The sequence below is a fragment of the Streptomyces sp. NPDC055140 genome (genome assembly GCF_053607285.1).
In genome coordinates this window covers 1-54,221 of the sequence record NZ_JBSGTG010000025.1, presented here as the reverse complement: position 1 = coordinate 54,221, position 54,221 = coordinate 1, and the positions used below count along the sequence as shown (strand labels likewise).

Here is a 54,221-nt window from a genome sequence, read left to right as displayed (position 1 = left end):
GATGTCCCGGGTGACATCGCGGATCAGGTGGTCGCGGTGCTCGGGGAGGCGCTCAGCAACGCGGCACGGCACGCCGGAGCGCAGGCCGTGGACGTACGGCTGCGCTGTGACGGGGGCGAACTGACGCTGGTGGTGACGGACGACGGCTGCGGGGTGCCCGGCGGCGTCGCACGCAGCGGCCTGAGGAACATGGAAGAGCGGGCGATCGCGCTCGGCGGCAGCTTCACGCTCGGCGCGCGTGAGGAGGGCGGGGGTACACGGCTGGCGTGGCGGGTACCCGTCAAGCCCGGCTGATGCGCCGGCCCGGGTCTGGGCGGCCGAGAGAGCCCATGCGTGGCGGCGGTTCCGGCCCCGGCGGGCTCGACGCCGGTGGAACTCACCTCTGCATGGCTCACTTCATGGGGCGATCTGTGGTGTCGTGCTGTTCCAGCTGGGTGGCGAGGACCGCGGCCTGGACGCGGCGGTGAACACCCAGCTTGGCCAGCAGGCGTGAGATGTGGTTCTTGACCGTCTTCTCCGACAGGTAGAGCCGCTTGCCGATCTCGCGGTTGGTCAGACCGTCCCCGATGAGCGCCAGGATGTCCCGCTCGCGCGGTGACAGACCTGCCAGCTCGGGGGCGAGTTCCGGTGTGGCATCGGGGTCGGCGCGCAGGGACCGCATCAGGCGTGCGGTGGTCGCGGGATCGAGCATCGACTGTCCCGAGGCGACCGTACGTACCGCCGAGACCAGGTCGGAACCCTTGATCTGCTTGAGCACGTAGCCCGATGCCCCGGCCATGATCGCGTCGAGCAGGGCTTCCTCGTCGTCGAACGACGTCAGCATCAGACAGGCCAACTCCGGCATCTGGCTGCGCAGTTCCCGGCAGACGCTGATCCCGTCCCCGTCGGGGAGCCGGACGTCGAGGACGGCCACGTCCGGCCGGAGGGCCGGACCGCGGGCCAGCGCGTGCTCCACGTTCTCCGCGTCCCCGACCACCGAGATGTCCGGCTCCGCGTTCAGGAGGTCGGACAGGCCGCGCCGGACGACCTCATGGTCGTCCAGCAGGAAGACACGGATCGGGTTCTGCTCCGTGAAGGTACGTGCCTCGGCCATGACGACCCCTCGTTCCCCGGGCGGACCACAGGTTGTCTCTGACGACGATCATTATCCCTCGGCGGCCGGATGCACGAGGGCCGACCGGCCCAGCTCGGACGGGCGCCACGGTGAACGGTCCGCGCGGCCGGGCCCCCACCTGCGAGTGGGGGCGGGCGCCTGTACGCGATCCTGCATGACGATGCGCGCGGTGGGAACGCGGTGGTCAAAGAGCGCTCCCGCTGCCGTAAGGGGCGTACAGGTCCAGCAGCCGCTTTCGCGTGGACTGCAGCCTGTGGGCGACGATGCTGCCTACCCACTGGGACACCGCGGCGGCGAGCGCGGGATCTTCCCGGCACAGCTCACGCACCGTGGCGGCATCGAATTCGTAGGCCCGAACCGGGCTTGTCGCCTCGGCGCCCAGATGCCAGGTGTGCGGTGGGAACAGCCAGGACCAGCCGACGAGTTGACTGTGGGTGAGAGTCTCCACGACGACTTCGCGGCGACCCGGCACATGGAGGTCGAGAGCGACGTTGCCGGTACGGATGATCCAGAACCGGTCGGCGTGGCCGCCCTCCTTGAACAGACGACTGCCCTGCGGGAACGACACCTCGCGGGCGACCCTCATCAGCCGTTCCCTGTATTCGGCGGGCAGTGCCCTTTCCATCGTGGCGGTGGGGGAAGCGTTCATCGTCCTGCCTCTTCCTCAAGTGGTGCTCTCCCAGCTCCAAGGTCTCTCTGCGCAGGACCTTCTTGCCATGGGCCACCCGGCCCTGAGGTCGGGCCGCATGGCACCGGCCACGGCGTCCGGCAGGGCTCGCCCCGTTCGGATGTGCGGCCTGCCGCATGTTCCTCCGGCGCCCCGGCCTCAGGTCCGGGCGCCGGCTGCACCCGTCGTCAACGAGGCGGCTGTCATGTCGTCCTGCGTCCCCATCGAGGCCCGACCTGGTCCCACTCGCGACCCCACAGGTCGTAGCGCCGCTGATCGAGTCGCCACTGTGCGAGGCGCCCCGCGGCGAAGACAAGACCGCCGAAGGCGAGTGCGGCTCCCGTGCCGAGCGTGCCCGCCTCGACGGCGGCCGCCTTCGCGGCCGGCGGCTTCTCGGTGAACTGTCCGTTGCTGTCCAGCCAGACCGTGACACGTGAACCGGCCCTGCGGCCGGCGTCCACCGGGGCGCGGCCGGTCCGGACGGAACCGTCCGGCGCCGTCCACCGAACCTTCGCCCGAACGTGGCGATAGGTGTTGCCTTCCCCCGTCTGCACCGCACGGGTGGTGTTCTCGACCAGGACGACCCGGGCCGAGTGCCGGTCGTGCCGCAGCTGTGCGAACGACGCTTCGGCGGCCTGGGCGGTGACCACGCCGACGAGAACTCCGCCCAGGCCGATGACCACCCACATGGCGAGGACGATCCAGGTCTCGACGACGTCGTCGCGTCGGCGTAACGGATTGCTCCGCCACCGCCACAGCCAGCACCTCCGCCGCAGTCGCTTGGGCCTGCGCATGGCGTTGCACCTCCTCGTCACCTCCCCCGTACAAGAAGAGGACACCCGGCAGAGCAGGGGCGGCAGAGGCCGAACAGACCGGATTCCGGGCCATGTGGCGCCCCCTTCGCGTCGGCCACATGTCGGCCGCGCCGCGCCCCGCACGGCGGTCGTGGCGCCGACGCAGGGGCGAAGCCGATTCCGTGCCTGCTGCGACTTCGCGGTTGGCCCGAACGGCCCCGCGTGGCCTGCTGATGGGGACCGCCCGGCCCATGTGGGGAGCGTCAGGCAAAGGCACGCTGGAAACACGAGGAGGCTCTGCGAGCAAGACAACCGCCCAGCGTCTGGAGCCACCGTCGGAACAGGCGGCAGGACGGAGGGGCAGCGCAAAGAAGAGCCGCCCCTCGGTCATCGGCAGGACTGACAGTCGGAAGGCACCGGGAGGAATCGCCATGAAGGCACTCGTATTCCACGGTTCCGGCACGTCTGCATGGGAGGACGTACCGGACCCAGGCACTGAGGACGCCACCGATGCCATCGTCCGCGTCGACGCCGTGACCATCTGCGGCACGGATCTGCACATTCTCAAGGGCGACGTGCCGGAGGTGAGTCCCGGCACGGTGCTCGGACACGAAGCCGTCGGTGAGATCGTCGAGGTGGGCAGCGACGTGCGCAGTGTCCGCCCGGGTGACCGTGTCCTGGTCTCCTGCATCACGGCATGCGGCCGATGCCGCTTCTGCCGCGAGGGGACGTACGGGCAGTGCCGGGATGGCGGCGGCTGGATTCTCGGCCATCTGATCAACGGCACTCAGGCCGAATACGTCCGCGTCCCCCATGCCGACCTGTCCACGCACCTCCTGCCCGGCGCGGTGGACAGCAAGGACGCCGTTCTGCTCGCCGACATCTTCCCCACCGCTTACGAGGTGGGTGTCCTCAACGGGCGCGTGGCGCCCGGAGACACCGTCGTCGTGGTCGGGACGGGTCCCATCGGGCTGGCCACGATCGCCACGGCAGGGTTCTTCACCCCCGAGAAGATCATTGCCGTGGACCGCGACCCGTTCCGGCTCGACGCCGCGAAGAATCTGGGTGCCGACGCCGTGGCCCTCCCGGGCGACGAGGCCGAGCAGTTGGTCGCGGACCTCACGCTGGGCCTGGGCGCCGATGTGGTGATCGAGGCAGTGGGCGTGCCGGAGAGCTTTGAACTGTGCACGCGCATGGTGCGACCCGGCGGGCATGTCGCCAACGTCGGTGTGCACGGGAAGCCGGCGACTCTCCACCTCGAAGACCTGTGGATCAAGGACGTGACGATCACCACCGGCCTGGTCGACACGCACTCCACTCCCACTCTGCTGCGCATGATGGCCGCCGGCCGGCTGCCCGCGTCGTCCCTGGTCACCCACATCTTCTCGCTGGGCGACATGGAGGAGGCGTACGACGTCTTCTCGCGGGCTGCCGACACCGGCGCGCTCAAGGTTGTCCTCGGCGAGCCGCAGCACGACGCAGTGACGCTCAAGACGTCCTGACAGGAAGAGGTGAAGAGCCATGTCCGAAAGGGCAACGCCGCATGCAGAGGCCGTACCGACGGGCCGCGCACAGAGTGACATCGGGCGTCGCATCGCTCAACGACGCGAGGAACTCGGTCTTACCCGCGAAGAGACGGCTGCCAGGGCGGGCACCGCCCCGGGGTATATCCAGTACCTGGAGGAGAAGCCCACCGCCATGCCGGGCATGGGCGTCCTGATCCGGCTCGCCGACGCCCTGGACATGCGCCTGTCGGCCCTGCGCGGCGGTGACGCGGACCTGGCACCCGGCATGGGCAGGGCGGCCCGGCACCCCGAGCTGATCGAGCTGAGTGTGGAGGAGTGCTGGGAGCGACTGTCGACGCACGGTGTCGGCAGGGTCGCTATCGACGGCCCGGCCGGGCCGTTCGTCGTCCCCCTGAACTACAGCGTCGTCGATGGCATGATCGCTTACAGGACGGCACCTGACGCGACACCGGCGACCGCCATCGGCACCCAGGTGGCCTTCGAGGTCGACCAGATCGACGAGGCTCTGAGCCAGGGCTGGAGTGTGCTGCTGCAGGGGCACGCCCGGGCCGTGTCGGATGCCGACACCGTGCGACGCCTGAACGCCCTCGCCTACAGCGAACCTTGGGCCGGCGGCGAGCGCGACATGTGGGTGAGCATCGATCCGGACAGCGTCAGCGGGCGCCGGATCGTGGTGCCAAGCGAAGGATGAAGTCGTCGGTGTCGACAATGGTCCGCTTGCCTGCGGACCCGGACCGATGACCGCGAACCCGGCGCTCTCACTCCGACAGAGCGAAGCGCGCGGCAGTTGTACCGCTGTATCGCGGGAGAGTTGAACCCGGTGATGTATTCCGAGGACGGCGTCCGAGAACTCGACCGGCAGGAATGCCTGCGGCTCCTGGCCACGGCACACGTCGGCCGGATCGTCCACACGCGCCACGCCCTTCCCGCGGTGCTGCCAGTCCCCTTCTGCCTTGACGCAGACTTCGCCGTGGTCGTGCGGACTTCGGCAGAGTCACAGCTTGCGGGCGCCATCGATCGTGTGGTGGTCGCCTTCCAGGCGGACGATGTCGATCCGGCCGCGCACTCCGGATGGAGTGTGGTGGTCACCGGACGCGCCACTGTGGTGACCGACCCCGCCGAATACGGGAGGCTGCGCCGGGCCGGCCCACGCTCCTGGAGAGCCTCTCGCCACGACGTCTTCTTCCGTATCGAGCCAGAGCTGATTACCGGCAGCGAACTCGGCGCACGGCGTCTGCTCCACGAGGCGCGTCGCATGTCGTGAAAGGGAAGTGAAAGGCGGTGGGGAGCATGGAACTGCCCCTGATCGTGGGTGTTGACGGGTCGGATTCGAGCCTTCTGGCCATCGACTGGGCAGTCGACGAAGCGGCCAGGCTCGGGGTGCCTCTGCGGCTCGTCCACGCTTCCAGATGGGAGCGTTACGAGGGCGCCGCTCTCTCGGGCGGCCGGGATCGGCCCTCGGAACAAGTGATGGGGCAGAACATCGTCGGATCCGCCGCGGAGCGGGCCCGGCGGCGCAACCCAGGTGTGAAGGTCTCGGCCGAGTCGCTGCCGGAAGACGCGGTGTACGCGCTGTTGCGCGAAGGCCGGAACGCGACGGCGGTGGTGACGGGATCACGCGGCCGGGGCGAACTGGTGGGCCTGCTCCTCGGCTCGGTCGGTCTTGGGGTGGCGGCTCGCGTCGAATGCCCGGCGATCGTGGTCCGCGGTGACACGGCCGGGCTCCATGGACAGCATGAGCGGATCCTGCTCGGTGTGGGCGACCCCGCCACAGGTGAGGAGGCGGTGCGCTTCGCCTTCCGTGAGGCCGAGTCGCGCGGGTGCACTCTCGATGCCGTACGCGCGTGGCGCTGCCCCGCGCACGAGACCACGGACCACCCCGGGCTTGCCGACGAACCGGAGCGCTATCACGAGGAGCAGGCATCGGCCCGGCTCGACGCCGTGCTCCACGACGCCATGGCGGACCACCCGGACGTCAAGGTGTGCCGGGCGACCGTCGAGGGAACGGCACGGAAGGTGCTTGTGCACCGCTCTGCCGCAGCGGACCTTGTGATCGTCGGAGCCCGGCGCCGGCACGGACACTTCGGCCTCCAACTCAGCCGCGTGGGCCACACCCTGCTGCACCACGCGGACTGTCCGGTGGCGATCGTGCCGCAGAGCGCGTGACGGAGTGCTGCCCGTTGTCATCGAACTCAGCGAACGGGCTGATACCGCGAGGTGGCTGCAGAGAGCCCGGGGGCGTCGACGGGTGGGCCCCACCGGGAAGGAGACACAGTGGAACTGCTTGTCCCGCCCGGCGAAGTCCCCGGTACGTTGCGTGAGCTGCTCGAGCCCAACGCGGTCGATGTGGCCGTGGACGAGGCGGGCCTGGACGAGGCGTTCCTGGACTTCTACCGAGGAGCGGACCGTCAGGAGCCACCGACCCGTCAGGAGCCACCGGGAGACAGGCCGTATGGCAGGGGGTTTGCCCTGCGACAAGGCTGGACGGACGGTGTCGCACAGAGGGTGTGGGGGCATGGTCGGCTGTTGTCCGTGTGGACGGACTGACGGCCGGGCGAGGGCAGGCGGCGACGGCTATGGGTGTGTGCCTTCGGGCCGTCGGGAGACAAGGTGACCGGGATCCCGCTGTTGCGTGGTCACTCGAATGGGACGACGGCCACCGGCGCTGCGTTGCGGTGGATCACCGCGTGGGCGACATGGCCGAGATGAGGCCCCAGCGGAGGGCGGTGCCGCTGACGCCACCGGCAGGCCACGTCACGGGCGGTTCGCCCGGTTCACCGGACCAGAACGGCCTCCCGAGCGGGATAATCGTGCTTCAGTCTCGTTCCTGCCGATGTGCTTGCGCAGGAGCGGACCCGCGCTCTCCTCGCCGTGCACCGGATGAGCCACGTATTGGCAGAATGAGGAATCCGATACGGCGGCGCCCGGCCGGACTTGGGCCGGCTCGCTTACGAGGGCGTGACACCCGTCGGTGGGCTGCCCCGTACAGAGCGGCTGTTTCCCGAGGGGCCGATTCACGGTTGAACCGGAGCCCCACCTTCAGGCGGAGGTCCGGGCGGCTCCCGCAGTACGCTCCAGGCGACCGGCCCCAGCAAGTCCGCCAGCCGCCGCAAAACGTCGAGGAAGAGATCATCGATCGTGAGCACACCCACCGCCTCGCCTTCGTTCAGCACAGGTAGGCGGCGCACGCCGGTGCGGCGGAACGTCTGATAGGCCACCTGAAGGTCGTCATTGACGTCGACGACGACCACCCGCGCCGACATCACCGCGTCGACCCGTGTCTCCCGGTCCAGGCCACCGTCCATGCCACGCAGAGCGATGTCGCGGTCGGTGACGATGCCGCGCAGCGCTCCGTCCTCGATGACGAGGAGGGAGCCGACGGCTGACTGGGCCATCAGCCGGGTCGCTTCGGCCAGGGAGTCGTGGGGTGCGACGCACACGGGCGGAGTGGCCATCAACTCTGAGACCTTCATGCCCGTTCCTCCTTGCCATCGAGTTCCGACCGTCTTCCGTACGCCGTGACGCAGGTGTGCCGGCCCGCCCTTCTCAGATGACGTCGAGCACTTCGGCCACCGGTCGCCGTGGGCTCGCGTGGCCCTCGGGGCCGTAGCCGAGCCTGAGCACCATCTGTACGTGGGCCATGGCGGAAAGGGGGTCACGGGCCGCCCATCGGGTTTCCGGCCACTCCAGGGGCTGAGAGGTCATCGCGGCGACGAGGCCGTCCATGGTCGCCTGCAGCAGGACACGCTGCAGTGCCTGCCCCGCGCGCAGCCAGTCCGTAGGTCCGTCGTGATCCGTACCCAGCAGGGCCACGTGTGGATTCTTCTCGAAGGATGCCCAGCCACGTTGTGGCATCGGACGGCCGGCGGTGAAGTCCCGCACCGGCGCTGTGGTCCCGAGCTGGCTGGGGCCGAAAGCCTCGGCGGGGACGCCGTCGGCCGCCTCGGCGGGATCGACCGCTTCTGTGCGAGTCCACCGCACCGTTTCACTGCGCAATTCTGGGTCATGTGCTTCCCGGCCCTCGGCGTCACGCACCAACTCCGCGATCTCCTGCACGTGCCAGGCGCTGGGGAACAGCAACTGTGCACCCTCAGCGCGGGCTGCCTCGAATATTCGCTCCCTCACGGCGGCAGGGATTTCAACGTCACGGTACGGAACGCGGCTGGAGTGCCGGCGGTGGATCGCCGGGCGCAGGCGGGCGAGAGCCGTGTCAGGGCGTGCGGTACCGCTCAGCTGCACCTCGGCGAGAAGGTCCATGTCGTCCGGGTCGGGGAGCAACCGGACGACTGGCTCCAGCCCCGCCGAAGCGGCGGCCACACGCAGATTGAGCAGCGCTGCGCCGCACCCGAGATGAAGGCCTCGCTTCTCCGGGTCGGTCCGTGGCAAGGTGCGCGCCAGGTCGGCGTACAGGTGCAGGACGCCGGTGCTGCGAACGTAACGGAACGCCCAGGGCTGTGCGTTGTGCAGCGAGGGCGCCGCACAGGCGTCCGCTACGAGCGTCGTGACAGTGTTCGTATCAATGGTTTGCGCAGTCACGGTGGCTCCCCTTCCATGCCGGGCGCCCGACCGCAGCCGGGAGACTGCCGCCCCAGCTGATCACCGGGCGAGCACCTCGGTCCGCATCCCGCTTCCAGCTTGTGCCCCGCGTGCCGCAGTGTGGCAGGGCCGTACGGGCCGGACTAGGGCCCAAGCGGCCTTCCCACTCACTTGCGTGAGCGGCCTTCATGACGGTCCGGTGGGCTCATCCAAGGCAACACGACCAGGAACGGCCTGCGTTCACTCGGTCCGGACATGGTCGTGGGCCGCCTGAGGTGTGACGGGAGCCGACGGCACGTCGGTGACCGTGTCCATGGCGACCGGCTCACGTGTCAGGTGCCGGACATAGGCATCCGGCCCGGGAAAATAGAGGCTCACTCGTCCATCCTGTGCCCAGCGCACGTCGTAGGGCGGGCTGCCGTCGCGGTGGTGAACGCCGACGACTTCGCCGTCCCGCGTGACAACGCCGGCCGTGGTGCCGCGCACGACGATCTCATCCCCAGCACGGGCGTACACGGAGGCGCGACTCGGCGCCGGTTCGGTCCTTGGCGCCGCACGGTGGCTTTCCCGCGTGGAGGCGGGTGTGGTCATTGCCTCTTCGACCCCTCGATGCGGCGGCGCGGTGACGCCCGTCGAGAGAATCCTGGCCTCGATGTCCGAGCGGACCCTCGTGGTCAGTTCCTCCAGCGCTGGGGACCGGTCCGCGCGCACCGGTTCGGGGTCGTGGATCCGCCGCGCCGACGGCGGCAGCGCGTCGGTGTCCCCGCGGAACCGTTCGCGCGCGTCCTGCCAGCGGTCCGGCGGCCCTGTTCGCCTCCCGTCACGCATCACCGTGCGCAGCAGTGGCCGTGCCGAGTCCGGCGGTTCCTCCCATGACAGAGCGACGACGTCCGGGTGCCCCACGCGCCGGTAGACCTGTTTACGGCCCGGGGCCGTGACCTTCGCCGAGGACAACTTCATCACGGGGCGGCCGTCGTACTCGACGAGCTTGTACGCGCAGTCCAGGTACGGGGCGTCCGCGGCGACGCCGACGCGGGTGCCCACGGCGAACACGTCGATCGGGGCACCCGCGTCCACGAGTCGGGCCACGCCGTACTCGTCGAGTCCGCCACTGGCCACGATGCGCACGTCGGGCAGTCCGGCATCGTCCAGGATGGCTCGTGACCGGCGCGAGAGGGAGTCGAGGTCGCCGCTGTCCAGGCGGATCGCGCAGCCGGGGCCGCGCCGGAGGTCGCGCAGGACACGGGCCGCGACGCCCACGCCCACCTCGGTGTCGTAGGTGTCCACGAGGAAGGTGAGGGGGCCGGGGTGGCAGCGCGCGAAGGCGCGGAACGCCTCTTCTTCACCGGCGAAAGTCTCGATGTAGGAGTGCGCCATGGTCCCTGAAGCCGGGATGCCGAGGGCTGTGGCCGCGGCCACATTGCTGGTTCCCGCAAAGCCGACCATGGCTCCGAGACGGGCTGCCTGCGTGCCCGCCCAAGGACCGTGCGTCCGGCGCAGAGAGAAGTCCACCACTGGCCGTCCGGCGGCCGCCAGGACGCAGCGCGCCGCTTTGGACGCCACCACCGTCTGATGGCAGATCTGGTTCAGCAGGTACGTCTCGACGAGCTGGGCCTGCGGCAGCGGCGCGGTCACTTCCAGCAACGGCTCACCGGCGAACACCACATTCCCCTCCGGAACAGCGCGCGCGTCGCCCTTGAAGGCGAGTCCGAGGAGAGGTTCGAGGTCACGGACCGGGCGATGCAGCGCGGCCGCGAACTCCTCGACGTCCGAGCGTTCGACGTGGTATTCGGAGAGGAAGTCCAGGGTGGGTTCAAGGCCCGCGGAGACCAGGAAGCCGCGGCCGGGTGGGAGGTCTCGGACGAAGAGGCTGAAGGTGGCCGGGGCCCGCATGTCCTCGCGTAGGTAGGACAGGGCCATGGTCACTTCGTAGAGATCGGTGGTGGTGACGTCGGACATGGTGATCGCCGCCGGGATGTCGTGGTCCCCTTCCCACCAGTCTGGTCGCGGAAGCGCGGGAGAGAAGGGACTTCCGGGCCCCGGGCTTGGGCTGTTCGGCCTCAGCGCGGGGGGGACCGGTCGCGGTGCACTGGAGGTGTCGGCCGATGCGACGAGCACCGAGGAGGTAGAGCGATGGCCACACTGACACGCAAGCAAAAGTTCCAGTTCCCGGAAATGCCGGACTGGTTCGAGACCATTCCCGGCAAGTTCACGATGCCCGCGGTCCGTATCGAGGACTACATGGATGACGACCGCTACGTCATGCGTGCCGAACTGCCAGGGATGTCCCCCGAAGACATCGATGTTGTGATCAGTGACGGGGTGCTGACGGTCCGGGCCGAACGCATCGAACGAGACGTGGACAAGAACCACAGCGAGATCCGGTACGGCGAGTTGAGCCGCAGCCTGACACTGCCGTCCGGCGCTGATGAGGACGACGTCAAGGCCGACTACACCAACGGCCTGCTCACCGTCAGCGTGGGCCTGGGTGCCGAGAAGCCAGAGGCCCGGCACGTCGAGATCCGGCATGGCACCTGACGTGACGTGTCCACGAAGCGACAGCGGGCCCTTGAGAGTCCGCTGTCGCTTCGTGTTCCCACTGTCAACTTTCAGAGGAGCCAGCACCTGCCGGGGCCAGCATGTGCCGGGCCGGGCGCGGGGAGCCCCACCTACTCCGCGGTCTCGCGCGCGAGGTCGAACCGCACGTCGACGACTCCTTCGACGGACCGGACCAGGCGTGCGGCCACGGGGACCATGGCGGTGTCGTGAATACGGCCCGTCAGGGTGGCCACTCCGTCATGCACCTCCACCTGAAGTGTCGAGGCCGGGGGCGGGAAGAGGTAGGACACGATCTCGCGCCGGATCTCATCGGCGATCTTGTCGTCCCCGCGCAGGAAGACCTTGAGCAGGTCGGTACGGCTGACGACACCTGCCAGCAGACCTACCTCGTCCACCACGGGCAGCCTCTTGACCCCCTCCTGCGCCATGGTGCGCGAGGCCTGGGCGAGCGTGGCGTCGGCCCGGATCGTGACGGCGGGGGAGGACATCAGGTCATCTGCGGCGAGGGCGTCGGCTTTCGCCACGTCGACCGGCTGACGCAGCTGCAGGTAGGCCGCGTCAGGGTTGTCCCTGAGTTCCTCCTTGGGCAGCAGGTCGGCCTCGGAGACCACGCCGACCACTCGTCCCTCACCCTCGATCACAGGGAGGGCACTGATCTGCCAGTCCTGCATCAGCTGCACGATCTCCTTGAACGGGGCCCGCCGCCCGACCGCGGCGACCGTGTGCGTCATGACATCGCTGACGATGTGCGGGGTGCCTTCCATGATGACTCCGTAAGGTCTGGGTCAGTCCTGCCGATTCCAGCCTGTGCCGGTGCGGGAGGGGTGGCCAGGGGCCACCTGGCCCCTCGGGCGGGCCGTACGGATTCCGGCCACCCGAGGGCAGGCAGGCCAGGGCCGGTCCGCCGTCATGGAAGTCGGGCACCTGCCGGAGCATGGCTGCGGCCTTGCCGTTCTTGCGTCGGCCGGCAGGTGTCCACGCCTGGCGCAGGGCCGGCGGTCCAGCGCGTCGGGCCCACTCGGCCCATGGCCCGGACGGGCTCGAGGCCGCAGCCTGAAAGCGTCCGAGACGGCACCCGAGCCCTGGAGGATGCCATGAACGGCACTCCGATCCTCGTGAACGACGTGATGACGGCCCGGGTCGTCGCACTTCGGACGGGCGCGGCCTTCAAGGACATCGTGAGGGCCATGCGCGAGTGGCGCGTCAGCGCCCTCCCGGTGCTGGACGACGCCGGACACGTGGTCGGCGTCGTCTCCGAGGCCGACCTGCTGCCCAAGGAGGAGTACAGCGGGGGAGATGTCGGCCGGTACGGGCAGGTGCAGGATCTCGCGGAGGTTCGCAAGGCGGACGCGGTGACTGCGGGCGAGCTGATGACCACGCCTGCCGTCATCGTGGCGCCGGACGCCACCCTCGCCCATGCCGCCCGTGTCATGGCGCGCAACAGGGTCAAACGGCTGCCGGTGGTCGGCTGTGACGGGACACTGAACGGCATCGTCAGCCGCTCCGACCTGCTGAAGATCTTCCTGCGGGACGACGAGGCCATCGGCGAGGAGGTCCGGCGGGATGTCGTCGTACGGCTCTTCGGCACACATACCGCAGCGATCCGGTCCGACGTCCACGACGGTGTTGTCACCCTTGCCGGCCGGGTCCACGAAACTGCCCTCATCCCGCTCGCCACCCGCCTCGCACGGGCCGTGCCGGGTGTGGTGGACGTGCGTTGCGCGCTGGTCGGCAGGCCCCGCCACCCGGACCTCGACCCCGACCTGCCGGATACCGACCTACCGGGCGCGGGCCGGGCCGTCACGCCCTGAGGCCGGCCGTCAGCACATGACCGTCAGCACACGACAAGGTGTCTCGCCCCGCGGTCGGCTCTGTCGTCCGGGCGGGCGGCGTGACATGAGTGGCTGATGAAGTTACGCGCTCGCGCGCAGCTTCAGGTCCCCGCACAGCTTCATGTCCCGTCGTCGGTGGTGAGCCGGCAGTCCAGTCCGACGATGCCTTCGACACCTCGCACCAGGCGTGCGGCGAGCGGAATGCGGGTCGCGTCCTGCACCCTCCCGGTCAGGGTCGCGACGCCGCCGACCACCGTGACGTGCACGGGCTCGACGGGGGCCGGGAACAGGACGTCGAGGACGTCGCGCCGTATCTCGTCGGCGAGGTCGTTGTCCGGGCGCAGGAACACCTTCAGCAGGTCGCCTCGGCTGACGACTCCTTCGAGCACACCCTCGGCGTTCACGACGGGCAGCCGCTTGACGTGCCGGAGCGCCATGATGCGCGCCGCCTCGGCGAGTGTGGCGTCGGCGTGGACGGTGACGGCCGGAGCGCTCATCAGCTCCTCGGCGCACACCGCACCGGCCTTGGCCATGTCGGCCAGGCGGTGCAGCTGGGTGAACCGGTCCGGATCGCTGTCCCGGAACTCCTCCTTGGGCAGCAGGTCGGCCTCGGACACCACTCCGATCACCCGGCCGTCGCCCTCCAGCACGGGAACGGCACTGACCTTCCACTGCTCCATGCGTTCGACGAGGTCCTTGAACTGGGCCTTGCGGCCGACAGCGATGACGGCGCGCGTCATCACGTCATCCACATGGTGAGGGCTGGTGTCCATGTTCTCCTCCTCGGAACGGCGGCGATGCCGGGTCACGGCAGTCATTCGGGACCGCCACTGCCGTGAGGGGCGTAGAGGTCGAGCAGCCGGATTCGGGAGGCATGCAGCCTGTCGGCGACCACGAGCCCGACCCAGACTGCGATCACCCGGCCGAACTCGGGGTCCTCGGAGCACGCCGCCCGCACGGCCTCGGCGTCGAACTCCCAGGTCCGCACCGGGCTCATCGCCTCGGCTCCCAGATGCCAGATGTACGGCGGGAAGTGCCAGGACCAGCCGACGAGTTCGCCGTGCCCGAGTGTCTCGATGACGGCGGGCCGGCGGTCGGGCACGCGCAGGTCCAGGGCTACGGTGCCGGTCCGCACGATCCAGAATCGGTCGGCGCGCTTTCCCTCCTCGAACATGCGGGCCCCGGCCTCGAAGGAAACCTCACGGGCGAACTGCATCAGCCGTTCGCGGTGCCCGGCGGGCAGCGCCGCGTTCATCGTCGTGGCGGTGGTCATCGCACCGGCTCCCTTCATCGCTCCTGCTCCCAGCGTGGGCGTGCCGGGCACCCGGCACCACGGGCCGCACGGGCCCGACGGGGGGTCTTTCGGCCCCGGTGCACATCCACGGCCCACCGACGGGACGCGCGAGGAGTTGGGTCACCCGGCGCACACAGGAGGGCGGGGGGCGGACTGGTTGTATGGGTGCCGTAGATGCCGTCGAACCGAGCGGGCTGACCGAGTGGTACGCGGCTGTGGTCGACGGCGGCATCGCTGCGCTTCATCAGCCCGTTCCACTACTACACGCCGGGTGACGTGCTGGCCCAGGGACATGTGCTGTGGCCGCAGTTGGGGGTGCTCGTCGGCGTCGGATTGCTCGGGCTGCTTGCGGCGTACACCTTGCTGATGAGGCGGGATCAGGCCCCTCAACTCGACCGTGCGGCGGGCGGCCTGGAGGAGCGAAGCGGAGGGCTGGAAGGGGACCGCAGGGGGTGTCGTCAGGTCCACAGCACAGGAAGCGCGGCCGTCACGTTCCGGGGGTATGGGCCGATCGGTCCCTCTTCGGTACGGCCCACTCGGCCCCTTCGGCCTGACCCCCTCGGCACTGCGGCCAGGGCACCGCGCGGCGTGATCGTGGAATCCGGACACCGCTCGGGGTTCCGCTCGCGAAGAGGTGAAGACGATGCTTCGCATTCGGATCCAGGCCCGGCCGAAGCGGCTCCACCGGCCTGCGCCGCTGGACCTGCGCACCCCGTCCGGCCACCCACTGCCTTACTGAGCACGCCATCACCTCACGTACGACGGAGGACGTCATGGCCACCACTCGATGCGTCATCCCGTTCGCGGAACTCGGCCGTCAGGACGTCGGCCGTGTGGGCTGAAGCGATACGGCGCGGATCTGATGAGCCCGGCCTCCCCTCGAAAGCCACGGGTGGAAGTGTCGTCCGGCGGCTGAGGAACACGCCATGCCACGGACGATGCTGCCGCCGAGGGCAGGGAGGCGACGTACCGTTCGGCGCCGCCCCCACCACATCGGTGCCGAGCTCGCCGGCCTCCACGGGGCGACTTGGCCAGGCACAGGCCGGAGGGACGACATGGTCGACGCTCATCCGGAGAATGGACCGCTGCGAAGGCTGCTCGGTCGCCGATCCGGCGAGCTACGGCACGCCGCCGACCGGACGCGCGGCGGCTGGTTCGTAGCCTTCGCGCTCTCAACGTGCATCGCCGTACTCTGCGCCATCGCGATCGGGGTCGCGGTCTGGCACACCGAAACGCATGCGGCTCACACGGAGGCCCTGCACCGGCACCGGGTCTCGGCGACGACGCTCGCTGAGGCTCACCGCACACTCCCCTTGCGGTTCGACAGCACCGAGGCGGCGACAGCTCGGGCCGCCTGGGCATATCCCGCCTCACAACGGCACACCGCCACGGTCCTGGTCCCGGCCGGTACGCCGGTGGGCGGGAAGGTTCTGGTCCGGGTCGATGACGCGGGCAGGGAGGCGCCGGCTCCGCGTTCGGAAGGGGATATCGCGTTCAGCGCCATTGCCACCGGGACCGCTGCATTCGGGGTTCTCCTCCTCTCTGCCGCCGGAGTCATCTGGTTCAGGCTCCGCCGTGTCGAAGCGCGCAGGCTGGCCGAATGGGACCGCGAGTGGCAGCTCGTGGAGCCAGGTTGGTCCGGCAGGCTGCGCAGGCAACGGGGAGCAGATGATGACTGAGGCCGTCACCAGCCCCAGGGACGCTGCCCGGGAACCGCTCCTGGCCCCGGATCCTCTTGAGCCCTTGCCGCTGCTACGGCGGGAGCTCGGCACGGGGTCGCGTGGGCTGTCGGCCCGCGAGGCGGCCCGCCGCCTCGCCGTATACGGGCCCAACGAGGTTCGCCGCAAGGCCCGCACCTCCTTGTGGCGTGAACTTGGTCGACAACTGGCCCACCCCTTGGCCCTGCTGCTCTGGGCGGCGGCCACGCTGGCGTTCGTGGCGGGCATTCCCGTGCTCGGGTGGGCCATTGTCGCTGTGATTCTCGTCAACGCGGCGTTCGCGCTCCTTCAGGAACGGCAGGCCGAGCAGGCGGTGGAGACTCTGGCCACATACCTGCCTGAGCATGCTCTGGTGGTGCGCGACGGGCGGCCCTCGGCGGTGGAGGGAAGAGCACTGGTTCCGGGCGATCTGGTCGTCCTCGAGGAGGGTGCCAAGGTTCCTGCCGATGCGCGACTGACCGAGGGAGGCATCGAGGTGGACCTGTCGATGCTGACCGGCGAGTCCGCACCGGCCGAACGCATCGTCGGCCCCGGACTGATCGGGGCGCCGTTCCTGCAGGAACCCAACCTCGTGTTCAGCGGCACCATCTGCACCGGGGGCCAGGCCCAGGCGATCGTCTTCGCCACCGGAAACCATACGGAGCTCGGTCGCATCGCCGCACTGAGCCAGCACACCCGGCGCGACTCCAGCCCTCTGGAACAGCAGGTCAAGAAGGTCGCATGGCTCATCGCCGCCGTCGCGGTAGCCATGGGCGGTGTGTTCCTCGTGGCCGGTGTAGCGGTGGGCCTGCCGTTGACCGGCACTCTCATGTTCGCGATAGGCCTGCTTGTCGCCAACGTCCCGGAAGGGCTTCTGCCGACCATCACCCTCGCACTCGCCGTCGGCGTACGTGTACTCGCCCGGCAAGGCGCGGTGATCAAACGCCTGAGCGCCGTCGAAACCCTCGGCTCCACCAACGTCATCTGCACGGACAAGACCGGAACCCTCACCCAGAACCGCATGAGGCTCCAAGCCGTGTGGACGCCGGAGCACGGAAGAGAGCCCGGCCCCTGGACCGGAGACACGGTGCGGACCAGCGCACTGTGCACGACGGTCACCGAAGACGAAGACGGCGATCTTCACGGCGACCCGACGGAGATCGCTCTGGTCGAAGGCGCCGCCGCACACGACGCTCCCGTCGACCTCGGCGACCGTGACGCCGGACGCCGCGCTCTCTTCCGCTTCGACCCCCGGCTGCGTCTGATGTCCGTCGTCCACGCCGATGCCGCGTATGGTCCGCGCGTCATCGTCAAGGGTGCGCCGGAGACTGTGATGCAGACGCTGGAAGGAAGTTCGGAGTCCGCGGCAGCCGCGACGGAGGCACTCGCTCGCGAAGGAATGCGCGTCCTGGCGGTCGCCGCTCGGACACTGCCGGACGGCGACGCGGTGCCGAGCCGCCGCGAGGACGCGGAGACCGGGTTGCGCCTGCTCGGGCTCGTCGGCCTGTACGACCCACCACGTCAAGAGGTTGCCGCCGCCGTCCGGCGCTGCCACGAGGCCGGACTGCGCGTGCACATCGTCACCGGTGACAACGGCGCCACCGCCGCAGCCGTCGCCCGCGAAGTCGGCATCGGCCTGCCCCGTCTGCACGTGGTGGCACAGTCCGAGTCGATCGCCGACCACGAACTCGACGAACTCCTCGCCTCGGCCGACACCGAAGTGGTCTTCGCCCGCTCCTCACCCGAGACCAAGCTGAAGGTGGCCGACGCCCTGCGCGCCCACGGCCAGATCGTCGCGATGACCGGGGACGGGGTCAACGACGCCCCTGCCCTGCACCGTGCCCACATCGGCGTGGCGATGGGCCTCTCCGGCACGGACGTCGCGCGAGAAGCCTCCACCATGGTGCTGACCGACGACAACTTCGCCACCATCGTCACCGCGATCGAATCCGGCCGCCGCGTCTACGACAACGTACGCAAGTTCATCGTCTACATCTTCGCCCACCTCACGCCCGAGGTCGTGCCCTTCCTGGTCTTCGCGCTGTCGGCCGGCGCTGTTCCCCTACCGCTGACCGTCCTCCAGATCCTCGCCATCGACCTCGGCACCGAGACCCTCCCCGCCCTCGCTCTCGGCCGCGAACGAGCCGAGCCGGGCACCATGAGCCGTCCGCCCCGCCCGAGTTCGCAAGGAGTCATCTCCCGCGACATGCTCGTCCGCAGCTGGTGCTACCTCGGTACCGTGTCCGCGGTCCTGGTGATGGGCGCGTTCTTCTACGTGCTGTGGCGCGCCGGGTGGCAGCCGGGCGCCCCCACCGGCGCAGGCGACCCCGTGCATCACGCGTACATCACCGCCACCACGGCCACGTTCGCCGGAATCGTCACCTGCCAGGTCGGCACAGCGGTGGCAGCCCGCACCGACCACGCGGCCCTGCGCGAGATCGGCCTGTTCACCAACCCCCTGCTCCTGGCCGGCATCGCCTTCGAACTCGCCTTCACCGCAGCACTCGTGTACGCGCCGCCAATGCAAGGCCTGTTCGGCACCGCCGCTCTGCCGCTCGATGTCGTCGCCCTCATCGCCACCTTCCCCTTCCTCGTCTGGGGCACCGACGAACTGCGGCGGTGGGTGCGGCGCGCTGATCACCGCACGAAGCCCTGACACACCTACCGGAGGCACGTCATGTCACACGCTGCCGAGTGGAAGGTCCGGCTCTACCTCTTCGAGGAGGACCGGACGACGAAGGCCCGTCTGGAAGTGGACACCGGCACGAACAAGCTCACCGGTCACGGCACTGCACGCTGCGCGCCTCAGGACGACGACGTACCGGAGATCGGAGACGAACTTGCCGCTGCACGGGCCATGGAGAACCTGGGAGAGCAGCTGAAGCGAACGGCCTATGGAGATATGAAAGCCGTCGGGGCGCCGGCGCATCAGGAATCCCTCAAGCCGTACGCGGGCTGGCTGGACATGGAGGGCTCGTAGCCGACCGGGCTGAGGCAAGTGCCGGGCTTCTGGGCGTCCTGATCCCTCACCGGTAAGCAGGCAGCAGCGCCCAGTGCCCGCGGTGGCGAACTGTCCGCGGGGCAGCTGTTGGTGTGCGACGACGGCGACAGGTGCCCGGGTGTGGTGGAGGACCGCGTGAGTGATCGGGCCGATGTGCGCGCCGACCGAAGACCGGCGAATGCGTCGGCCGACGACGACCAGTCCCGCTTCGGCCCCCGCCTCCACGAGTTGCCAGGCGGCATGTCCGACCATCGCACGTGCTACGACGCGGACTTCGGGGTACTTCTCACGCCAGGGCTTCAACATCTCGTCCAGACCGCCCTGCGCGCTCATCTCGAGTTGTGCATGGACTCTCGGGTCGTACGCGGCTCCGTACCCCACCAGCGGAGTGGGCGGGAGGCGCTCGGCAGCACGGGGCTCAGCTCCTCAGGTCTCTACGGTGTCGTCGACGGCGTAGCCGAGCAGTTGCTGTACCGAGACCACGCCGTCCACGGTGCGGCAGAGCCTTTCGATGACCGGGATCAGGCTCTTGAACTGGACTGTCCCGCGGAGTTCGACGCGACCGTCGGCCACCTCGACGGCGATGGCGGCAGGGCCCAGTCGCAGGGTGCGGTCGAGGATGTCCACCATGATCTCGTGGCGGATCGCGTCGTCGTCACGAAGGAAGATACGCAACAGGTCGCGTCGGCTGACGATGCCGACCAGCGTGTCCGTCCCGTCGACGACGAGGAGGCGTTTCACGCCCTGCGCCTCCATCAGCCTGGCGGCTTCGGCGACGGTCCAGTCCGGTCCGGCGCATATCGGGGGAGCGGACATCAGCTCCTCGGCACGCTGCGCTGCTGCCTTGTCCTCCTGCAACGCTTCCCGTTCGGGCAGCGACCGGAAGTAGTCGCCCTGGCCTGCGGACTTCTGGAGTAGGTCCCCTTCCGAGATCAGGCCGAGGGGATGCCCCGCGGAGTCTACGACCGGGACTGCCGACACCTGGTGTTCGGTGAGTGCCTGCACGGTGTCCTTGAAGGCGGCGTTCTGGGGGACGGTGATGACCTCCCGGGTCATCAGCTCGCTCACTTTTCGATGCCTCACGGTCGTCTCCTACCGCTTGGTGGCCGTCGGCGAGCCGACCGGCATGTCGTCCCGCTCGTAGCCGAGCCGATTGATCACTTCCACCACCCCGTCGACGCTGTGGCACAGCCGCATGACGATGGGGATGAACATGCGCCGTTCCACCGTGCCGCTGAGGGTCACCACGCCATCGTTGACCTCGACGGACAGTGCCGAAGGGCTGAGCTGGAGTGTTCGTGTCAGTACGTCTTCGACTATCTCTTCCCGGATCGACTGGTCACGGCGCAGGTAGAGCTGCACGAGGTCGCTGCGGCTCAGGACCCCGATGAGCCGGCCGGCGGCGTCCACCACGGGCAGGCGCTTGACCGAGTGTCTGCCCATGACACGCGCCGCACGGACGACGCTCCACTCGGGTGCGGCGGTGATGGCCGGACTGGTCATGATGTCTGCCGCGGCGGTCGTGCCGCTCCCGGCAACACGTCTGTAGAGCAAGTCAGCCTCTGAGACGACACCCACAGGCCGTTCGGACTCGTCCACGACGGGCACGGCGGTGATGTCGAACTCGTCGAGGAGCCGGGCGATCTCCTTGAACGGGGTGCCGCGCCGGACACTGACGGCCGTCGGGGCCATCAGGTCGGCGACGGTGCGGTGCCTCATCGTCGTCCTCCTAGGGGACTTCGACGTCGGACTGTGCGGTGACGTCGACAATCCCCAGAACCGTGCGTGTGACACGCCTCAGCAGGTCCCTCAGGGGGCGCACGTCGGGGACGGAGTCCTTCAGGTGGATGATCCCCTCCGCAGCGTGGACGTGCACCTGGTCCATGACTCCTCCTGGAATATCGGTCCTACGTTCGAGCCTGGGTGTCGCAGGGTCTCCTGAGGTAGGGCCGTCCGGGGTTCACCGGGGGCTGACCGGTCCCGAGTGGACAGGGCCCCGGCGGTCACAGTGGGTGATGAATCCGGCGAGGCGGTCCCTTTCGTCCTGCGACAGGCGATCCACGATCTGCCGGTCCTCACGAGAGGCAAAGGTGCGAACAGTCTGAATCTGTCACCGGCCGGACCTTCCTTCAGGCGTGGGGCAACGCTTCGCAAGAAATGGGACCTTTGGCCCCCAGCAGGCCCCTGAGAGGCCCTCTTGTTGCGGTGGTCCGTAGTGCCAGCCTGAGAGTGGGGGCGCTTGGCGGTTCTCTGAGGAGGAAGCATGGATGGCGCCACGAGCAGCCCGGAACTCGGCTCCGTGATAGTCGGGGTCGACGGCTCCAAGCTGGCCCGCCAGGTAGCGCTGTGGGCAGCGGCCGAGGCCGCGCGCCGCGAACGCCCCCTCCACATCGTGTATGGGGCCGATACGGACACCCGGGCCATTTTCTTCTCGGTGGAGAGTCTTGAGCGCGTCCGGCAGGCGGGCCGCGAACTGCTGGATTCCACGGCTGCGGCGGTGAAGGAACAGTTTCCCGGCCTGCGGGTCGACACAGAGTTCAGCCGCAGCGCTCCGGTTCCGAGCCTCCACCGGTCCGCGGGACTGCACGGCACGATCGTGGTGGGCAGCCGAGGCGCCGGCGGATTCAGCACACTCATGCTCGGCTCGGTCGGGTTGAAGGTTGCGGCGGGTGCGAAGACGCCCGTCATCGTCGTCAGAGGCATCGACAACGGTGCCGAATCGGGGGTGGTGCTCGCTGCCGTCCGTGATGAACACGACCTCGACACCGCGCGCTACGCCGCCCGTGAGGCCGAGCTTCGCAAGGGCTCGCTGCGGCTGTTGCACGTGTGGAGCATCCTGCAGTCCGCCGGGAGTGCCGTGACCTTTCTCGACGACGTGAAGGAGATCGCGGGCGAGCACGTCCATCATCTGAACGCCGTGGCGGATCAGATCCGCGAGGAGTCCCCGGACCTCACTGTCCAGGTGGACGCCGAGAAGAGCACGTCCGTCGGTGCTGCCCTGGTGGAGGCCTCGCACCATGCGGACCTGCTGGTCATGGGCGGTCGGCGGTCGCCCAGCTACCTCGGACCCACACTCGGACGGGCAACGCACAGCCTGCTCCACCATGCGCACTGCCCCGTGCAGCTCATTGCGCGCCACAAAGATGACGAGCACAGGAGTGAGTCGTGATGGGCGAGGGCGCACGCGATGAGATCGCCGTCGGCATCGACCCGGCCCGGGACTGGCGCCTGCCCCTTGCCTGGGCGGTGGACGAGGCCCGACGGCGCCGGTACGGGCTGCGACTCGTCGCTGCCGTACTCCCGCAGCACAGCACGCACCACGTCGACGACACCCCCCACGTCGTGGCCCTGCGACAGGCCGCCTCGGATGCCCTCAACGCTGCCGCCGCTTGGAGCAGGGAGCGTCACGCGGAAGTCGAACCGGCCGCGGAGCTGGTCGAGGGGCTTCCGGTGCAGGTGATGGGCCGACTGTCCAGGCAGGCCCGCATGATCGTCCTCGGTTCGCGTCACTTGGGCCGCACAGCTGAGTTCTTCAGCGCGGGTTCTCTCGTGGTCCCCGTCACGGCGCAGGCACAGTGTCCGGTCGTCGTCGTGGGCGACGCCGAGCACGTGACACAGCAGCCGTCCTACCTGGTGATGGGTATCGACGGGAGCGAATCGTCGAAGGCGGCGCTGGGTCTGGCGCTCGAGGAGGCCGACCTCCGAGGAGCTGAGCTGCGTGCCATTTCCGTGTGGCAGCCGCCGGTCCTGCTTCGCCACGACGAGGAGGCGGCCCGGCAAGCCCAACGACGGATGCTGTCGGAGGCGACAGCCGGATGGTCGCAGAAGTACCCGGACGTCGTGCTGCGGCACGAAGTGCTGGCCGGGCATCCGGTCGAGGAGCTCGCCGGTGCCGCCGAGCACGCACTCGCCCTGGTCGTGGGTCGGCGCGGTAGGGGTGGGTACACCGGTATGCGTCTCGGATCGGTCGTTCATGGGTTGCTGCACCGGGCCCACTGTCCGGTGATCACGGTTCCCGTCGTGTGAGGACCGCCATGACGACGTCCGCCGCTCAGCAGGCGCCCGCTCCCGCGGGATCTCGCAGAGGCCTGACGGTCGCGGAGGCTGCGCGCAGGCTGGTGGAGTACGGCCGCAACGAGGTGGCGGCCGCCAGGGCTGTCCCGCTGTATGCCAGAGTGCTCACGCAATTGCGGGATGCGCTGATCCTTGTGTTGCTGGGCGCCGTCGTGCTGACCCTCGCGGTCGGCGACCACGCCGATGCGGTGGTCATCGCGCTGGTGATCGTCGTGAACACCGCGGTCGGTGTCGCGCAGGAGGTCCGGGCCGACAATGCCGTGGCCGCGCTGTCGGCCCTGTCCGCCCCCAACGCCCGGGTGCTCCGTGACTTCGCCCCGGGGGAGGTTCCCGCCGCAGAAGTTGTGCCTGGCGACGTATTGGTCCTCGGCGAAGGCGACATCGTCGCCGCCGACGCCGAACTTGCCGAAGCCTCCGCCCTGTTGGTCGACGAGTCCATGCTCACAGGTGAGTCGGTGCCCGTGGACAAGGACTCCGGCGCCCGGCTCAGCGCGGGGACCGTCGTCGCACGGGGGCGAGGCGTGGCAACCGTGACGGCCACGGGAACGGCCAGCGCCCTCGGCCGCATCGCCGCCGAGCTCGACGGCAGGCGGGAGCCGACTCCCTTGCAGCGCCGTCTCGGTGCCCTCGGCCGTGTCCTCGCCGCCGTCACCCTGGGTCTCTGTCTGGTCGTGTTCGGGCTCGGCCTTGTCCGAGGAGTGCCGGTCGCCACGATGGCGGTAACTGCGATCAGCCTCGCCGTGGCGGCCGTACCGGAATCACTTCCGGCGGTGGTCACCCTGGCCCTCGCGTTGGGAGCGCGGCGGATGGCGGACCGGCACGCCCTGGTGAGGCGGCTTCCGGCCGTGGAGACATTGGGCTCGGTGACGGTGCTGGCCACCGACAAGACCGGCACCCTCACCGAGGGACGCATGGTGGTCCAGCACGTATGGACGCCACGCTGCACGTTCGACTTCTACGGTGTCGGCTACGAGCCGGAAGGCGACATCCGGATTGAAGGCAAGCGCCCGACTTCCGACGAACTCGAGTTTGCGCGTGAACTGTTGACCGTGACGGCCCTCTGTAATGACGCCGGGCTGCGCCCACCCCAGGATTCCGCGGACAAGAACCTTTGGACCGCGGTCGGTGACCCCATGGAAGCCGCGCTCCTGGCTGCGGCTGCCAAAGCGGGGTGTGCGGACCGAGCCCGTCTTGTGCGTGAGCGCCCGCGAACGGATGAGTCGCCCTTCGACAGCATGCGTCAGCGGATGAGTACCCTGCACACGACACCGTCGGGCCAGGTACTCGTGTGCCTGAAAGGCGCGCCGGAAGTGGTGCTGCAAACGACTGTTCTCGCAGACACCACAGATCTGCTCCGCGGCGCCCGGCAGGAAGCGACATCGCTTGCCGCCCAGGGATACAGAGTGCTGGCCGTCGCCTCGGGAACACGGGACGACCTGCCGCGACGCCCGGCCGAAGCGGAATCCGGCCTGCGTCTGCTCGGCCTCGTAGCGATCAGCGACCCGCCCAAGCCGCACGCGACCGCCACCCTCGCCGCCTGCCGTGAGGCAGGCGTCACACCTGTGCTCATCACAGGAGACCACCCCGCCACGGCCCGGGCGATCGCGAAGCGTGTCGGCCTGCTCCACGAAGACCACGCGCACGAGCACGTCGTCACCGGCCCGGATGTAGCCGCCGGTCGGGTCGCCGACCTCACCGCGGTCAGGGTGTTCGCGCGTACGACCCCACAGCAGAAGCTCGCCATCGTCGAGGCCTGGCGATCGCGCGGCGAGATCACCGCGATGACCGGTGACGGAGTCAACGACGGTCCAGCCCTCAGGCAGGCCGACATCGGCGTTGCCATGGGCCGGCGCGGTACCGAGGTCGCGCGACAGGCCGCCGACCTCGTGCTCACCGATGACGAACTCGCCACCGTCGTCGCGGCCGTGGAGGAAGGCAGGCGCGTCTACGACAACATCCGCCGATTCCTCGTCTACGGACTGGCGGGCGGCACAGCGGAAATTCTCGTGATGCTGGCCGGCCCTCTGCTGGGACTCACCCTGCCGCTGCGGGCAGGGCAGATCTTGTGGATCAACCTCCTCACCCACGGACTGACCGGTGTGGCCATGGGAGCCGAACCGGTGGTGCCCGGTGCCATGCACAGGCCCCCACGGCCGCCTGGTCAGCAGATCCTCGGCGGCGGAGCCTGGCATCGGATGCTCTTCCTTGCGGCAGTGGTCGCCGCGTCGAGCCTCGGGGCCGGCGTCGTGGCCCGGCACTGGGGCCTGCCCTGGCAGAGCGTGCTCTTCCTCGCTCTCCTGGCGAGCCAGCTCGGTGTCGTGCTGGGTCTGCGTACGCGTCTGCTGACTCGGCAGAATCTCTTCCTGCCGATGTCGGTGCTCGCTTCGGTCCTGCTCGCCGGGGCCGCGCTCTACATACCGTTCCTGCGATCGGTGCTGGAAACCGAGCCCCTCGGCTGGGCCGGCGTCGTTCTCGCTGCAGTCGCCGCCGTCACCGGATGTGCAGCGGCCCGACTCTCGCGAGTGGTTTTGCGGACTCCGCCGCGCAGATAGTCAGGGGTGTTCCAGCGTCCCGAACTCCGCCTATCGCGGCGGCTGCTGCCGCGGTAGCCGCGTTCCTGGATCTCGCGGAAGAGCCGGCCGCTGTTGCATCCCTCCCGCCAGCGTGTGTTGGGGGACTCGACTCACGACTGCAGTGGCGAGTGACGCCGTGGCGTGGGGGAGACCGTGCGGCAGCTGGTGGAAGAACGGTGGGAGATCGAGCCGGAGAACCTGTCTCACATCTCGCCGTACCTGACCGACCACATTAATCGGTTCGGCGAGTACTCAACGCACCAGCTCGGCATCCAGCCCGGGGCGTGCGACCTGAAAAAGGACCATGGATAAGGGGCGCGGAACCGGCAGAAGGAGGCGACCGACGCTGAAAGCAGTCTGTCGGGTCTCCGGCGTGTGCCTTGATGTCACATACGCACGTACTCCTCGCTTTCCTCAGCGAAGTCCTGCAGTGCCTGGTCGGTGAGTGTGGGACGGGTCTGGGCGATGGCCTGCAGGTAGTCCTCCGTGCCGATCGGGATGCCTTTCCCCTCGGCGACTTCGCGTTCGAAGGCGGTCTGGGCACCCTTACGAGCGGCGAACTCGATATCGGCGGGCGTGAACATTGCGCTTGCCTCCACCAAACGGTGCAGGTCGACATGGGTGGCGGCGGGCCCGAGGTAGCGTCGCCAGACCGCCGAACGGGCCTTTGGATCCGGCGGGCCGATGGGGATGACGTAGTCGAAACGGCCAGGCCGAAGGAACGCCGGGTCGAGGGAGCGGACGGAGTTCGTGGCGCAGATCAGGAGGCGGTCGTCGTGGTCACGGAAGCCGGGGATCAGCTTGAGCAGTTCGTTGGTGACGCCGTGACTGGGGTCGACAGCCGTACCGGACCGGACGGAGGCGATCTCCTCGACCTCGTCGATGAAGAGCACCACCGTCTCCAGCTCGGCCAGTTCGGTGAATGCCTCCCGCAGCGAGGTCGCCAGTCCTCCCTCCTGGAACGACGCAAGCCGTGAGGGGAAGAGCTCCACGAAAGGCCACTGCAGCCGCGAGGCGACCGCTCGGGCGAAGCTGGTCTTGCCGGTGCCCGGAGGCCCGAAGAGGATGACCGCCTTCGGCGGCCTCACTCCGTACTGCTCGGCCAGCACGGGCTGGGCCAGCGGCAGCACGATCCGCCGCTCGATGGCTTCTTTCTCCCGTTCCATTCCCGCGAGGCTGTCCCACAGGCCCCCGGGAAGCATCCTTCCCCCGAGTTCCGCGAGGAGGCCTGCGTCGCTCGCGCCGAGGTGCTCGACCTTCTGGTAGAAGACGAGCCCGGACCGGGGGCGGTAGCCGGCGTTCTCCAAGGCGGCGGTTCCCGTCGCCCCCAGTGTGAGGAGCGCGCCGATCCGGCGGACTCCCTGTGACCGCAGGCGCCGCTCAAGCTCGGCGATCAAGGAGCTCCCGATGCCGCGGTTACGCCACGTCGCGGCCAGGGCCACCACGGTGATCCAGCCCCGCTCGCCGTAGGCCTGCGCCACGGCGACGCCCACCAGCTCGTCTCCGACCACCGCCACCACGGCCGGTCCTCCGGCCCTGGCCGTGGTCACGACCTCTGACACGGGGAAAACGGCAGGTGCCTCGTCCGCCTGCTGGTTCTGGTCCCAGATCTGGATGGCGCGGTCCAGGTCGTCATCGTGAAAGTCCCGCAATCGCCACGTCGGCATCGCCACCACCTCCGCGAAGGGGCCACTGCCGCTCTGCAGGGCAGAGGGCGTGGTGCTCTTGGCAACAGATCCTTGCTTCATTCTCCGCGTGCGTACCACCCATGCGCGCGTCGAACGATCCGGCATGGGGAGCTGACAAAGATCGCCGGGCCGCCGCGGCAGCATCACGGGGTCGCACAGACCGGCACGACGTGACGCATGGCCGTCATATGTGACGGCCATCACTGGCTTCGTTGATCTCTTGGAGCGGCGTTTGTAGGTGAGTTTGGGCGGCATTTCTTGATCTTGAGGCGCTGAGATGTCGATGAGAGTTTTGACGGCGCGTGGAGCCAGGAGCTGCTGGCTGTGTCGCCAGCCCCGGGCTTCTGCTCCTGGTTTCAGCCGGTAGCGATCTCGCAGTGTGAGCCTGTCTCCTCGGCTCGCGCTTTTGGGCAAGCTGGACGCTATGACTATGGGGTTCAGCGGTGACGTTGCCGAGTACTACGCGAAGTTCAGGCGTGGTTATCCACCTCAGGTGCTCGATGCGCTGCAAACAGCCTTCGCGCTGACCACCGACGACCTGGTGCTCGACCTCAGGTGTGGCACGGGCCAGCTGACCATCCCGCTCGCCCGGCGGGTCCGCTCGGTCATCGGTATGGATCCTGAGCCGGACATGCTCCGCCTCGCGAGGGAAGGAGCCTCAAGACAGGGAGTACAGAACACGACGTGGGTCCTGGGCGCCGACACCGATGTTCCCGCGTTCGGAGACCTGCTGGGGCAGCGGTCGTTGGCGATGGCGGTCATCGGACAGGCACTCCATTGGATGCAGCACGAGGAGCTCTTCCGTGCTCTGTCGCCCCTGGTCCGCTCCGGAGGTGGTGTCGCCGTGGTCGCCAACGGGACACCCCTGTGGCTGCAGGACAGTGATTGGTCACGCTCACTGCGGGCCTGCCTGGAAGGCTATTTCGGCACGAAGCTGAAGGCGTCCTGCGGCACCGGTGCATCAGACCGGCTTCGTTATGCGCAGGCACTGGAGGCGGCCGGTTTCGAAGGGGTGCGGGAGATCGTGATCGAATACAGCGACAAGCTGAGCTTCGACCAGCTCATCGGCGGGGTCTACTCTGCTATCCCCGCAGATGAGCTGCCCGAAGGGGACGACCGGCCGGCGTTCGCAGAGGGAATCCGGCAGGGGCTCCCGCCGGATCAGTACTTCACTGAAGACGTCGCAGTCTCCGTGCTCGTGGGTCGGATGAGGTAGTCAGCCAACCGACGCTTCGGCTCGTGCCCGGGTGCTGGCAAGGCGGTAGGAGTCGGTGCCCGTTTCGATGATGGTGCCGTTGAAGGTGGGACGGTCGACGACTTGCCGCGCAGAGGCGGCGGTCGGTGAAGGTCTTGGTCCAGCCATCTGGGGCTGGCACGGATGGCGCCCAAGACCAGGGAGGCTTGCGATGCCGTCGAGCGTGCCTGCCTTCGCTGAGCTACTGGGCCGCTGCCAGCGGTCCGCCATGCATCTGGAGATGCGGGACTCCTATGCGAGTACGGAGCGCTTCGAGGCACGGCGGTTTGGTCGAAGCTGGCGAGAACGGGCCTAGCGCCTTCGCCGCAGGTGAGCGGCATTCGCACGGTTGATGTGCGCCGACAGGGGCACTCTGCTGCAGATGTTGGTCGAGTAGTCAGCAGTGGTGACCTGGCCCAGGATGAAAGGTGAACATGTCCCTGTCCGAGCTGCCCCCGCATGAGATGCCCATGACGATACGGCCACGCATTCGGCCAGCGTTTGAGGCCAAAGGGCCCAGGCTAGTGACGCCGCCCGGGGTGTACGCACCCCAGTACGACACCAACCTGCTGACGCGGGCCCTGCAGAGCGAGCCCATAAGCGGGCAGACCGACATGCTGGACCTGGGTACCGGCTCGGGCGTACTGGCGGTGATCGCCGCTCGGATGGGCGCCCGGGTCACCGCCGTCGACATCTCCTGGCGCGCCGTGTGGACAGCACGCCTGAACGCCAGCCTCAACCGCGTTTCCATCACGGTCCGGCATGGTGATCTGAGCATGGCATGCAATGCCAACGCCTTCGATCTGGTCGTCAGCAACCCACCGTATGTGCCCGCGCCCGCGGCGCAACTGCCGGTACGCGGCGTTACCCGGGCCTGGGACGGGGGTATGGACGGTCGCAGTCTGGTGAACCGGGTCTGCGACTCGGCGCAACGGGCCCTGCGCCCTGGCGGTCGGCTGCTGATGGTGCACTCCGAGATATGCGGTTCCGCTGAGAGCATCGGCCGGCTTACAGACCTTGGTATGAGAGCCGCTGTGATCGACAAGGCGCAGGTGCCGTTCGGCCCCGTCCTGCAGGAGTGTCGAGCATGGCTGTGTGCGCAGGGGCTCCTAGAGGAGGAGACGGCGACAGAAGGACTGGTGGTCATTCGTGCCGAACAACCCTGAGCGCCCGCGCCGGGTCAGTATCGCGCCCGAGGGGCCCCTCCTGGTGGAAGGGCCGGTGGAGGTCGTCGACGACGAAGGCGTGGTGCACGTGTCACGGCGCTTCCAGGTCGCGATCTGTATCTGCAGACGAAGCCGCACCTTCCCCTGGTGCGACACCAGTCACCGCCGACGCGGCAAGCCCGCGGATGCGGCGAGCACCGCGACGGCGGAGCGTTCGGACAACGAGGAGGAGGACAAGCCGTGACCGTCCTTGCGGAGTCCCGTTCACTGGAGCCCGAACTGCCCGCTCCCCGGGGTCCGTTGTCCGTCCGGGTGATCAGCGCCCTGCAGGACCCCGGCCTCGACGTCATCGCACACGACGGCACTGACAGCGCCGACCCGTACGGCGACGACCTCCACCTCGCCCTGTACGTGCTCTACGAACTCCACTACCAGGGGTTCCGGGGCGTGGCGGCCGAGCGGGAGTGGGATCCGCAGCTACTGGCCCTGCGCAGTGCTCTGGAGTACCGATTCCTGGACGCCCTGCGGGCCGACGCGCCCGTGCGGGCAGACGCCGAGCGGACACTGGCCGAGCTCCTCGTCGAGCCCGTCGGGCACGACGACGCCAGCCTGAGCGACCACCTGCAACGCGACGGTGAGTTGTGGCAGTTCAGGGAGTACGCCGCGATGCGTTCGCTCTACCACCTCAAGGAGGCGGACCCGCACGCCTGGGTCATTCCCCGGCTGCACGGCAGGGCGAAGGCCGCAATGGTTGCGGTTGAGTACGACGAATTCGGTGCCGGACGCACGGAGGACGTCCATGCCCGGCTGTTCGCCGGACTGATGGCGGACCTCGGCCTTGAGACCGCGTACGGCCACTATCTCGACGCGGCGCCCGCGGCCGCACTTGCCACCGTCAACCTCATGTCGCTCTTCGGCCTGCACCGCAGCCTGCGGGGTGCCCTGGTGGGTCACTTCGCCACCGTCGAGACCACGTCCTCGCCGGGCTCACGCCGACTCGCCCAGGCGTTGCGGCGGATGGAAGCCGGAGCGGCAGCCCAGCGGTTCTACGACGAGCACGTCGAGGCGGACGCCGTGCACGAGCAGGTCGTCCGACGCGACGTGGTCGGCGGCCTCCTCGAAGCCGAACCCGGCCTGGACGCGGACGTCGCCTTCGGCGTGCGGGCCACCAGCTTCCTCGAAGAGCGCCTGTCAACAGAGCTGTTGGACTCGTGGCGGCAGGGGCGCAGCGCCCTGCGTGAACCTCTGTCCTCGCACACCGCCTCCTGAGTACCCCGCAGCCTGCGGCCGGGGGATGCGGATGTTCCGTCACTCTGAAGGAGGTTGCAGAGCGCGCACTGAGTGCGGCGGACGTCAGCAGCGTCACGCGTGTGGGGACCCGGAGGGTCTGCGTATTCGGAAAGGGGCGTGGGGGTGTATTCAGCGTGTTGGTCACGTCGCACACCGGAGGCCGGTTCCGCTACACGCAATTCGAGCATGTGGGCAGCGACGAGAGATTGGTGCGTGCGATCAAGACGCATGACATGGAATGCTCGGCCCCACCGCGTGCCAGGTCCGTGATGTGCAGGCACGAATACGGAACAGTCGTGGACGATGTGCGGCGGCGCAGCTCGCCTTCGCTGATGGCATGGTGCTGTTTGCCTGGTCTGGCACCGCAGGCTGGGCTGGCGAAGTACGCCACAGTGCCGCAGCATTGTTCGTTCGCCATCAGCCCCCGTTATGTTCTTCGCGGTCCTGCAAGAGGACCGCTGGTCTCCGGACCCGGCATGGCTGTTCCCCCCTGTCGCCCGACCGATGGACCATCCGCCTGGAATGCCACCCCCGATAGTGGCGCCTAAACTGGAGTGGAAGTATATGCGAGAACGGAGCATTTGATGATCATTCTCGGAGTCATCCTGCTCGTCATCGGACTTCTGGCTGGAATCGGCATCCTGTGGACCATCGGGATAGTCCTGGTGATCATCGGTGTGGTCCTGTGGATCTTGGGAGCGGTTGGTCACGCTGTCGGTGGACGCCGTCATTACTGGTAGACGGTGTGACTCCGAATGCCCTTCACGTGCTCGTCCTTGTTTCCTTCGTACTTGCGCGCCAGGTGGGGTGTTCGCGCCGACGTCCGGTGCATTGACGCCGTGAAGGCGAGAGAGAGCTGCGCGGACATCGCGGCTCCATGAAGCGGTTCGCTGCGGATCCAGGGTCGCTCGCCGCGACGCGCAGTCGATCGCTGCGCAGGGGGTGATGCGCGAGGTGGTGCATCCTGCGGCTGCCTAGGACAGGCAGAAGGCGGCGTACTCGTGCCGCGACAGAGCGGGGAAGCGGCATTTTGAGCTCAAGGTCAACGGCTCGGGCCCTGAGGGGAGTTCAGTCCCTTCGGGGCCCGTTCAGTTTAGAAGTCAGGTGTGCTTCCGGATCTTTCCCTTCGTTTCCTCTGCCCCTCCGCGGACGGTCTGTTCGACTTCGCCAGCTGCCTGTTGGGCTTTACCCTTGACTCGATCGCCCGTGCCCTTCACTCGCAGCTCGTTGTCGCCTGTTGCCCGTCCGATCTTCTGCTTGGCCTTGCCCATGGTCTCCTGTGCTTTGCCGTGCAATTTCTTTCCTGCGCCAGCCACATGGATCAGCTCCTCGGCTGGGAAATGGTCCTTCTCTATTGTCAGGCAAGAACCAGGAAATGACGCCGGTAAATTCTTTCGTTGGCGGTCGGTGGGCAATTGACTACCGAGGGTTGTCGTGGCACGACAGAATGAGCGGGCGCTCGGGATCACCCTTTGGTTCAGGGTTGCTATTACGGTTTACGGACCTCGGCCGTCGTACCTCGAGGGTGATCCTGGCGAGAACGAGGCTTGTGCACTCAGTTCGGCCGAGCAGGTCAGACGTCTCCCCGGCCCCGCCTTCGCGCGGTCCAGTCACCGAGACCCGGCTGGCGCTGTTGGTGAAGCTTGGCCTGGCCGCTGCATGGAGTCACTCGGGGGGCGGCAGCAATGTACCGAGTGGCCCCAAATCCAGATTCAGGTCTTCCATCGTCAGCCCGTACTCGGCACACAGACCAGCCATGCGTTCGTGAAGGACCAGGAGCGTGGCACCAAGGCGTTCCTCCTGCTCTTCGGTGAGGTCACCTTGGTCGACCCGGTGGAGTGCCTGGCGTTCCATGAGTTGGCGCAACAGTTCCACAAGCGTGAGAACCAGCCTGAGCAGGTCCCGTTCCACGGTGTCAGGGTCGGAGCTGATCCGGTGTGAGGATCCACGGGCGGGCTCGACGTCCGACAGGAGGTCACGGGGCGTGGCGGGCAGCATCCGGAAAGCGCGCGTGGCAGCATCGGCGACCTCGGCTTTGCGCTGTGCGTGCCTACCGCGTTTTCCGGATGTCATCGCTGTGTCCTGTGGGAGCGGGCGGGGGCCATGGCGAGGGATTGTCCGGGCCGATGGACACGATCAGGGCGCGCAGCGATATGCGTACGAGGTCGATGTCGGCGATGGAGAGCACGACATCCCCGGTGAGGACCACGCCTCCGCTGAGCAGCCGGTCGAGCAGGTCGATGAGGGCGACCTGTCGGTCCGGTAGCGGGGTGACCTCGGACGGTTCGCCTGCCGTCATCATGAGATAGGTCCGTCCATGGGAGGGTCCGGCCCGGGAGGGGCTGCCGCGAACGAGTAGGGAGCCCATGGGCCGGTGATCTCGACTCTCACGCCCTTGAGTCCCTCGGTAGCCCGTGCGACCTCGGAGCGGAAGGTCTCAGCACGGTCTGCGGAGACGAGGTACGCGTCGTTGAGGACGTTTTCGTCCGCGGTGGTGGCGAGGTCGCCCTGCTGGACACGGTGACGTGCGCGGCCGACCGCGAACTGGCGCCCAACTGTTTCTACCCGCTCGGCAGCCTGCTGCGCAGCCCGGTACACCTGGTCACGGACGCCCTTCTGTGCCTTGCGTTGTCGAAGATAGGCCCGGCCCGGCGACAGAGCGCCGGCTTCGGCCGTGACCGGGGCGGGAGTCGGCGCTGAGGGGTCTGCGTAGATCTTGACTCCCCACTCGACGTGACCTGCGAGCCGGGTGAGTTGCTCGTCGAATACCGCCGCTCGGTCGTCGAGTACCTCACGGGCGCGCGCGTTGTCGAGGTAGACGGTTGCCAGGCGCAGTGGGAGGACGTCGGTACGGGTCGCGAGGGCGTCGATGACGCTGTGATGGGCGCGGGCGACGGCCTCCAGCCACGCCATGTCTTCCAGATGCTTTTTGAGGGCGGTCTCCTGGAAGTCGTCCGCTTCGACGCGGCTCACCACGAGGACAATCGATGCGTCGCGGTCGCTGGTCACGAGTGCGACGCTCTCGCCGACGCCGGTGAGGGTGGCCGCGTACTCTGCGAGCCCGTCGGCGTCGCGGGCTACGGCGTAGGCGTAGGTGACCAGTTCACTCATCGGTCTGGCTCCGGGGTTGGCGCCTTGCCTGCTCCTGTTCCCCCTCGGGGAGCTCGGTGCCCTGGCGCAGGGCGTCGATCTCAGCTCTCAGCCGCCGGTTCTCTTCGGACAGCGACCGCTCCCCTCTGGCTCGGGACGAGAGTGACGGGTCGTGCTCCCACCAGTCGATGCCCATCTCCTTCGCCTTGTCGACGGATGCGACCAGCAAGCGAAGTTTGATGGTGAGCAGCTCGATGTCGAGCAGGTTGATCTGGATGTCGCCGGCGATGACGATGCCCTTGTCGAGTACCCGTTCAAGAATGTCCGCGAGATTGGCTGACGAGCCTTGGGCGTAGGCCGGCGCGGCTCGGGTCGGATAGGAGCCGAGCCTGTCGACGGGAGAGTCAGTCACAGGAGTGGCCTCGCGTTCCGTAGTGCGGCCTAAGGAGCGCCGCGGTCGCGACGAGCTCTGATTTCATCGAGCCGGTCGAGCAGTTCGTCTTCGCGCTCGTCGAACGTCGCCTCGTCGATCTCCCCGTCGAGCAACTGACGCTCGAGATCCGCCAATTCACGGTGGACGGGCGCGGGGTCGTAGTACTTGTCCTCAGCGGCCTCGAGCACACGGTCCGCTACCCAGGCAACGCCGCGCACCGGTGCGAGAGGGAGGGTGAGGATTTGGGTGAGCAGGCCCATGGTGGTTCCTTAGACGAAACTGTAGGGAGGTAGGGGGCCGTTGAGTCGGAAGTGGAAGTCCTCACCCAGCTGATTGGCGACGCTCAACTCCGTGGTGAGGAACATCTCTTCATGATCGTGAGGTACGAGGAACGAGACATTGAGGAAGTCTTCGCCGGTCAGCTGGGACGACTCCCTGTCCCGGGAGTAAGGGCGAAGCGCCTCGATGACCCCGTGGGCCAGTGCCTGCTGGCGCGCCTGGACCTCCGCGGCGATCACCTCGCCGAGTCTGACAGGGGCCTCGGGACCGGCGGTTCCGCTGCGGATTTCGTCGTTGAGCTGCCGCGCCTCCTGCGACGAGTCAAGAATCTGCCGTAGCAGAGTGTCTTCGTCCTGCGACGCCTTGAGGTTGTACTCCACGGTGTCCTCGAGTGCTTCCAGTCTGGCCGTGTACTCCTCGGCGCGTTCCTCGAGCGCAAGTCGTACTGCCTCGTCGTCCGGGGCCAGAAAACCGAACCTCAGCGGCAGCATCGCACCGTCTTCCATGAGACGGTCCTGGACCTCGTGATGTGCAGAAAGATCACGACGCTTGGGGCGCAAGCCGTCCGGCGCATCGCTGATGACGGCGCACAGTGCTCCGCCAATCACGGTGCGCAGTTGGGTGGGTGGATCGCCCACGCCGTCGAGTCCGTCGAGCCGGAGGGGGTGCTGCTTGCTGGTGATCGAGTAGATGTATACGGCCATCGCTCATTCCTTCTCGCGGGACGAGCCTCTGTCGCGACGGGCCGTCCGTCGGGGGGACCGCCGTCGCCTTTCCACGGGCTCCCTCTCTCTGGTGTCCTCCTCCTCGAGTTCGCTCTCTTCGCTCTCAGGTTCGCTCTCGTCGTCCTCGTCTTCGTCCTTGTCGCCGCCGGTGACGCCTTTGATGGTGTCGGTGACCGCATCCACGGCGCCGGTCAGAGCGCCTTTGGACTTCCCCTTGGCACCGCTCTCGACCGTGTCTCCGACGATGTCGGTCAGTTGGGCGGGCGCCTTCCTTCCCGCCTCGAGATCAAGGCGGTTGCAGGCTTCCGCGAAGCGTAGATAGGTGTCGACACTCGCGACCACGATCCGGGCGTCGATCTTGAGGATCTCGATCCCTACCAACGAAACTCGGACGAACACATCGATCACGAGTCCGCGATCAAGAATGAGTTCCAGGACGTCGTACAGACTCCCTGTGCCGCCTCTGGAAACGCTGTTGCCGCCCTGCGGCACCATGCTCATGGTGCCTCCCTTCACCGACCGGTGCCCTCAGCCCCGACGGTCGATCTGCCCACGTGTATAGCGCCGGACCCTCTCGTAACCCACCAGGTCGCCCTCCTTGTCCAGAGTGACGCGATAGCTGGCCATCACGCTCGTCGTCTCAGGGATGCGTTCGAGCTCTAGTACCTCGACATCCGCCACCCAGCCGTCCTCCGTCGGTTTCACCGAGGAGACCGACTCGGGACGCCGACCGAGCAACTCGTACAACTGCTCCGCCGCGGACCGCATGGCCTGCGCCGCGTTGGTCTTGCCGGAGCGGTGCCGAGCGGCGCCGCCTCCCTCGTGAGCGCGGGCGCCCGTCCCGGACCGGCGCTTGGGGGGATTTTCAGCGGGCATGACGCCACCGATGGGATAGGAGCAGAAGCCAGATTTCACGGATGAACCTATAATTCCATGATATAGGGACATTTGGCGCACCGCTGAAGGCGTACTCCGGTCCGAACGGCAGGATCGGCGAGTACCTGAGAGTCGTAAGCCGGCAGCGCCCAGTGATGGGTCCCCGTGGAATCCCGCGCTTCAACTGCGGGCCATGCAAAAGGTGTTCGTCTGACACGACTTGCCTGTGCTTCCGAAGGGGGCCAGCCCATGAATGAGACCACGAAGATTGCTCTCGCCGGTGCGGTGGCAGGGGGGTACGTCCTGGGGAGGACGAAGAAGGCCCGGCTCGCGTTTGCTGTCGCCACGTATCTCGCCGGTCGGCGGTTCGGGCTCGATCCCCAGCAGCTCATCACTCAGGGAGTGCGTCAGCTGAGCGAGATTCCGCAGGTCGCTGATCTGAATGAACAGGTGCGCGGAGAATTGCTGACTGCCGGACGCAAGGCTGTGGCGGCCACCGCCGACCGCAAGCTCGCGGAACTGGCCGGATCGCTTCGTGAGCGGACGCTGCGGCTCGGCGAGGAGGAGGACGAAGGCGAGGGAGAGGAAGAGGGAGAGGGCGAGGGAGAGGAAGGGTACGAGGGCGAGTACGGGGAGGACGAGGGGGGCGACCGCGAGGAGGGGGAGGACGAGTACGAGGACGAAGAGCTCGATGAGGAGGAAGAGGAGCCCGAAGAGGAGGAGGGTGAGGAAGAGGAAGCCGAGGAAGAGAAAGCCGAGGAAGAGGAAGCCGAGGAGGAACAGCCGCGCAGGCGGCGCCGACAGCCTTCCGGTGACCGCGGTCGATCATCCAGTCCTGCATCACGTGGCTCCGCCGACGCAACGAAGCGGTCACCGGCCAAGAAGGCGCCCGCCAAGAAGGCCGCAACGAAGAAGTCCACATCTGGCAGGACCTCTTCCGCCAAGAAGACCGCCGAGAAGAGGGCCCCGGCCAAGAAGGCGCCTGCCAAGAAGGCCCCTGCCAAGAAGGCCCCTGCCAAGAAGGCGGCGGCTAAGCGGGCGCCTGCCAAGAAGGCGCCTGCCAAGAGGACGTCGGCCAGGAAAACAGCCTCCAAGAAGACGACAACGCGGCGGAGGTAAGCCATGGCTACCAAAGATCGCCAAGCCGGCCGCGACGAGCCTTCAGGAATGGAGCAACTCCGCGACGAACTGCTCGACCACCTCAGTGCCCGTGTGGAGGGCTTGGCCGACAAAGCAGGCGACAAACTGGGGGACTTGACCGATCAGCTCCTCGATTCGGCTGAGAACGGAGGTCCCCTCCCCAAAGCCGGCCTCCGGATTCTTCAGGGGGACTCTCCCCTGAAGGCTCTCGTCGGTGAGAAGGCCAAGAGCGTCAAGGACAGCGTGGTGGGCAAGGCGAAAGAGGTGCTCGGTGGCGGCGGGAAGCGGAAGGCGGGCACCTCCAAATCGATGAACATCGTCGAAGCCCTCGACATCGGCGTACCTATCCGCACGGCATACGACTACTGGACCCAGTACGAGGCATTCAGCAGCTTCACCAAAGGAGTGCGAAGTGTCTCCCAGGGGGACGAGACCACCAGCGACTGGAAGGTGAAGGTGGGGCCTTCGACCCGCAGTTGGAAGGCCACCGTGCAGGAGCAGGTGCCGGACGACCGGATCGTGTGGACGTCTGAGGGGGCGAAGGGCAGCACCCGCGGAAGTGTGACCTTCCACGAGCTCGCGCCGAGCCTCACACGGATCGTACTGGTCGTCGAGTACTACCCTTCGGGGTTCTTCGAAAAGACTGGAAACCTCTGGCGTGCCCAAGGCCGCCGACTGCGCCTGGACTTCAAGCACTTCCAGCGGTACGTCACCTTCACGGACGAGGACGTCGAAGGCTGGCGCGGCGAAATCCGCGACGGCGAGGTCGTCCGCACGCATGAAGAGGCCATGGAGGACGAGGAAGCCGAGGGCGAGGAAGCCGAGGGCGAGGAAGCCGAGGCCGAGGAAGAGGGGTCCGGTGACGAGGAAGGCGAGGAGGGCGGGGAAGAGGGCTACGAGGACGAGGATGAGGCCGAGTACTACGAGGAGGACACCGAGGACGAGGAGTAGGCGACGGACGCGGTCCCGGGTATGAGTTGGCCGGGATCGCGTTCTTCGGGCCGGGAACGGTGACCGCCTTGATTCGGCGCCCCGCCTGATCAGGAGCGGTACTGCGTCCCTCAGATCTCTGTGTCATGCCCGAGGTGGGGATCCCCTTCGGGTCGAGGCGGTCCGACGACCTCCACGTGGGCCGGACGCAGCAGGTGGTCACCGACTCGGTACCCGAGGCAGAGGATCTGCGTACAGGCCAACCGGTCGGCGTCCGAGGAGACATGATGGGCCACGGCGTCGTGGAAGGCGGGGTCGAACGCGTCGCCCTTCTCGCCGAACGACTGAAGGCCCAGCGAGCCGAGCTGGGTTCGCAGGGTATCGGCGATGTCGTGAAGACCCGGCGTGATCGGCTCGTGCTCGCACGTGCGGTCCACGGCATCCAGCACGGGAAGCAGCGCGCGAAGAACGTTGGCGACGGCGATCTCCCGCACGGCCATGCGATCCCGCCGTACCTGCTTGCGGTAGTTGTCGTACTCCGCCTTCACCCGCTGCAGGTCGGCCGTGCGCTCCTCGAGCAGGCGCCGCAGTGAGAGGTCTGTGACCGGCAGTCGTTCCTTCTCCATGGTCAGCCCGCCTCGGGCTTGTCATCGTCGACGATCTCGGCGTCGACGACTTCATCGTCAGCGGCCTTGTGCTCGCCGCCCGGGGCACCGGCCTCGGGGCCGCCCGCGGCCTGCGCGCCGTGCGCGCCCTGCGCCTGGGCGTATATGGCCTGGCCCAGCTTCTGCGAGACGGCGGCGGCCTTCTCGGTGGCGGTGCGGATCTCGGCCGTGTTGTCGCCCTCGGCGGACTCGGCCTTGAGCTTCTCCTTCAGCTCGGTGAGCGACTCCTCGACCTCGGTCTTGACCTCGCCGGGCACCTTGTCCTCGTTGTCCTTGAGGAACTTCTCCGTCTGGTAGACGAGCTGCTCGCCCTGGTTGCGCGTCTCGGCGGCCTCGCGGCGACGGTGGTCTTCCTCGGCGTGCTTCTCGGCTTCGTGGACCATGCGGTTGATGTCGTCCTTGGGCAGGGCAGAGCCGCCGGTGACGGTCATCTTCTGCTCCTTGCCCGTGCCCAGGTCCTTCGCGGTCACGTGCATGATGCCGTTGGCGTCGATGTCGAAGGCGACCTCGATCTGCGGGAGACCACGCGGGGCCGGCGGCAGACCGGTGAGCTCGAACATCCCGAGCCTTTTGTTGTACGCCGCGATCTCGCGCTCGCCCTGGTAGACCTGGATCTGCACGGACGGCTGGTTGTCATCGGCCGTCGTGAAGATCTCGGAGCGCTTGGTCGGGATCGTGGTGTTGCGCTCGATGAGCTTCGTCATGATCCCTCCCTTGGTCTCGATGCCGAGGGACAGCGGGGTCACGTCGAGGAGCAGGATGTCCTTGACCTCACCCTTGAGGACACCGGCCTGCAGGGCGGCGCCGATGGCGACGACCTCGTCCGGGTTGACGCCCTTGTTCGGGTCTTTGCCCGTGAGCTCGCGGACCAGCTCGGTCACGGCCGGCATACGCGTGGAGCCGCCCACCAGGATCACGTGGTTGATGTCCGACAGCTTGACGCCGGCGTCCTTGATCGCGTTGTGGAACGGTGTTTTGCAGCGCTCCAGGAGGTCGGACGTGAGCTGCTGGAACTGGGCGCGCGTGAGCTTCTCGTCCAGGTGAAGCGGGCCCTCGGCGGACGCCGTGATGTAGGGCAGGTTGATCGTCGTCTCGGTCGACGAGGACAACTCGATCTTCGCTTTCTCAGCGGTTTCCCGCAGGCGCTGCACCGCCATCTTGTCCTTGGACAGATCGACGCCGTGGCCGTTCTTGAACTGCTGGACCAAGTGGTCCACGACGCGCTGGTCCCAGTCGTCACCGCCGAGGTTGGTGTCGCCGTTGGTGGCCTTCACCTCGATGACGCCCTCGCCCATCTCGAGGAGCGACACGTCGAAGGTGCCGCCACCCAGGTCGAAGACCAGCACGGTCTGGTCGTTCTCCTTGTCCAACCCGTACGCCAATGCCGCGGCCGTCGGCTCGTTGACGATACGCAGGACATTCAGACCGGCGATCTCCCCGGCTTCCTTCGTCGCCTGCCTCTGGGTGTCGTCGAAGTACGCCGGGACGGTGACCACCGCATCCGTGACGTCCTCACCGAGGTAGGCCTCCGCGTCCCGCTTCAGCTTCTGCAGCACGCGCGCGGAGATCTCCTGGGCGTTGTACCGCTTGCCGTTGATGTCTGCGTCTTCCGGAAACCGCCAGTTGTGGTCTCCCATGTGCCGTTTCACGGAGCGCGCGGTGCGCTCCACGTTCGTCACGGCCTGTCGTTTGGCCACCTCGCCGACGAGTACTTCGCCGCTCTTGGCGAAGGCCACGACCGATGGGGTGGTCCTGGCCCCTTCCGTATTGGTGATTACGGTGGGCTCACCGCCCTCGAGGACCGAGACCACCGAGTTCGTCGTGCCGAGATCGATACCGACCGAGCGCGTCATCTGCCTCTCCCTCCTCTGTCATGGTTGACGGTGTCCCGTCACGCCACCCTCCGTTCTCACCGGGCCGACCCGTTCGCAGTAGGAGCTCGGGCGTGTACATACCGCCCGTTTTGTATCTTTAGTACCCATGCCTCGAAGGGCCACACGGCCGGCCCGGATGTAAGGGGCACAGGCGGCCACGGCGCTTGCCCGACGGACTCGCGGGCCACCACAGAGTGGCGGCGGCCTTGCTGATGGTGGCTACGGTGGAAATGCCGACGTAGCACTGTGTTCGGTTGTGCTGGGTGGGAGGTAACTGCCGTCATGAGCGCTTGCTGAGGTGGCGGTCATGTCCGGGGCGGGGCGAGCAGGGCTCGTACGCCTTTGCCGGTGAGGATGAGGCCGTCGTGGTGGCCAGGGTCAATGAGGAGTGCCAGGTCTTCGTCGGTGGGCCAGTTGGCGGCCAGCAGTCCAAGTTGTATCTGGTGACTTACGAGAACATCGGGGAGTACCTGGCCCATTCGCTCCGCTGATGTGAAGACGGGAACGGCACGGAGGCGTGGCGGGTCGTCGATCACGGGGAGGGTCAGCCTGCCGTCTTCTGGGTGGTCGTGCGTGTCGAGTTCGGTAGGTTCAGGAACGAGAATGTCGCAGGCGGCCAGTGTGTCCAGCGCGGCCAGGTCGTCGGGAGCTTGGTGGAGGTCGCGTAGGGCGTCCTGGGCGGCGGCCGCGAACAGTTCCTCGGGGATGCTGTCGTCACACATTGTTTGTCCCCTCATGGCTCCGAGTGGGCCGCCCGGCGTGGTTCGCCGGGTGGGGGTCTGCCGTCTCCGCTCTCCGGTACCCGGGAGTGATTCAACTATGCGGCACCAGAGTGTCGGCGGCGAGGACGGGCCGGCACGCCCGGGCAGCAGCTACCCGTCGGGTAGGTGCCCGCATCAGGTTCTCTCACTGCTCATGGCTCACCGCGCTCCCTGATGACGTCGGTCGGAATCTTGTCGTTTCGTCGCCCCAGGTGGCGGGAGTGGCGCAGCATGCCGTCGCGTGTCCACTCCGAGAAGGCGATCTGCGCCACGAGCCGCGGCCGCACCCAGTGGGCGGTCCGCTCGGCGATCCGTCCCGCGAAGGGTGAGTCGGCTGCCTGGAGTTGGTCGAGTTCCTGCCGCAGCGCAAGCAGGGTGCGCCGATCGAACCCGATGCCGACCTTGCTGGCATCGGAGAGGCCGCCAGTTCGACTCCCGGAGCAGGCATGCGGGTGCGGCTCTCCAGTTCCGGGCGGCAGCGCGTCCAGCAGGCCGGTCATTCCCGCTCACCACCGTTTGCCTCCCATGTGGGTGCGTCCGGCGCCTCGGAGACCTGGCGCAGCGTTCGGCCGCTGCGGGCCGAGCGGGCCCGCCGTGGATCGGGAGTGCTGCCACCGCTGCCGTGTCCGTGACCGGTCCGGACGAGAAGCCATGTCGGCTTCCTGGAGGCCCCGCCGCTCGCTTCCTCACGGCCGTGGAACCGGGTGAGTGCGTACCGGCCGTGCAGCTTCTTGCCGTGCAACTCGAACGTGGCGTGACCGTCCTCCAAGGCCTGCCCGAACGGCACCGGCCGGTTTCGCTTGTCATGGCTGGTCGGCCGGTACGTACCACGGTCCCAGACAATGACGGTTCCGCCGCCGTACTCGCCCTCTGGGATCAACCCCTCGAAATCCCTGTAGTTCAGGGGGTGGTCCTCGGTGGGGATGGCGAGTCGCTTGTCCTGCGGGTCAGGGGAGGGCCCCTTCGGGACCGACCAGGACTTCAGCACTCCCTCGACCTCAAGGCGGAAGTCGAAGTGCATCGTGCTCGCGTCGTGGATCTGCACCACGAACGTGGGCTCCTCGTGCGTGGCCGGTGGCGCCTGGTCGGCCGGTGGCGCCTGGTCCTTCATCGCGCGCCCGCCGGTCGGCTCACTCGTCCGGTCGAAGTGCCGCTTCCCGCGATAGGTCCGCAGTTTGTCCTTCTCGCTCACGGCAGCTCTCTCCTTCGGGGCCGAGTGTCCGCTGCGGTCGAGTACCCGTGATCGTCACGGACACACGACCCTCGGGCCACCGTGTGAGCCGTGGAATCGATGAGCTCGTGAGAGCTCCGGGCCGATGGTGGCCTGTCGACGGAACGAGCGGAGGCATGCCGAATGGCGAGGAAAAGGCATGTGTGGCGGCGTGGTCTTCGGGTACCCAGGCGGTCCAGAGGACGGGTGTGCCTGCTCGTTCTCGGTGACCAGATCGAAAAGGAGGGCCCTGCCATGGGGCCCGGTGGAACCGTCATCGCGGAGCTGACCGTCGGCCAACGAGAGGTGGACGAGCTGTTCATCCGCATCGAGGCGCAGCCGGCCCGGGACACCCGGCGCCGTGAACTGGCGGATGAACTGACCGTCGAGCTGGTCCGGCACTCGGTCGCCGAAGAGCAGTACCTCTACCTGGCGGTGCGTGAACACGTCGACGGCGGCGACGCTTTGGCGGACAAGGAGCTTGAGGACCATGCCGAGGCGGTGCGGCTGCTCAAGGATCTCGAAGGCCGCGACGGCGACGGCGATCAGTTCGACACGACAGTGGCAAAGCTGGAATCCGAGGTCACTGACCGTTATGGACGGGCACAGCCTGATCGGCATGGTCGCGCAGGCCGACGTTGCCCGCGCCCTGTCGGACCCGCAGGTCGGACAACTCCCCGAGGCGCTGTCCACCGAATGACGAACGCCGGCTGTCGAAGCCGGGACAAGGCGGCGACGTGGGAAGAAGGAGTCATCATGACGGGCAAGGTCGGTAGGAACAAGGTCAAGGGCAAGGCGAAGGAGATGGTCGGCAAGCTTTTCGGCGATCGCCGCATGCAAGCCGATGGCAAGGCTGACCAGGCGAAGGCGGAGACGAACAAGGCCATGCGCGAGATCCACGACCGTGGCCGCGGTGCCTAGGGCTCGATCCCGCGAGGCCACGACCGAAAATTCCGAAGCATGTGAGGTCTCTGCCTGATGGGCGGAGGTCTCCACATGGGGCGGCACTCCAGTCGCCTTCTGAGGTGGCTGTGGTTGTGCCACGCCCAAGGGCAAGCCGTACGCCTCTCGGCGGATTGTCACGTCACTCGGGGACAGTGAAAGTGGTGGCTACATTTGTCGATGATTGTCCTGGAGGCACCGTTGAGGCCCCACCCCCATGAGCAGCGAAGCGACGAACCTGCGGCCGAAGGTCCTGAGGAACCCGTGCTGGACCGGGAGGGCGGAGCCGGGCGGCCGCAGCCGGGGGCCTTCGACGCGGTGGTCGACCAGGCGGCCGGTGTGCTCATCGCCGTAGGACGGCTGACGTCGGCGGAGGCCTGGGACGTCCTGCGGGAGACTTCCATGCGCACAGACATCAAGCTCCGGCACGTTGCCGAGCTGCTGGTCGAGTGGGGCCGCTCGGGCGTGTTGTGCACCGACATCCGCACTGAGCTGGATCGCCAGCTCGCCCAGCGCAGGTCGGCACCCAGATTCTGATCAGGCGCAAAGGCGGCGCCACGGCTCGGGCAGTCGGAGGCACTCCGCACTCCGACGCCGGCGAAAGACGGTGTTACGTGTCCTGGTGGTCGGGTACCCGGCCGCCATGGACCGTTTGGACCAGCTCGAACACGACGACGCCCGGCCCGGCGCGTCATGATCCGGCGCCCAAGGACGGTCGTCGTGACCAGAGCGAGCGTCTGCGTGGGTCGGGCCACGGCCCTGGCTTTCGCGGCCCGCGGCGACCGCGTCGCTCTCTTGGCCCGGGGCAGTGCCGGACTGGCCGCGGCGGACGAGGTGCTGCACGCGTGCCCCGAGGCGATCGACGTCACGGTTGACGTGGCCGACCCCAAGGCCGCTGATCGCGCTGCCCAACAAGTGGTCGACGCGTTCGTCCGGATCGATGTCTGGTTCAACAACGCGTTCGCCGGAGTCTTCGCCCCCCGCACGGAGGTCACGCCCGACGAATCAAGGTGACCCACAGCCCGGGAGGTGCTCACCGCGGGCCATCCCGCGATGCTTGGCGGCGCCGGACAAGGGGACGCGGTAAGCCCGCATGAGCGACCACCTCGGAGGTGAAACGTGGCGCGACCTCGAATTGTGACCGTTGGTGCCTGCTTCGCCGGGTATCGGCCGGCTCGCGCTTTGTCTCGGCCGGCCCGGCACGAGGCGGAGATCATCCTCCTCAACCCGACCGACCGCTTTCGGGATGTGCCCCTGCTGCCTCAGGTCGCCGTAGGCGTCCTGGGGTCAGGCGGTGTCCCCGTCTCGCTCACCGGCACCCGGGAAGTCGCTGTCCACGGGCAGCTGTTCACCGATGCGCTGGTGCGCAAGCAGCCGCTGCGGGAGGGCATGCGGCCCCGGTGGCTGCTGTTGGACATCGCCGAGCGCGTCCTGCCCGAGCTGGACGAGCGGCTGTCGGGCACGGCCGACCGCGTTCTGCGCCGGCGTGGCATGGACGTGCGCGCCAGGACCTACGCCAAGGGATGGTGTCCGAATCTCCGCGGACTGGCCGCTGGACGCCGTGCTGCCGCGTCAGGCGGTGCAGTTGGGCCTTGTCCGATCGCGGTCGGCGCCGCTGGACACCGCGTCGCCCGAACCGGCGTGCGTAGCGGGAGACGCTGACCGGCGTGAGAGCTCTTCGGGAGGAGCGACATGAAGACCCGTCAACTAACTGAACTCGCCCAGCAGCTGCGCGTCGACAGCGTTCGTGCGTCCGCCGCAGCAGGTTCAGGGCATCCGACCTCCTCGATGTCGGCCGCCGACCTGATGGCCGTTCTCCTGGCGAACCACATGCGCTACGACTTCGACCGTCCCGCACATCCCGGCAATGACCGGTTCGTGCTTTCGAAGGGGCACGCCTCACCACTGCTGTACGCCGCGTACAAGGCCGTCGGCGCGATCAACGACACCGAGCTGCTCACCTTCCGCAGGCTCGGCAGCCGGCTCGAAGGCCATCCGACCCCCCGGCGACTGCCGTGGGTCGAGACGGCCACCGGCTCCCTCGGACAGGGGCTGCCCGTCGGCGTCGGCATCGCGTTGGCCGGCAAGCGGCTCGACGGTGCGGGATTCCGCGTCTGGGTGTTGTGCGGCGACAGCGAGCTCGCCGAGGGCTCCGTGTGGGAGGCCGCCGAGCACGCCGGATACGAACACCTGGACAATCTCACCGCGATCGTCGACGTCAACCGTCTGGGCCAGCGCGGCCCGACCCGGCACGGACACGATCTGGGCGCCTACGCACGCCGTTTCCAGGCCTTCGGCTGGCACACCGTCGAGGTCGACGGGCACGACATCGACGCCGTCGACCGAGCATACGACGAGGCGCTGTCCACCTCCGGGCAGCCGACCGCGATCCTCGCCCGCACCCTCAAGGGCAAGGGCGTGGCTTCCGTCCAGGACCGCGAGGGGCTGCACGGCAAGCCGCTGCCGGACCCCGAGGAAGCGATCGCCGAACTCGGCGGTGCACGCGATCTGCGAGTCGAGGTGCCCCATCCGCCGGCCGCGCGGCTGCTGCATCCCGTGGGATCGGGGCATGCGGACCTTCCCCGCTACGAGACCGGCGACGAGGTCGCCACACGCGACGCCTACGGGCGGGCGCTCGCCGCCGTCGGAACCGCACGCGGCGACGTCGTCGCCCTGGACGGAGAGGTGAGCGACTCGACACGCTCCGAGTTCTTCGCCAAGGAGCACCCCGACCGCTTCTTCGAGTGCTATATCGCCGAGCAGCAACTGGTCGCCACCTCGGTCGGCATGGCCACGCGCGGTTGGGTCCCGTACGCCTGCACGTTCGCCGCGTTCCTCACCCGCGCGTACGACTTCGTGCGCATGGCCGCGATCAGCGGGGCCGGGATCAATCTCGTCGGGTCGCACGCGGGCGTCGCCATCGGCCAGGACGGGCCCTCGCAGATGGGGCTCGAGGATCTGGCGATGTTCCGGGCTGTGCACGGCGCCACCGTGCTGTACCCATGTGATGCCAACCAGACGGCCAAACTCGTCGCGGAGATGGCCGGCCTCGACGGCATCCGCTATCTGCGTACCTCCCGCGGTGACACCCCTGTCATCTACAGCCCCACCGAGGAGTTCCCGATCGGCGGAAGCAAGGTGCTGCGCGCCTCCGGCAAGGACCGGCTGACCGTGGTCGCGGCGGGCGTCACCCTCCACGAGGCCCTGAAAGCTGCCGAGTTGCTCGACCGTGAAGGCGTTCAGGTCCGGGTGATCGACCTCTACTCGGTCAAGCCCGTCGATCGCCGTACGCTGCGCGAAGCCGCCGATATCACCGGATGCCTCCTGACCGTGGAGGACCACCGGGAGGAGGGCGGCATCGGAGACGCAGTGCTTGACGCCTTCACCGACGGCCGTCCGGTCCCGCGTCTGCTGCGTCTGGCTGTCCGCACGATGCCCGGCTCGGCGAGTCCCGCGGAACAACTGCACGCAGCCGGCATCGATGCCGAGACGATCGCGGCGGCGGCACGGCTGCTCGTCGAGACGGCCGCTGTGCGCTGACCGGAGAACACCGACATGACCAGCACCGAGACGGTCCGCGTGGGCGGCCGCACCCTCGACATCCACCGACCGGGCAAGGTGCTGTTCCCCGCGAGCGGGAGCGGCAAGGAGTACACGAAGAGTGACCTCGTCGAGTACTACCGAACCGTCGCCCGCTTCATGCCGCCGCACCTGCGGGGCCGCCCCACGATGCTGAAACGCCACCCGACGGCATGGCGGTCTCCAGGTCCCAAGGCTCCCAGTCGGTGGCGTATGGCCCGGTGGCGTACGGCCGGCGGTACAGCACCTGGTGGCGGCGGGCGGTGCCGGTGATGAGCTGAAGCGTGGCCGACCCCTTGGGGCACAGCCTGCCCCGGCTGACCGGGAGTCGGGATCGCCCTCGCTCTGGACGACCTTGTCGCCGAGTATCACCCGGAGGGTTCGTCGGGCACAGGGTGCTCGGGCCTCGCGCTTGCGGAGTGAGGAGCGCCCCGCCGTCCTGTACCCGCCTCATCCGTGTCAGGGATCTCCGGGTCGGGCTCGGGCTCCTGCTCGTCGGCCCGCTGCGTCGACTCGGCGGCGGCCTCCCACGGGGCCGGACCGGTTCCGGCCTGCTGATCGGGCATGTCCCTCGGCGTGGGCCCCGAGTCTGGTGCTTTCCGGCGGTCGTCACTCACAGTGCTCTCGCTTCTTCGATGCGTTTGTTCATCAGTGTGCCGCGCGAGTACCCCCTCAGACGGAAACGAAGCGCGGCGTGTGCGACTCAGGGCGGGGATGAACCGCCAGGGCGCTGGTCCCGGCTCGCGGGCGTTGCCGCCGGCCGCAAGATGGGAAGGCCGCTGCGCTCCGGCAGATGGGGGCGCCCGTGTGCGCTTCCCGCGGTCGGTGCGTCATGCTGGTCCGGACCGCCGATGACGCGGCGACGAATGCGGCAGTGGCCTCGGCGCTGGTGCGGGCAGCCCTTGACGAGGGCGTCGTGGCGGACTGCTTGGATCACGCCGGCTGAGGAGAAAGCCGTGCCCCCGTCCCAGGCTCTCCAGAACCGACGAGAAGCTCAAACCCTTCCCGGGGGGTCCTCGGGCGCGTTCGATACAAGCCTCCGTTCACCTGGGCATTTCCCTGGCCGGACAGCGAACCCAGGCACCGCGGAGACTCCGAAGAGCCACGACGAGTCTTCTCTCCACGCGCGAGCCAGGCACCCCGGTGTGAGACTGCACAGGTACGCATCCGCCGTGGACCGGACCAGCTTCCGGAGCAGGGGTGATGAGGTGTCGGTTCCTGAGATCCCTGACGTTGCCCTGGGTGAGTTCCTCGCGGATCCCGGCACCTCGGCGCTCGACCTGACCACCGCTGTCGCGCGTTGTTCCAAGGCCCTGGGACTTGAGCATTCCGTGGTGTACATGGCCGATCTGCAGCAACGACAGCTGACGCCGCTCAACGACGTGGTACCGACGCTTCCGATCGACGACTCGCTCGCCGGCTGGACCTACCGCACCCAGTCCCTGCGCGTCGAGGAGTCCGACTTCGGAGGGATGACAGCCTGGTTGCCGCTTGTGGACGGGGCGGAACGCCTCGGGGTCCTCGCTGTACGGTCGCCCGCCCTCGATCCGCTGTCGCTGCGCCGAGGCAGGACACTCGCAGCCCTGCTCGCCATGATGGTCACGTCAAAGCGGGCGTACAAGGACACCTACGTCCGGCAAACCCGTACGGAACGCATGCGACTGCCCGCCGAGATGCTGCTCGCCTACCTTCCGCCCCGCACGATCGGGTCGACACGCGCCGTGTCGACAGCCGTCCTGGAACCGGCGTACGAGGTCGGAGGGGACGCGTACGACCACGCACTCACCGACTCGACCCTCCACGCCGCGATCCTGGATGCCATGGGGCACGATCTGGCCTCCGGCCTGACCTCAGTGGTCGCGCTGGCAGCCTGCCGTCACGCGCGTCGCAACGGAGCAGACCTCCCGGACCTCGTGGAGTCCGTCGACACGGCCCTGTCCGAGTGGCTGCCGGACCGGTTCTGCACTTCCGTCCTCGCCCAACTTGACCTGGTCACGGGCAAGTTCCGCTGGATCAACTGCGGACACGCGGCGCCGCTCCTCATCCGCGATCAACGCCTGGTCGCCGGAGCGATGGACCGCGACGCCGACCCGCCCATGGGGATGCCGGCCGTCTTCACTGTGGAGCCACGACGGGTGCACGAAATCTCCCTCGAGCCTGGGGATCGCGTACTGATGTTCACCGACGGTGTCACGGAAGCCCGTACGGCGGACGGCGGTGAACTCGGGCTGGAACGGTTCGCCGATTACGTCGTCCGGGCCGCCACGACGGGGGAGCTGGCGCCGGAGACACTCCGGCGCCTCATCCACGCGATCCTGGATGCCCAGGAGAACCGCCTCCGGGATGACGCGACGATCCTCATGCTCGAGTGGCGGAACCCGCCGCGGGCGCCAGAGGCGTACGGCACCTGACGTCCGAATTCCCGCCGGGTGCCGCAAAGGTAGGGGCCCGAGTCTCGGGAGTTCCGGCCCGCCTCGCGCGCTCGCCTTGGTGCGGTGACCGCCTTCGCCCCTCCTGTACGGAGGGGCGAAGGCTCGCGGCCGTGGGGGCACGGAGGGCGGGGCCGCGGTCACCCGGAGCGCCCCGCCCGATCGTGCGTCGCTGAAACCGGTCCAGGCCTTCCGTGCCGGTATGCGGACCGGTTGTGTTTCGTTTCAGGCTGACGGGGCGTCCTCGGTCTGCTCTACGTCGCGGGTGGCTTCCTCGCGTACGCGCTGGCAACTGGTCTGGATGAGACGAGAGACGTGCATCTGCGAGATTCCGAAGTGTTCCGCGATCCGGCTCTGTGTCATGTCCTCGAAGAACCGCAGGTAGAGGATAGTACGTTCCCGTTCGGGGAGGTGTTCAAGACCGGCCTTGGCGGCTTCCCGGTCGGTGATCACGTCGTAGGCTCCGTCGGGTGCACCGAGCGCGTTCGCGAGGCTGAAGGCGTCGTCGCCTGAGGACAGGAGCCCCGCGTCCAGGGACAGGGCGCTGAAGCCGTCGATGGCTTTGAGGCCGTCGCGGACCTCGTCCTCGGTCAGCTGAGTGTGGGCGGCGATGGCGGCCACGCTGGGTTCCGAGCCGGCTCCGGGCTGCTGGGCGAGGTCGCGACGGGCGAGCCGGACCTTGTTGCGCAGGTCCTGCACGCGCCGGGGGACGTGGACGTCCCACATGTGGTCGCGGAAGTGCCGGCGCAGCTCGCCCCTGATGGTGGGGACGGCGTAGGGCTCGAACCGGCCACGCTGCGGGTCGTAGTTGTTGACCGCTTTGAGCAGCCCCATGGCCGCGACCTGGTGGAGGTCTTCGACGCTTTCGCCCTTGTTGTGGAAGCGGATGGCGATACGGTGCGCCACGGGCAGCCACGCCTCGACGACCTCTTCGCGCAATAGATCCCGTTCAGGCCCTTTATCCAAGCCCGCGAGGTGAACGAAGGCAGCCGCCGTGTCGGGGCTGTCGTCGTGCAGTCGACGGGAGGGCCTGCGGCGGTAGGCGGTATGTGTTTGGTGGGTGAGCATGAAATTCGCTCCTCAACGGTCTGCTGCAGGGGCCGTCCGCGAGAAGCGAAGAAGTCGGAGCACCCGGACCGTCATCGACCAGGGGGCGATACGCCGCTCGCGGCGGATGCCTCTGGTCCGAAGCACCGTTGTTGTGCGCCTATCCCCTCATCTTCTCTCCAAACACCGTCGGCCTCGAATCGGGGCCCCGCCGTGCCCGTGCGGCCGGGGGTGCGGCGGGGCCCACCGCGCGGTACCTGCTGCTCATGCTGCATGATGCGCGGGGCGTGCCCCGACATCAGTGGTCCGCGGTGCGGCGCACGCGCGCTGCGGCGTGCGTGGGCGCAGGTAGCTTTCGGCCGCATCAACGGCCTCACGGCCGCAGCGCTTTCCCATCCTCTCTCTTTGCGGTGCAGTTGGCCGCTGGGGCCGAACGGTGGCCCAGCAGCCAACAAGGGCTGAACGCAGGCAAGTTGCTGCACAGAGGCCAGGCAGTTGGGTGCCGCGGTCGGCTACGGCGCGAACCGCGGGTGATGAGGAGACGCGTCTCGAATCAGCTGGATGCACGGATGTAGCGGTGGGGAAGACGAAGCCGGGGCGCTCGGGGCGCGGCGGAGCCTGAGGTGTTGCCGCCTGTTCGGGCTCTCGCCGAGCACCAGGAGACCTCGACCGCCAACCCGCCCAAGTCCTGTCCGGCCGGCCGGAGTGACAGGCGTGAATCACTGTGGTCCTCCGCCCACACGAAAGTGGACGCCACGCGGCGTTCCCGGGAGTGGCCTACGAGTCGGCCCATCGATCGCCGTCTCCCAGTCGCGTCCCGCCAGCCGGCCCCCTTCCGTACCAGCGGTAGAGACAGCCGGCCGCGGGCATGGTCGGCCCGCAAGCCGAAGAGGTCCCTGGGCCCGATCCGGCGCCATGCCTCAGCCCGTCAGCCGCTGCGTGGCGGCCACCAGAGATGCGGGCCCTCAGCCTTCTCGGCCTGCCGGCGTGTGAGAGACGGCGCGGTGGCCGCTCAGCCCACCGTGCCATCCACGGCGGCCGGCCCGCCGCCTCGGCCAGGAGGCTGTCCGCCGGTATCGTCCGTCTGGGAGAGAGGCTTCGCGATGTCCTCCAAGGAACGCTGCTCGGCGTTGACCGCAAGAAAGGCCGCGACGATGCCTGCCGCGCACATCAGGCCTGCCCCGATACAGAAGGCGAGAGCCGTATCGCCGGGGACGCCGGATTCGGTGAGGCCGGCGAAGATGAGCGGGCCGCTGATCCCGCCGACAGCCGTACCGATCGCGTAGAAGAACGCGATGGCCATAGCCCTGGTCTCCATCGGAAAGACCTCGGAGACGGTGAGGTAGGCGCTGCTGGCCCCCGCCGAGGCGAAGAACAGCACGACGCACCAGCAAGCGGTGAGGGTGTTGGCCGTGAGCGAGCCCCGGTCGAAGAGCCAGGCCGTGATGAACAGCAGAATGCCAGGCACGATGTACGTGCCCGCGATCATGATGCGTCGCCCGACCGTGTCGAACAATTGGCCCAGCACGAGCGGGCCGACGAAGTTGCCGGCCGCGATCACCGCGAAGTAGTAGCCGGTGTGGCCACTGCCGACATCGAAGAACGTGGTGAGGATCGCGCCGAAGCCGAAGGTGATCGCGTTGTAGAGGAAGGCCTGCCCGATGAAGAGAGACAGCCCGAGCACCGCGCGCTTCGGATAGCTGTGGAAGACGGTCTTCGCGATGAGCCCGAAGCCGATGCTCTTGCGCTCGTGGATCGTGATCTCGCCTGCGGGGGGCGGCAGTTCCTCGTGCTTCTCATCCTCGGCCTCCCGCTCCACGGAGTCGACAAGCTTGTCGGCGTCCTCGTGGTGCCCGTGGATGAGTTGCCACCGTGGGCTCTCCGGCACGTGCCGCCGTACGAGGAGGACCACCAGGCCCAGGACGACGCCGAGAGCGAAGGTGAGCCGCCAGCCGAGGTCTTTGGGGAAGTAGTCCGTGTTCAGCATGACGATCGACAGCAGCGCTCCGCCGACCGCGCCCAGCCAGTAGCTGCCGTTGATGATGAGGTCGACCCGGCCCCGGTACTTCGACGGGATCAGCTCGTCGATCGCCGAGTTGATGGCCGCGTACTCGCCGCCGATGCCGAAACCGGTGAGGAAGCGGAAGAGGAAGAACCACCACGCGCTGAAGGACAGACCGGTCATCGCGGTCGCGGCGAGGTAGACCGCAAGCGTCACCATGAACAGTTTCTTGCGGCCGAACCGGTCGGTGAGCCAGCCGAAGAAGAGTGCACCCGAGCAGGCACCTGCCACGTAGAGGGCCGCGGCAAGGCCTGTGACCTGAGCGGACGTGATATCCAGCCCGGAGCCCTCCTCCGACAGCCGGCTCGCGATGTTGCCGACCGTCGTCACTTCGAGGCCGTCCAAAATCCACACGGTGCCCAGACCGATGACGATCATCCAGTGCCAGCGTGACCACGGCAGGCGGTCCAGCCGGGCCGGTACGGCCGTGGTGATGACGCCGAGCTCGGAGCCACCCGGCGCCGCAGCCTCGTCGAGCGGATCAGGGCGCTGGCTACGGCCCTTGCCCAGGCCCCGGCTGCCGCCCGGCCCGATTCCAGCGCCTCCACCACCCGAGCCCTGCTCCCTGCCTTCGTGTTCCCCCGATGGGGCGGGGCTCATCACCGCGGCTACCTCCTAGTCCGGGCGGGCGCGCACTGCCGGCCGCAGAGAATCCAATATCCGCCAGGTGCCCAGGCGCCGCCGCCGCACACATGGTGACGCTCGCCCACACAAGGTGCCCGCGGCGGAGCGTAAGGGGTGAGGGCACCCCGTTACGCCTCCTGCCGGTTGGGCAGCCACCCCAGGCGGCCAATGCCGCACTCCTGCCGAGCTGTTCCTGGTGGGGGAGAGGCCGGAGTGGATGCACCCATGTCGGCAAACGGCGACTCACAACCCGGTGCTGCAGAACGGGTAGGGAGAGGGGCGCCTGCGACCAGCTGTCAACTTGACCCGGCCCTAAAGGGGCCCTATAAGGACCGGGTTTGGAGGTAGTGCTCAGCTGGCTGCTGGGGTGGACTCCTCCGTCCAGACACCCCTAGGGGGTGACAGGGGCGCGTGGCTCACGCCCCGCATTCCACACGCTCTCGCCACGGGTGGCGATGTTGTGGGAAGCGTTCCGATCTGCGTGGGCAACGACCCCGCAGTTCCGGCAGG

At 68.1% G+C, this 54,221-nt stretch carries 56 protein-coding genes and 7 pseudogenes (1 of these 63 running past the window's edge); 29 read left to right on the top strand and 34 right to left on the bottom strand.

The window, feature by feature from the left end; all coding sequences use genetic code 11:
* On the top strand, nt 1-294 hold the final stretch of the coding sequence (locus ACWFR4_RS35870; protein ID WP_453656075.1) for a GAF domain-containing protein. Its footprint begins 1,431 nt before the window's first position; 294 of the gene's 1,725 nt are visible here — the last part of the coding sequence; its start codon lies off the left edge, out of view; it ends in the stop codon at nt 292-294.
* A gap of 97 nt (nt 295-391) precedes the next feature.
* Here the strand turns inward: ACWFR4_RS35870 and ACWFR4_RS35865 are convergent, their stop codons facing one another.
* The 3 genes from ACWFR4_RS35865 to ACWFR4_RS35855 all read right to left on the bottom strand — a co-directional run bounded on the left by ACWFR4_RS35865 (nt 392) and on the right by ACWFR4_RS35855 (nt 2,575).
* Nucleotides 392-1,093: a response regulator gene (locus ACWFR4_RS35865; RefSeq protein WP_453456039.1), complete on the bottom strand. Its 702-nt coding sequence runs from the start codon at nt 1,091-1,093 to the stop codon at nt 392-394.
* A gap of 205 nt (nt 1,094-1,298) precedes the next feature.
* Nucleotides 1,299-1,763, bottom strand: coding sequence for a cyclic nucleotide-binding domain-containing protein (locus ACWFR4_RS35860; protein WP_453456036.1), 465 nt, complete (start codon nt 1,761-1,763; stop codon nt 1,299-1,301).
* A 221-nt stretch (nt 1,764-1,984) separates the two neighbouring features.
* Nucleotides 1,985-2,575 carry an Rv1733c family protein gene (locus ACWFR4_RS35855; protein ID WP_453656074.1) on the bottom strand — a complete coding sequence of 197 codons (591 nt, stop codon included), beginning with the start codon at nt 2,573-2,575 and terminating at the stop codon, nt 1,985-1,987.
* Between the two features lie 431 nt (nt 2,576-3,006).
* On the opposite strand from ACWFR4_RS35855, the gene ACWFR4_RS35850 reads away from it, so the two are divergent.
* The 5 genes from ACWFR4_RS35850 to ACWFR4_RS35830 all read left to right on the top strand — a co-directional run bounded on the left by ACWFR4_RS35850 (nt 3,007) and on the right by ACWFR4_RS35830 (nt 6,648).
* Nucleotides 3,007-4,077, top strand: a complete 1,071-nt coding sequence (locus ACWFR4_RS35850; protein ID WP_453456030.1) for a zinc-dependent alcohol dehydrogenase family protein — start codon at nt 3,007-3,009, stop codon at nt 4,075-4,077.
* A 19-nt stretch (nt 4,078-4,096) separates the two neighbouring features.
* On the top strand, nt 4,097-4,792 hold the full coding sequence (locus ACWFR4_RS35845) for a helix-turn-helix domain-containing protein (RefSeq protein WP_453456027.1): 696 nt from the start codon (nt 4,097-4,099) through the stop codon (nt 4,790-4,792).
* Between the two features lie 132 nt (nt 4,793-4,924).
* A complete protein-coding gene (locus ACWFR4_RS35840) occupies nt 4,925-5,365 on the top strand; it encodes a pyridoxamine 5'-phosphate oxidase family protein (RefSeq protein ID WP_453656115.1) in 441 nt (146 codons plus the stop codon).
* A gap of 26 nt (nt 5,366-5,391) precedes the next feature.
* A complete protein-coding gene (locus tag ACWFR4_RS35835; protein ID WP_453656073.1) occupies nt 5,392-6,267 on the top strand; it encodes a universal stress protein in 876 nt (291 codons plus the stop codon).
* A 108-nt stretch (nt 6,268-6,375) separates the two neighbouring features.
* Entirely contained in the window at nt 6,376-6,648 is a 273-nt protein-coding gene (locus tag ACWFR4_RS35830) for a hypothetical protein (protein ID WP_453656072.1), read from the top strand.
* 467 nt (nt 6,649-7,115) lie between these two features.
* Here ACWFR4_RS35830 and ACWFR4_RS35825 read toward each other — a convergent pair whose 3' ends face one another.
* The 4 genes and pseudogenes from ACWFR4_RS35825 to ACWFR4_RS35810 all read right to left on the bottom strand — a co-directional run.
* The gene (locus tag ACWFR4_RS35825) at nt 7,116-7,574 is read right to left on the bottom strand and encodes a CBS domain-containing protein (protein ID WP_453656071.1); all 459 of its coding nucleotides are present in this window, start codon (nt 7,572-7,574) and stop codon (nt 7,116-7,118) included.
* Between the two features lie 73 nt (nt 7,575-7,647).
* Nucleotides 7,648-8,637 (bottom strand): Acg family FMN-binding oxidoreductase, encoded by a 990-nt coding sequence (locus tag ACWFR4_RS35820; RefSeq protein ID WP_453656070.1) that lies wholly within the window; start codon nt 8,635-8,637, stop codon nt 7,648-7,650.
* A 240-nt stretch (nt 8,638-8,877) separates the two neighbouring features.
* On the bottom strand, nt 8,878-9,228 hold the full coding sequence (locus ACWFR4_RS35815) for a DUF1918 domain-containing protein (RefSeq protein ID WP_453656114.1): 351 nt from the start codon (nt 9,226-9,228) through the stop codon (nt 8,878-8,880).
* A 44-nt stretch (nt 9,229-9,272) separates the two neighbouring features.
* Nucleotides 9,273-10,596 (bottom strand): annotated as a pseudogene (locus tag ACWFR4_RS35810) (nicotinate phosphoribosyltransferase); the annotation flags it as partial.
* Nucleotides 10,597-10,770: 174 nt separating this feature from the next.
* Here ACWFR4_RS35810 and ACWFR4_RS35805 point away from each other — a divergent pair.
* Nucleotides 10,771-11,175 carry an Hsp20/alpha crystallin family protein gene (locus ACWFR4_RS35805; RefSeq protein WP_453656069.1) on the top strand — a complete coding sequence of 135 codons (405 nt, stop codon included), beginning with the start codon at nt 10,771-10,773 and terminating at the stop codon, nt 11,173-11,175.
* A gap of 131 nt (nt 11,176-11,306) precedes the next feature.
* On the opposite strand, the gene ACWFR4_RS35800 is transcribed toward ACWFR4_RS35805, so the two are convergent.
* On the bottom strand, nt 11,307-11,960 hold the full coding sequence (locus ACWFR4_RS35800; RefSeq protein WP_453456013.1) for a CBS domain-containing protein: 654 nt from the start codon (nt 11,958-11,960) through the stop codon (nt 11,307-11,309).
* A gap of 330 nt (nt 11,961-12,290) precedes the next feature.
* Between ACWFR4_RS35800 and ACWFR4_RS35795 the strand changes: the two genes are divergently transcribed.
* Nucleotides 12,291-13,007 carry a CBS domain-containing protein gene (locus tag ACWFR4_RS35795; RefSeq protein WP_453656068.1) on the top strand — a complete coding sequence of 239 codons (717 nt, stop codon included), beginning with the start codon at nt 12,291-12,293 and terminating at the stop codon, nt 13,005-13,007.
* A gap of 140 nt (nt 13,008-13,147) precedes the next feature.
* Here the strand turns inward: ACWFR4_RS35795 and ACWFR4_RS35790 are convergent, their stop codons facing one another.
* Complete coding sequence (locus ACWFR4_RS35790) at nt 13,148-13,801, bottom strand: CBS domain-containing protein (protein WP_453456007.1); 654 nt, start codon at nt 13,799-13,801, stop codon at nt 13,148-13,150.
* Between the two features lie 41 nt (nt 13,802-13,842).
* Nucleotides 13,843-14,301, bottom strand: coding sequence for a cyclic nucleotide-binding domain-containing protein (locus tag ACWFR4_RS35785; RefSeq protein WP_453456005.1), 459 nt, complete (start codon nt 14,299-14,301; stop codon nt 13,843-13,845).
* 947 nt (nt 14,302-15,248) lie between these two features.
* Between ACWFR4_RS35785 and ACWFR4_RS35780 the strand changes: the two genes are divergently transcribed.
* From ACWFR4_RS35780 to ACWFR4_RS35770, 3 genes are read left to right on the top strand one after another with little or no spacing between them, the layout of a single operon-like run.
* Nucleotides 15,249-16,001, top strand: a complete 753-nt coding sequence (locus ACWFR4_RS35780; RefSeq protein ID WP_453656067.1) for an Rv1733c family protein — start codon at nt 15,249-15,251, stop codon at nt 15,999-16,001.
* The gene (locus tag ACWFR4_RS35775) at nt 15,994-18,675 is read left to right on the top strand and encodes a cation-translocating P-type ATPase (protein WP_453656066.1); all 2,682 of its coding nucleotides are present in this window, start codon (nt 15,994-15,996) and stop codon (nt 18,673-18,675) included. Before ACWFR4_RS35780 ends, ACWFR4_RS35775 begins: the two co-directional genes overlap by 8 nt.
* Nucleotides 18,676-18,696: 21 nt before the next feature.
* Nucleotides 18,697-18,999 carry a DUF1876 domain-containing protein gene (locus ACWFR4_RS35770; RefSeq protein ID WP_453455994.1) on the top strand — a complete coding sequence of 101 codons (303 nt, stop codon included), beginning with the start codon at nt 18,697-18,699 and terminating at the stop codon, nt 18,997-18,999.
* 129 nt (nt 19,000-19,128) lie between these two features.
* Here ACWFR4_RS35770 and ACWFR4_RS35765 read toward each other — a convergent pair.
* The 4 genes and pseudogenes from ACWFR4_RS35765 to ACWFR4_RS35750 form a co-directional block, all read right to left on the bottom strand.
* Nucleotides 19,129-19,353: pseudogene (locus ACWFR4_RS35765) on the bottom strand (universal stress protein); the annotation flags it as partial.
* 93 nt (nt 19,354-19,446) lie between these two features.
* Complete coding sequence (locus ACWFR4_RS35760) at nt 19,447-20,103, bottom strand: CBS domain-containing protein (RefSeq protein ID WP_453656065.1); 657 nt, start codon at nt 20,101-20,103, stop codon at nt 19,447-19,449.
* Between the two features lie 9 nt (nt 20,104-20,112).
* Nucleotides 20,113-20,739 (bottom strand): CBS domain-containing protein, encoded by a 627-nt coding sequence (locus tag ACWFR4_RS35755; protein WP_453656064.1) that lies wholly within the window; start codon nt 20,737-20,739, stop codon nt 20,113-20,115.
* 10 nt (nt 20,740-20,749) lie between these two features.
* A complete protein-coding gene (locus tag ACWFR4_RS35750; RefSeq protein ID WP_453656063.1) occupies nt 20,750-20,905 on the bottom strand; it encodes a hypothetical protein in 156 nt (51 codons plus the stop codon).
* A gap of 378 nt (nt 20,906-21,283) precedes the next feature.
* On the opposite strand from ACWFR4_RS35750, the gene ACWFR4_RS35745 reads away from it, so the two are divergent.
* Genes ACWFR4_RS35745 through ACWFR4_RS35735 form a run of 3 tightly spaced genes read left to right on the top strand, consistent with a single transcriptional unit; the run spans nt 21,284 to nt 25,646 of the window.
* The gene (locus ACWFR4_RS35745) at nt 21,284-22,189 is read left to right on the top strand and encodes a universal stress protein (protein ID WP_453656062.1); all 906 of its coding nucleotides are present in this window, start codon (nt 21,284-21,286) and stop codon (nt 22,187-22,189) included.
* A complete protein-coding gene (locus tag ACWFR4_RS35740; RefSeq protein ID WP_453656061.1) occupies nt 22,189-23,046 on the top strand; it encodes a universal stress protein in 858 nt (285 codons plus the stop codon). Before ACWFR4_RS35745 ends, ACWFR4_RS35740 begins: the two co-directional genes overlap by 1 nt.
* 8 nt (nt 23,047-23,054) lie before the next feature.
* Nucleotides 23,055-25,646 (top strand): cation-translocating P-type ATPase, encoded by a 2,592-nt coding sequence (locus ACWFR4_RS35735; protein WP_453656060.1) that lies wholly within the window; start codon nt 23,055-23,057, stop codon nt 25,644-25,646.
* A 407-nt stretch (nt 25,647-26,053) separates the two neighbouring features.
* On the opposite strand, the gene ACWFR4_RS35730 is transcribed toward ACWFR4_RS35735, so the two are convergent.
* A complete protein-coding gene (locus ACWFR4_RS35730) occupies nt 26,054-27,334 on the bottom strand; it encodes an ATP-binding protein (protein WP_453656113.1) in 1,281 nt (426 codons plus the stop codon).
* A gap of 445 nt (nt 27,335-27,779) precedes the next feature.
* On the opposite strand from ACWFR4_RS35730, the gene ACWFR4_RS35725 reads away from it, so the two are divergent.
* A complete protein-coding gene (locus ACWFR4_RS35725) occupies nt 27,780-28,571 on the top strand; it encodes a class I SAM-dependent methyltransferase (RefSeq protein WP_453656059.1) in 792 nt (263 codons plus the stop codon).
* Here ACWFR4_RS35725 and ACWFR4_RS35720 read toward each other — a convergent pair.
* Nucleotides 28,572-28,716 (bottom strand): annotated as a pseudogene (locus ACWFR4_RS35720) (IS21-like element helper ATPase IstB); the annotation flags it as partial.
* Nucleotides 28,717-28,761: 45 nt separating this feature from the next.
* Here ACWFR4_RS35720 and ACWFR4_RS35715 point away from each other — a divergent pair.
* From ACWFR4_RS35715 to ACWFR4_RS35695, 5 genes and pseudogenes are all read left to right on the top strand, one after another.
* Nucleotides 28,762-28,899: pseudogene (locus tag ACWFR4_RS35715) on the top strand (DUF6879 family protein); the annotation flags it as partial.
* 160 nt (nt 28,900-29,059) lie between these two features.
* Complete coding sequence (locus ACWFR4_RS35710; RefSeq protein ID WP_453456112.1) at nt 29,060-29,755, top strand: HemK2/MTQ2 family protein methyltransferase; 696 nt, start codon at nt 29,060-29,062, stop codon at nt 29,753-29,755.
* Nucleotides 29,739-29,999: a CDGSH iron-sulfur domain-containing protein gene (locus ACWFR4_RS35705; protein WP_453455967.1), complete on the top strand. Its 261-nt coding sequence runs from the start codon at nt 29,739-29,741 to the stop codon at nt 29,997-29,999. Before ACWFR4_RS35710 ends, ACWFR4_RS35705 begins: the two co-directional genes overlap by 17 nt.
* A complete protein-coding gene (locus ACWFR4_RS35700; RefSeq protein WP_453656058.1) occupies nt 29,996-31,024 on the top strand; it encodes an iron-containing redox enzyme family protein in 1,029 nt (342 codons plus the stop codon). The genes ACWFR4_RS35705 and ACWFR4_RS35700 overlap by 4 nt, the downstream gene beginning before the upstream one ends.
* Before the next feature lie 605 nt (nt 31,025-31,629).
* Nucleotides 31,630-31,785: a DUF6131 family protein gene (locus ACWFR4_RS35695; RefSeq protein ID WP_453455962.1), complete on the top strand. Its 156-nt coding sequence runs from the start codon at nt 31,630-31,632 to the stop codon at nt 31,783-31,785.
* 360 nt (nt 31,786-32,145) lie between these two features.
* Here the strand turns inward: ACWFR4_RS35695 and ACWFR4_RS35690 are convergent, their stop codons facing one another.
* The 9 genes from ACWFR4_RS35690 to ACWFR4_RS35650 all read right to left on the bottom strand — a co-directional run bounded on the left by ACWFR4_RS35690 (nt 32,146) and on the right by ACWFR4_RS35650 (nt 36,448).
* Nucleotides 32,146-32,460 (bottom strand): CsbD family protein, encoded by a 315-nt coding sequence (locus ACWFR4_RS35690; protein WP_453455960.1) that lies wholly within the window; start codon nt 32,458-32,460, stop codon nt 32,146-32,148.
* 250 nt (nt 32,461-32,710) lie between these two features.
* The gene (locus tag ACWFR4_RS35685; RefSeq protein ID WP_453455957.1) at nt 32,711-33,118 is read right to left on the bottom strand and encodes a gas vesicle protein K; all 408 of its coding nucleotides are present in this window, start codon (nt 33,116-33,118) and stop codon (nt 32,711-32,713) included.
* On the bottom strand, nt 33,096-33,347 hold the full coding sequence (locus ACWFR4_RS35680; protein WP_453455954.1) for a gas vesicle protein: 252 nt from the start codon (nt 33,345-33,347) through the stop codon (nt 33,096-33,098). The genes ACWFR4_RS35685 and ACWFR4_RS35680 overlap by 23 nt, the downstream gene beginning before the upstream one ends.
* Entirely contained in the window at nt 33,344-34,156 is an 813-nt protein-coding gene (locus tag ACWFR4_RS35675) for a GvpL/GvpF family gas vesicle protein (RefSeq protein ID WP_453455951.1), read from the bottom strand. The genes ACWFR4_RS35680 and ACWFR4_RS35675 overlap by 4 nt, the downstream gene beginning before the upstream one ends.
* On the bottom strand, nt 34,149-34,547 hold the full coding sequence (locus ACWFR4_RS35670) for a gas vesicle protein (RefSeq protein ID WP_453455948.1): 399 nt from the start codon (nt 34,545-34,547) through the stop codon (nt 34,149-34,151). The genes ACWFR4_RS35675 and ACWFR4_RS35670 overlap by 8 nt, the downstream gene beginning before the upstream one ends.
* Nucleotides 34,548-34,576: 29 nt before the next feature.
* A complete protein-coding gene (locus ACWFR4_RS35665) occupies nt 34,577-34,828 on the bottom strand; it encodes a gas vesicle protein GvpG (protein WP_453455945.1) in 252 nt (83 codons plus the stop codon).
* A gap of 9 nt (nt 34,829-34,837) precedes the next feature.
* Nucleotides 34,838-35,551: a GvpL/GvpF family gas vesicle protein gene (locus ACWFR4_RS35660; protein WP_453455942.1), complete on the bottom strand. Its 714-nt coding sequence runs from the start codon at nt 35,549-35,551 to the stop codon at nt 34,838-34,840.
* 3 nt (nt 35,552-35,554) lie between these two features.
* Complete coding sequence (locus tag ACWFR4_RS35655; RefSeq protein WP_453455939.1) at nt 35,555-36,073, bottom strand: gas vesicle structural protein GvpA; 519 nt, start codon at nt 36,071-36,073, stop codon at nt 35,555-35,557.
* A gap of 27 nt (nt 36,074-36,100) precedes the next feature.
* On the bottom strand, nt 36,101-36,448 hold the full coding sequence (locus ACWFR4_RS35650) for a gas vesicle protein GvpO (protein WP_453656057.1): 348 nt from the start codon (nt 36,446-36,448) through the stop codon (nt 36,101-36,103).
* A gap of 249 nt (nt 36,449-36,697) precedes the next feature.
* On the opposite strand from ACWFR4_RS35650, the gene ACWFR4_RS35645 reads away from it, so the two are divergent.
* Both ACWFR4_RS35645 and ACWFR4_RS35640 read left to right on the top strand, forming a co-directional pair.
* Nucleotides 36,698-37,567, top strand: coding sequence for a histone H1-like repetitive region-containing protein (locus tag ACWFR4_RS35645; protein WP_453656056.1), 870 nt, complete (start codon nt 36,698-36,700; stop codon nt 37,565-37,567).
* Nucleotides 37,568-37,570: 3 nt separating this feature from the next.
* Nucleotides 37,571-38,539 (top strand): SRPBCC family protein, encoded by a 969-nt coding sequence (locus ACWFR4_RS35640; protein WP_453656055.1) that lies wholly within the window; start codon nt 37,571-37,573, stop codon nt 38,537-38,539.
* Between the two features lie 110 nt (nt 38,540-38,649).
* Here the strand turns inward: ACWFR4_RS35640 and grpE are convergent, their stop codons facing one another.
* From grpE to ACWFR4_RS35615, 5 genes are all read right to left on the bottom strand, one after another.
* A complete protein-coding gene (gene grpE, locus ACWFR4_RS35635; RefSeq protein ID WP_453656054.1) occupies nt 38,650-39,144 on the bottom strand; it encodes a nucleotide exchange factor GrpE in 495 nt (164 codons plus the stop codon).
* Nucleotides 39,145-39,146: 2 nt separating this feature from the next.
* Nucleotides 39,147-41,036: a molecular chaperone DnaK gene (dnaK, locus tag ACWFR4_RS35630; protein WP_453656053.1), complete on the bottom strand. Its 1,890-nt coding sequence runs from the start codon at nt 41,034-41,036 to the stop codon at nt 39,147-39,149.
* Nucleotides 41,037-41,362: 326 nt separating this feature from the next.
* Complete coding sequence (locus tag ACWFR4_RS35625) at nt 41,363-41,779, bottom strand: SseB family protein (protein ID WP_453461320.1); 417 nt, start codon at nt 41,777-41,779, stop codon at nt 41,363-41,365.
* Between the two features lie 191 nt (nt 41,780-41,970).
* Nucleotides 41,971-42,318, bottom strand: a complete 348-nt coding sequence (locus tag ACWFR4_RS35620) for an ATP dependent DNA ligase (protein ID WP_453656052.1) — start codon at nt 42,316-42,318, stop codon at nt 41,971-41,973.
* Nucleotides 42,315-43,010, bottom strand: coding sequence for a DNA polymerase ligase N-terminal domain-containing protein (locus ACWFR4_RS35615; protein WP_453656051.1), 696 nt, complete (start codon nt 43,008-43,010; stop codon nt 42,315-42,317). The genes ACWFR4_RS35620 and ACWFR4_RS35615 overlap by 4 nt, the downstream gene beginning before the upstream one ends.
* A gap of 273 nt (nt 43,011-43,283) precedes the next feature.
* On the opposite strand from ACWFR4_RS35615, the gene ACWFR4_RS35610 reads away from it, so the two are divergent.
* From ACWFR4_RS35610 to ACWFR4_RS35585, 6 genes and pseudogenes are all read left to right on the top strand, one after another.
* Nucleotides 43,284-43,949, top strand: a complete 666-nt coding sequence (locus ACWFR4_RS35610; RefSeq protein WP_453656050.1) for a hemerythrin domain-containing protein — start codon at nt 43,284-43,286, stop codon at nt 43,947-43,949.
* A gap of 285 nt (nt 43,950-44,234) precedes the next feature.
* A complete protein-coding gene (locus ACWFR4_RS35605) occupies nt 44,235-44,507 on the top strand; it encodes an ANTAR domain-containing protein (protein ID WP_453461330.1) in 273 nt (90 codons plus the stop codon).
* 183 nt (nt 44,508-44,690) lie between these two features.
* A complete protein-coding gene (locus ACWFR4_RS35600; RefSeq protein WP_453656049.1) occupies nt 44,691-44,984 on the top strand; it encodes an SDR family NAD(P)-dependent oxidoreductase in 294 nt (97 codons plus the stop codon).
* Between the two features lie 105 nt (nt 44,985-45,089).
* Nucleotides 45,090-45,491: pseudogene (locus ACWFR4_RS35595) on the top strand (hypothetical protein); the annotation flags it as partial.
* A gap of 171 nt (nt 45,492-45,662) precedes the next feature.
* On the top strand, nt 45,663-47,510 hold the full coding sequence (locus ACWFR4_RS35590; protein ID WP_453656048.1) for a transketolase: 1,848 nt from the start codon (nt 45,663-45,665) through the stop codon (nt 47,508-47,510).
* Between the two features lie 15 nt (nt 47,511-47,525).
* A pseudogene (locus ACWFR4_RS35585) lies at nt 47,526-47,678 on the top strand (non-homologous end-joining DNA ligase); the annotation flags it as partial.
* A gap of 43 nt (nt 47,679-47,721) precedes the next feature.
* On the opposite strand, the pseudogene ACWFR4_RS35580 reads toward ACWFR4_RS35585, so the two are convergent.
* Nucleotides 47,722-47,909, bottom strand: a pseudogene (locus ACWFR4_RS35580) (hypothetical protein); the annotation flags it as partial.
* 8 nt (nt 47,910-47,917) lie between these two features.
* A complete protein-coding gene (locus tag ACWFR4_RS35575) occupies nt 47,918-48,166 on the bottom strand; it encodes a hypothetical protein (protein WP_453461338.1) in 249 nt (82 codons plus the stop codon).
* Nucleotides 48,167-48,757: 591 nt separating this feature from the next.
* Between ACWFR4_RS35575 and ACWFR4_RS35570 the strand changes: the two genes are divergently transcribed.
* Nucleotides 48,758-49,960 carry a PP2C family protein-serine/threonine phosphatase gene (locus ACWFR4_RS35570; RefSeq protein ID WP_453656047.1) on the top strand — a complete coding sequence of 401 codons (1,203 nt, stop codon included), beginning with the start codon at nt 48,758-48,760 and terminating at the stop codon, nt 49,958-49,960.
* A gap of 243 nt (nt 49,961-50,203) precedes the next feature.
* Here the strand turns inward: ACWFR4_RS35570 and ACWFR4_RS35565 are convergent, their stop codons facing one another.
* Nucleotides 50,204-51,046 carry a SigB/SigF/SigG family RNA polymerase sigma factor gene (locus ACWFR4_RS35565; RefSeq protein WP_453656046.1) on the bottom strand — a complete coding sequence of 281 codons (843 nt, stop codon included), beginning with the start codon at nt 51,044-51,046 and terminating at the stop codon, nt 50,204-50,206.
* Between the two features lie 991 nt (nt 51,047-52,037).
* A complete protein-coding gene (locus ACWFR4_RS35560) occupies nt 52,038-53,465 on the bottom strand; it encodes an MFS transporter (RefSeq protein WP_453656112.1) in 1,428 nt (475 codons plus the stop codon).
* Nucleotides 53,466-54,221: the final 756 nt, after the last annotated feature.

Excerpts from the sequence above, each read along its gene's own strand:
- ACWFR4_RS35770 (WP_453455994.1), top strand. The coding sequence starts at position 18,697 with ATGTCACACGCTGCCGAGTGGAAGGTCCGGCTCTACCTCTTCGAGGAG.
- ACWFR4_RS35675 (WP_453455951.1), bottom strand. The coding sequence starts at position 34,156 with ATGAGTGAACTGGTCACCTACGCCTACGCCGTAGCCCGCGACGCCGAC.
- ACWFR4_RS35660 (WP_453455942.1), bottom strand. The coding sequence starts at position 35,551 with ATGGCCGTATACATCTACTCGATCACCAGCAAGCAGCACCCCCTCCGG.
- ACWFR4_RS35775 (WP_453656066.1), top strand. The coding sequence starts at position 15,994 with ATGACTGAGGCCGTCACCAGCCCCAGGGACGCTGCCCGGGAACCGCTC.
- ACWFR4_RS35645 (WP_453656056.1), top strand. The coding sequence starts at position 36,698 with ATGAATGAGACCACGAAGATTGCTCTCGCCGGTGCGGTGGCAGGGGGG.
- ACWFR4_RS35685 (WP_453455957.1), bottom strand. The coding sequence starts at position 33,118 with ATGACATCCGGAAAACGCGGTAGGCACGCACAGCGCAAAGCCGAGGTC.
- ACWFR4_RS35680 (WP_453455954.1), bottom strand. The coding sequence starts at position 33,347 with ATGATGACGGCAGGCGAACCGTCCGAGGTCACCCCGCTACCGGACCGA.
- ACWFR4_RS35855 (WP_453656074.1), bottom strand. The coding sequence starts at position 2,575 with ATGCGCAGGCCCAAGCGACTGCGGCGGAGGTGCTGGCTGTGGCGGTGG.
- ACWFR4_RS35795 (WP_453656068.1), top strand. The coding sequence starts at position 12,291 with ATGAACGGCACTCCGATCCTCGTGAACGACGTGATGACGGCCCGGGTC.
- ACWFR4_RS35845 (WP_453456027.1), top strand. The coding sequence starts at position 4,097 with ATGTCCGAAAGGGCAACGCCGCATGCAGAGGCCGTACCGACGGGCCGC.
- ACWFR4_RS35620 (WP_453656052.1), bottom strand. The coding sequence starts at position 42,318 with ATGACCGGCCTGCTGGACGCGCTGCCGCCCGGAACTGGAGAGCCGCAC.
- dnaK (WP_453656053.1), bottom strand. The coding sequence starts at position 41,036 with ATGACGCGCTCGGTCGGTATCGATCTCGGCACGACGAACTCGGTGGTC.
- ACWFR4_RS35835 (WP_453656073.1), top strand. The coding sequence starts at position 5,392 with ATGGAACTGCCCCTGATCGTGGGTGTTGACGGGTCGGATTCGAGCCTT.
- ACWFR4_RS35755 (WP_453656064.1), bottom strand. The coding sequence starts at position 20,739 with ATGAGGCACCGCACCGTCGCCGACCTGATGGCCCCGACGGCCGTCAGT.
- ACWFR4_RS35610 (WP_453656050.1), top strand. The coding sequence starts at position 43,284 with ATGGGGCCCGGTGGAACCGTCATCGCGGAGCTGACCGTCGGCCAACGA.
- ACWFR4_RS35780 (WP_453656067.1), top strand. The coding sequence starts at position 15,249 with ATGCCACGGACGATGCTGCCGCCGAGGGCAGGGAGGCGACGTACCGTT.
- ACWFR4_RS35665 (WP_453455945.1), bottom strand. The coding sequence starts at position 34,828 with ATGGGCCTGCTCACCCAAATCCTCACCCTCCCTCTCGCACCGGTGCGC.
- ACWFR4_RS35740 (WP_453656061.1), top strand. The coding sequence starts at position 22,189 with ATGGGCGAGGGCGCACGCGATGAGATCGCCGTCGGCATCGACCCGGCC.
- ACWFR4_RS35825 (WP_453656071.1), bottom strand. The coding sequence starts at position 7,574 with ATGAAGGTCTCAGAGTTGATGGCCACTCCGCCCGTGTGCGTCGCACCC.
- ACWFR4_RS35655 (WP_453455939.1), bottom strand. The coding sequence starts at position 36,073 with ATGAGCATGGTGCCGCAGGGCGGCAACAGCGTTTCCAGAGGCGGCACA.
- ACWFR4_RS35640 (WP_453656055.1), top strand. The coding sequence starts at position 37,571 with ATGGCTACCAAAGATCGCCAAGCCGGCCGCGACGAGCCTTCAGGAATG.
- ACWFR4_RS35860 (WP_453456036.1), bottom strand. The coding sequence starts at position 1,763 with ATGAACGCTTCCCCCACCGCCACGATGGAAAGGGCACTGCCCGCCGAA.
- ACWFR4_RS35865 (WP_453456039.1), bottom strand. The coding sequence starts at position 1,093 with ATGGCCGAGGCACGTACCTTCACGGAGCAGAACCCGATCCGTGTCTTC.
- ACWFR4_RS35800 (WP_453456013.1), bottom strand. The coding sequence starts at position 11,960 with ATGGAAGGCACCCCGCACATCGTCAGCGATGTCATGACGCACACGGTC.
- ACWFR4_RS35565 (WP_453656046.1), bottom strand. The coding sequence starts at position 51,046 with ATGCTCACCCACCAAACACATACCGCCTACCGCCGCAGGCCCTCCCGT.
- ACWFR4_RS35850 (WP_453456030.1), top strand. The coding sequence starts at position 3,007 with ATGAAGGCACTCGTATTCCACGGTTCCGGCACGTCTGCATGGGAGGAC.
- ACWFR4_RS35790 (WP_453456007.1), bottom strand. The coding sequence starts at position 13,801 with ATGGACACCAGCCCTCACCATGTGGATGACGTGATGACGCGCGCCGTC.
- ACWFR4_RS35805 (WP_453656069.1), top strand. The coding sequence starts at position 10,771 with ATGGCCACACTGACACGCAAGCAAAAGTTCCAGTTCCCGGAAATGCCG.
- ACWFR4_RS35590 (WP_453656048.1), top strand. The coding sequence starts at position 45,663 with ATGAAGACCCGTCAACTAACTGAACTCGCCCAGCAGCTGCGCGTCGAC.
- ACWFR4_RS35725 (WP_453656059.1), top strand. The coding sequence starts at position 27,780 with ATGACTATGGGGTTCAGCGGTGACGTTGCCGAGTACTACGCGAAGTTC.
- ACWFR4_RS35625 (WP_453461320.1), bottom strand. The coding sequence starts at position 41,779 with ATGTGTGACGACAGCATCCCCGAGGAACTGTTCGCGGCCGCCGCCCAG.
- ACWFR4_RS35730 (WP_453656113.1), bottom strand. The coding sequence starts at position 27,334 with ATGCCGACGTGGCGATTGCGGGACTTTCACGATGACGACCTGGACCGC.
- ACWFR4_RS35840 (WP_453656115.1), top strand. The coding sequence starts at position 4,925 with ATGTATTCCGAGGACGGCGTCCGAGAACTCGACCGGCAGGAATGCCTG.
- ACWFR4_RS35815 (WP_453656114.1), bottom strand. The coding sequence starts at position 9,228 with ATGACCACACCCGCCTCCACGCGGGAAAGCCACCGTGCGGCGCCAAGG.
- ACWFR4_RS35785 (WP_453456005.1), bottom strand. The coding sequence starts at position 14,301 with ATGACCACCGCCACGACGATGAACGCGGCGCTGCCCGCCGGGCACCGC.
- ACWFR4_RS35745 (WP_453656062.1), top strand. The coding sequence starts at position 21,284 with ATGGATGGCGCCACGAGCAGCCCGGAACTCGGCTCCGTGATAGTCGGG.
- ACWFR4_RS35560 (WP_453656112.1), bottom strand. The coding sequence starts at position 53,465 with ATGATCGTCATCGGTCTGGGCACCGTGTGGATTTTGGACGGCCTCGAA.
- ACWFR4_RS35735 (WP_453656060.1), top strand. The coding sequence starts at position 23,055 with ATGACGACGTCCGCCGCTCAGCAGGCGCCCGCTCCCGCGGGATCTCGC.
- ACWFR4_RS35710 (WP_453456112.1), top strand. The coding sequence starts at position 29,060 with ATGACGATACGGCCACGCATTCGGCCAGCGTTTGAGGCCAAAGGGCCC.
- ACWFR4_RS35750 (WP_453656063.1), bottom strand. The coding sequence starts at position 20,905 with ATGGACCAGGTGCACGTCCACGCTGCGGAGGGGATCATCCACCTGAAG.
- ACWFR4_RS35695 (WP_453455962.1), top strand. The coding sequence starts at position 31,630 with ATGATCATTCTCGGAGTCATCCTGCTCGTCATCGGACTTCTGGCTGGA.
- ACWFR4_RS35650 (WP_453656057.1), bottom strand. The coding sequence starts at position 36,448 with ATGCCCGCTGAAAATCCCCCCAAGCGCCGGTCCGGGACGGGCGCCCGC.
- grpE (WP_453656054.1), bottom strand. The coding sequence starts at position 39,144 with ATGGAGAAGGAACGACTGCCGGTCACAGACCTCTCACTGCGGCGCCTG.